The organism is Tepidimonas sp. HKU77 (assembly GCF_049728535.1).
Classification (GTDB): domain Bacteria; phylum Pseudomonadota; class Gammaproteobacteria; order Burkholderiales; family Burkholderiaceae_C; genus Tepidimonas.
On the sequence record NZ_CP187300.1, the window covers coordinates 57,672 to 115,342 of the forward strand.

A 57,671-nucleotide genomic window follows, 5' to 3' on the forward strand; every position below is an offset into this window, starting at 1 on the left:
GCAGGTTCCCACTTTGCGGGCCGACCACGCCAGCCACAAGGGGCAACGCGGTGATGTGCTGATCATCGGCGGTCAGCTACCGACGACCGGCGACGGCATCGGCATGACCGGTGCCGCGCTGCTGGCCGGTCGCGCTGCCTTGCGCGCGGGCGCGGGCCGCGTCTATGTGGGCTTGCTCGGCGACGCCGACACCGTGCCGGCTGTCGACCCGGGGCAACCCGCGCTGATGCTGCGCACGGCACAAGCGGCGCTACAGTCGCCGCTCGTCGAGCAGGCCGTGGTGGTGGCGGGCTGTGGTGGCGGCCGTGCCATGGCCGATGCGCTGCCCCCGCTGCTGGCGCGCGCCCCCCGGCTGGTGCTGGACGCGGACGCGCTCAATGCGCTGGGTGCTGCGGCGGCGGCCGACGCCGCGCCCGACCCGGTCTGGGCCCGGCGCCGAGCCGCTGGCTGGTGTACTGTGCTCACCCCGCACCCGCTGGAGGCGGCGCGCCTGCTCGGGACCGACAGCGCCGACGTGCAATCCGACCGCGTGCGCGCTGCCGCCACACTCGCGCAGCGGCTCGGCTCGGTGGTGGTACTCAAAGGCAGCGGCACCGTGATCGCCGCACCCGGGGTCACCCCGATCATCAATCCCAGCGGTGACGGGCTGTTGGCCACCGCCGGCACCGGGGACGTGCTGGCCGGCCTGATCGGCGCCCGGCTGGCCAACGTCCACGCCGCACCGCCCGACGTGCTGGCCAGCGCCGTGGCACAAGCCGTTGCAGCCCACGGCGACCTCGTGCGATACTGGGCCTCACGGTGGCCCCCGACGGCGACCGATCTCGTCGCCTGATTCCCTGCGCGCTGTTCTAGGAGTCGTCTCGATGCCCATCGATGATCGCGACCTGCCCCGCTGTGCGGCCAATCATGTGCCGCTGACGCCGCTGTCGTTTCTGGAGCGCACCGCGCAGGTGTACCCTCAACGCCCGGCAATCGTCTACGGGTTGAGGGAATCGGCGCTGCGGCAGACGTGGCAGGAGACCGAACGACGCTGCCGGCGGCTGTCCAGTGCGCTGCAACGCAGCGGTATTGGACGGCGGGATACGGTCGCGACGCTGTTGCCCAATACCCCCCCAATGGTGGAGGCTCACTTTGGCGTGCCGATGGCGGGCGCGGTACTCAATGCCATCAATACCCGCCTCGACGCCGCGGCGGTGGCCTTCATGCTCGACCACGGCGAGGCGCGAGCGTTACTGGTGGACCCGGAGTTTGCCGCGCTGGCCGCCGAGGCGCTGCGCCTGCGGCAGCGCCGCGAACCGCCGCTCGTCGTGCTGACCCGCGACGCGTCGTTCGGACCGCCGACGGCAGCGCTCGACGCCATCGACTACGAGGATTTCCTTGCCAGCGGCGACCCGACCGCCCCCTGGGTGCCACCCGAGGACGAATGGGATCCGATCGCGCTGAACTACACCAGCGGCACCACAGGCAACCCCAAGGGGGTGCTGTACCACCACCGGGGGGCGGCGCTCAATGCGCTGTCCAACATACTGGAGTGGGACATGCCCAAGCACCCCGTCTATCTGTGGACGTTGCCGATGTTCCATTGCAACGGATGGTGCTTTCCGTGGACGCTGGCCGCGCGCGCAGGTGTCAACGTGTGCCTGCGGCGGGTAGAGGCGGCCGCAGTGTTCGAGCTGATGCGCACACACGGCGTCACCCACTACTGTGGCGCGCCGATCGTGCACGCCATGCTGGCCAACGCGCCCGAACCCATGAAGGCCGGACTGCCACGGGGCATCCGGGGCATGGTCGCGGCATCGGCCCCGCCAGCGGCGCTGCTGGAGGCGATGGAGCGCATGGGCATCGAGCTGACCCACGTCTATGGCCTGACCGAGGTCTATGGCCCTGCCACCGTCTGCGCGCCGCAACCCGATTGGGCCGATCAGCCACTGGCGCAGCGCGCGCGGCTCAACGCCCGCCAGGGCGTGCGCTATCACCTCCAGCAGGACGCGCGGGTGCTCGACCCCGGCACGATGCAGCCGGTGCCGTGGGATGGCGAGACGATCGGTGAGATCATGTTCCGCGGCAACATCGTCATGAAGGGTTATCTGAAAAACCCACAGGCGACGGCCGAGGCATTCGCCGGCGGCTGGTTTCACACGGGTGACCTGGCGGTGCAATACCCGGACGGCTACATCAAGATCAAGGACCGCAGCAAGGACATCATCATCTCCGGCGGCGAGAACATCTCTTCGATCGAGGTGGAGGACGTCCTCTACCGCCATCCGGCGGTGCAGGCCGCGGCAGTGGTCGCCAAGCCCGACCCCCGCTGGGGCGAGACACCGTGTGCGTTCGTCGAGTTGCGAGACGGCGCGCAAGTCACGGCCGAGGAATTGATCGCCCACTGCCGGGCCCACCTGGCCGCCTTCAAAGTCCCGCGTGCGGTGGTGTTTGGCGAGCTCCCCAAGACCAGCACTGGCAAGATCCAGAAGTTCGAACTGCGCAAGCGCGTTGGCTCCGTCCAAGCCATCGACGTCTGACCTCGTGGTGGTCCTGCGGTGACGTCACGGGCTGCTCACATCCGGAGCCAAGCCGTGCCCCGGATGCGCGCCATCGGCATGGGCCGAAGGGATGCGCCGCTGGCGCCGCCACTGCCACGGTGGCACGGCATCCGCATGCTGCCAAAGGCCACGACGGCCCCACCGTGCCTGCGCTTCGGCCAGCGCATACTGCCACCGTTCGGGCAGTGGCTGTTCATCGGCATGTGCCCGGTAGTGCCACGCCAGCCCTTGCTCCAGCAGCCACAGCGACAGATCGGTCGGCGCCAACGGTCCATCCGGCACCCACACCACGGCCAACAGGCGGCCGTAGCGGTCGTGTCCGCGCGGCTCCAGCCGCACGAGCCGCCCTTGCGCCAGCGCGCGAACCGCGTCGCGCGCCTGCTCGCCAAACGGCTGCGCGATTTCTGGCGCGTCGATGACCGCCAACCGCACAGTCCGCTCGCGCCCCGTGCCATCGCGCACGCGCAAGGTGTCGCCGTCGTGCACGGCGATGACGGTAACCGCGAGCGCGCCCGCGCCGTCGGCTGCTGGCGGTGCGCCACTGCAACCCAGCAGCACCCCCAGCCATACCGACAGAATCAGCCAGCGACTGCCGAGCCGAGCCACGAAGCGCACTGTCGGAATCCCCTTCAATGGCGATGGGGCGGCTGGCTGTTAGCGCTTGCGCCGCGCCTGCGGGGTGCGCGGCGCGCGGCGCGTCGGCTCCTCGGCCCCGGTGGCGCGCGGCGGCAGCCCGGTGTGTTGGGTCAACAGCCGCCCGCGGGGCGGTGGCGCCTCGGCCGCCGTGGCTTGCCCGGGCGCGCGCGCCTTGGCCGCCGGTGGCGTGGAATTGGCGCCTCGCGGCGCGCGGTAGCCGCCATCGGTGACGGGCTGGTACGCAGGCACCAGGTGGTGTTTGCCGTTGCCGATCAAATCGGCACGGCCCATGGCCTTGAGCGCCTCGCGCAACAGCGGCCAGTTGTTGGGGTCGTGGTAGCGCAAAAACGCCTTGTGCAAGCGCCGGCGCCGCTCGCCGCGCACCACATCCACCTTCTCGGTGCGCTCGTCGCGGTGGATGCCCTTGAGCGGGTTGAGCCCCGTGTGATACATCGCGGTGGCCGTGGCCATGGGGCTTGGATAGAAGGTTTGCACCTGGTCGGCGCGAAAGCCGTTGCGCTTGAGCCACAGCGCCAGGTTCATCATGTCCTCGTCCGTGGTGCCCGGGTGGGCGGCGATGAAGTACGGGATGAGGTACTGCTCCTTGCCTGCCTCGCGCGAGTAGCGGTCGAACATCTGCTTGAAGCGGTCGTAAGTGCCGATGCCCGGCTTCATCATTTTGGACAGCGGCCCGGGCTCGGTGTGTTCGGGCGCGATCTTCAGATACCCCCCAACGTGGTGCTGCACCAGCTCGCGCACGTATTCAGGGCTGCGCACCGCCAAATCGTAGCGCAGGCCCGATCCGATCAGAATCTTTTTGACGCCCGGCAGCGTGCGCGCACGGCGGTACAGCTGCACCAGTGGTCCATGGTCCGTGTGCAGGTTGGCGCAAATGTCCGGGTAGACGCAACTGGGCTTGCGGCAGGCGGCCTCGATGGCCGGGCTGCGACACCCCAGGCGGTACATATTGGCCGTGGGGCCACCCAGGTCCGAGATGACACCGGTAAACCCTGGCACTTTGTCGCGAATTTCCTCGATTTCGCGCAGGATGGACGCCTCGGAGCGGCTCTGAATGATGCGCCCCTCGTGCTCGGTGATGGAACAGAAGGTGCAACCGCCAAAACAGCCCCGCATGATGTTGACGCTGAAGCGGATCATCTCCCAAGCGGGGATCTTGGTCGGCCCATCGTGGCGGCCGTTCGCATCGGCATACGCCGGGTGTGGGCTGCGCGCATACGGCAGGCCGAACACCCAATCCATCTCGGCCGTGGTCAGGGGAATGGGCGGCGGGTTGATCCACACGTCCCGTGCCGAAGGGCCGCTGCCATGCGCCTGCACCAACGCACGCGCGTTGCCGGGGTTGGTCTCCAGGTGCAGCACGCGGTTGGCGTGCGCGTACAGCACCGGGTCGGCCTTGACCTGCTCGTAGCTGGGCAGGCGGATGACGGTGCGCTCGCGCGGCAGCCCTCCTCGGCGGGCCAGCGCCGGATTGGGCATGAAGCGCACAGGCGCCACGGGCGACCGTGCCGCGGACGCCGTGTTGGCTGCCTCGGCCTGGGCCTGCGCCTCGGCCTCGCGCGCACAGGTCTGTCCCTGCGCCTGGGCCTGCTCCGAGACCATCAGGTAGGGGTTCACGTGCGCCTCCACCCGGCCGGGGCGGTCCACCTCGGTCGAGTCGATCTCGAACCACCCCTCGGGTGTGCCGCGGCGCACGAAGGCAGTGCCCCGCACGTCGGTGATGGATTCGATCGGCTCACGGCGCGCCAGACGGTGCGCCACCTCGACCAGCGCGCGCTCGGCATTGCCATAGAGCAGCAGATCGGCCTTGGCGTCGAGCAGGATGGAGCGGCGCACGGTCTCGCTCCAATAGTCGTAGTGAGCGATGCGGCGCAGGCTGGCCTCGATGCCGCCCAGGATGATCGGGACGTCCTTGTACGCCTCGCGACAGCGCTGGGCATACACGATGCAGGCACGATCCGGCCGCTTGCCCGCCACGCCGCCAGGGGTGTAGGCATCGTCGGAGCGAATCTTGCGATCCGCTGTGTAGCGGTTGATCATGGAGTCCATGTTGCCCGCCGTCACGCCCCAGAACAGGTTGGGCCGGCCCAGGGCTTTGAACGGCTCGGCGCTGTGCCAATCAGGCTGGGCAATGATGCCGACGCGAAAGCCCTGCGCCTCGAGCACGCGACCGATCACCGCCATGCCAAAGCTCGGGTGGTCGACGTAGGCGTCACCCGTGACCAGAATCACGTCGCACGAATCCCAACCCAGCGCCTCCATCTCGGCGCGGCTCATGGGCAGGAACGGCGCCGTGCCGAAGCGCTTGGCCCAGTATGGCTTGAAGCTGGTCAGCGGCTTGGCATCGCGCGGAAAGAAAGAGACGTCGAGCGGAGCGTTCATCGGGCGCAGGCGTCCATGGAAAAAAGCTTTTCAGTTTACGCGCGCGCAGCGCTGCAGGCGCACGCTTGCCGCATCCGCCCTTTTTGCATCAGGGAGACTCGCGCGATTCCCCTACGATACCCCACGCACCGCGCAGCGCGCGCGCCGCATCGGCAAGGGCCTGCTGGGCCTCGGGCACGGCCCGCCCCATTTTGATGAATTCGTGCGTGACGCCGCGGTAGATTTCCAGCTCGAACGGCACCGCTGCCATGCGCAGCCGATCGGCCAGCTCGACGCCCTCGTCCACCAGCGGATCGCACTCGGCCAGACCGATCCACGCCGGCGCCACGCCATCGAAGTCCGGCGCCAGCAACGGCGCAAAGCGCCAATCTTCGCGCTGCGCGTCATCGACATAGTGGCGAAAAAACCACTGGATCGTCTCGGCCTCGAGCACGAAGCCATGCCCAAAGCGGCGGTGCGAGCGGGTGTCTTGCCACGCGCTGCAACCCGGATAGAACAAGAGCTGCAGCGCCAGCGGCCAGCCGGCATCGCGCGCATGGAGGGCGACCACCGCCGCCAGGGTGCCTCCCGCGCTGTCGCCCCCCACGGCGATACGGCCAGGGTCCAACCGCAGGTCAGCCGCAGCCCCGCGCAGCCAGGCCAGCGCATCGACCGCATCGTGCACCGCGGTGGGAAAGCGGTGCTCGGGCGCCAACCGATAGTCGAGCGACAGCACCGCGCAGCCCGCGAGCGCCGCCAAACGTCGGCACAGGGCCGCATGGGTACGCACGCTGCCCACCACGAAGCCGCCCCCGTGAAAATACAACAACACCGGCAACGGCGCCTGCCCGGTCGCGGGCGGCGCGACGAGCTCAGCGCTCAACACGGCGCCATCGCGCGCGGGCACCGACAAGCACTGCTCACGGGCCATGGGTGGCGGCGGCAGCTCCAACACCTCGGCGCCCGCCTCGTAAAACGCGCGCGCTTGCGCCACCGTCAGGGTGTGCAGCGGCGGGCGGCGGGCGCGCGCCATGCGCGCCAGCACGCCGCGCATGGCGGGGGTCAACAGGTGGTGTGGGTCCCCATTCGACATGGGCACGATTGTCACCCCAATGCCCACCCGCGTTGTCACGCACGCACTTGCCGGCCCACCCGCAGTGGCGTTACCGTCGGCCACCGCACAATACGAACACCACCCCCAAACAAAAGGCAAGGAGACTCCATGGCCGAGATTCGCTACCTCACCACCATCCAGGTCGAAGCGGGAGCGTTGCGCCTGCTGCCTGCCGAATGCGCCCGCGTCGGCATGCGGCGCCCGCTCATCGTCACCGACGCGGGGGTGCGCGACGCGGGCCTACTGGCGCGTGCGCTGACCGTGCTGGGCGACGCCCTGCCCTGCGCGGTCTTCGATGGCACCCCGCCCAACCCGACGGAAGCGGCGGTGCGCGCCGCCGTGCAGCGCTTCCGCGACCACCGCTGCGACGGGCTGATCGCGCTCGGTGGCGGCAGCGCCATCGACTGTGCCAAAGGCGTGGCCATCGCCGCCACGCATGACGGCCCGCTCAAGACCTACGCCACCATCGAAGGCGGCTCACCCCTGATCACCGATCGCGTACCGCCGTTGATCGCTATCCCCACCACCGCCGGCACGGGCAGCGAAGTCGCGCGCGGCGCCATCCTGATCGTCGACGATGGCCGCAAACTGGGTTTTCACAGCTGGCACCTGCTGCCCAAGGCCGCCATCCTGGACCCCGAGCTGACCGTCGGCTTGCCCCCGCGCCTGACCGCGGCCACCGGCATGGACGCGATCGCCCACTGCATCGAGACCTTCCTGGCCCCGGCCTTCAACCCTCCGGCGGACGGCATCGCGCTCGACGGTCTGACGCGTGGCTGGGCCCACATCGAGCCAGCCACGCACAACGGGCGTGACCTCGACGCCCGGCTGCACATGCTGTGCGCCAGCATGCAGGGGGCTATGGCGTTCCAAAAAGGGCTGGGCTGCGTGCACTCCCTCAGCCACAGCCTGGGCGGGCTCGATCCCACCCTGCACCATGGCACGCTCAACGCGATCTTTTTGCCCGCGGTCATCGCCTTCAATGCCGACGCCGAGAGCGTGCGCCGCGAACGCCGCTTGGAACGCATGGCCCAAGCCATGGGCCTGGCCGCCCCGGAAGACATCGGCCCGGCCATCCGTGCGCTCAATGCCCGCTTGGGCCTGCCCCGCGGGTTGACCGAGCTGGGTGTACGACGCGACCAATTCGAGCGCATCATCGACGGGGCGCTTGCCGACCACTGCCACCGCACCAACCCGCGCACCGCCTCACGCGAGGACTACCGCGCAATGTTGGAGGCGTCGATGTAACGCGCGCCGCTCACAGCGGCTCGACCCGGCTGGGGTCGGGTTGCTCGAGCCAGGCAGCAAATTCGTCGACCAGGCGCTGCGCCTCGCGCACGGCCGTCTGCCACACCCGCATGCGCTCGGACAGGTGGTGGCCGTAGCGCTCGAAGTCCGTGCGGTCGGGCAGCTTGCCGTTGGGCAACGACCGCACCCACGCCGGGTCGGGCGCCAGCACGATGGTGCGATCGAGCGCCGACGTGGGCCGGTGGCGCCAGCGCAATCCCTTGTCCAGCCAACCCGGGATGACCTGACGCTGAAAATGCGGGTAGAGCACCAAGCCGCGCTCGGGCCGCCAGCGCAGGTGCAGGTGGTAGTCGGTGATGCCGCCGTCCCAGTACGCCCCCGGCGGCGCGCCGGGGATGTCGTGCACAGCCCGCAGCACGAAGGGGATGGAACAGCTCGCCTGCAGCGCGGGCATGAAGTTGCCGCCGTCGAGCGGCACCTGCCGGGTCCGGTAGTCCGACGAGTCGAACGGCAGCGCCGGCAGCCCACCCACCCCCGGCGACGCCGCCGATGGCGCGGAGAACACCACCCGCTCCAGCCAAGCCCCCATCGCACGGCGGTGTGCCACGTTGGCCACGAAGGCAGCCGCGTAACCGGCCGCCGTGCGCCATGGGCCCTCTCGTCGTAACACGTGCCGCCCGCGCGTGGTCACGATGTGCAGACGATAGCGCGGGTGCTGCAGCAGTCCGGGCAGATGCGGGCCGAAAAAGTCACGCAAATTGCGCGCAAAGGCCTCACTGACGTGCTCGGGCAGCGGGCGGCGCCGCCCCGGCTCCACCTCGTACGCCTGCGCGATGTAGTCTCGCTCCAGTCGCTCGAACGCCGCCACGGGGTCGGGCAGGCACGCCGTGGCCATGCGCCAAGCACCGATGGAAGCGCCCACCAGGTCGACGGAGTGCCCGCCGCGCGGCAACCATTGGCCAAACAGAAACCGGTCCAGCGGCCCCAGGATGAGCCCTTTCGGCCCGCCTGCGGCCCCCGGGATGATGCCCACCGCGCTCGGCTGCAAGCCCTCACGCTGCAGGTGGGCCAACGCGGTCGGGCCGGCGTGGATGCGCAACGCACGCATCAGACCAGGCCCTCCGTCTCCACGATACCGGGGTCGACCAGCACGTCGGGGTCGAGCGCCAGCAACTCTCCGACCGCATCCGGGTAGGTATGGATCAGCACGTCGCGTTGGTTGCCCAGCGCCCACACCCGCGCCCGCCAGGCGGCCATGTGCACGACGGCCGCCAACGGGTCGGCCACATCGCGGTGCAGCGGATCGACGTGCTGCTCGACCGCTTGCACCAACACCCGCGGCAAGCGCCAGTGCTGGCACAGGGCAGCCCCGACCTCGGCATAACAATACCCGAGGGCTTGATATTCGGCCCCGGCACGGTCCAGCGCGTACCAGGGTCGGTCGTGCGGCAGCTCCCGCATCACCTGAGGCATGGCTTGATGCATCACCAGCTCTCCCACGGCGTGCAGCAACGCGGCGGTGAAGGCGACGGCATCATCGAGCCGACGCGGCGCACACACGAGGCGTGCCACCGACGCCGCCACCACGCTGTACGACCAGAAGCGCTCCAGATCGATGCCCGGCGGCGCCGGGAAGCGGCTTTGCACGGCGGCAGCCAGCACCAGCGCGCGCACCCGGTTGAGCCCCAGCACCATCACCGCATCGCGCACGCTGTGCACCGGGCGCAGCAAGCGCAAGAAGGCCGAATTGGCTTGGCGCAGCAACCGCGCAGCCAACGCCGGATCCCGCTCGATATCGGCGGTGATGGCGGCCAGATCCACCTCGTCCTGACCAAACGTGGCGATCAAGCGCGCCGCCACCTCGGGCACGACGGGCAACGCCTCCGGGGTTTGCAGCAAGTCTTGCAAACGCATGCGGCGACGTCAGTGCAAAAAGGCCGCCAGCTCGCCCGCAGAGGCCCACTCCTGCGGGTCTTTGTCGAGCACGGTCTGCAAGTCCAGCCCCAGCAGGAGGGCCACCACGTCCGGAAAGGTGGCGGCCATGGCATCGCGATCCATGTTCATCTCTTGCGCACGGGCGCGCCACGACGCCATGTGCACCACCCCGGCGAGCGGCTCGTACAGATCCCCCTCGAACGGCACCAACTGATGCCGCAGCGCCGTCACGATGACGTCCGGAAAGTCCCAGCGCTGCGCAAACGCCGCACTGACATCCGCGTAGGTGTAGCCCAACACCGAGCGCTCGACCTCGGCACGCTTCATGTCGAACGGCGACACCCGCCAATCGATCTTGGCCACCACGTCGGGCATTCCGATGTGCATGACCAGATCGCCCACCGCATGCACCAAGCCGGCGGTGAAGGCCGCGCCGTCGGGCAGCTTCAGGCTGCGCGCCAGCGGCCGGCAGATCTTGGCGGTGTTGAGGCTGTAGCGCCAAAACTGCTCCAAGTTGACGCCCGGCACGCTCTTGAAACTGGCCCCGAGCGCGACCGCCTGCACCAGCGTGCGCAGGTGGTTGAAGCCCAGCACGGTGATGGCCTCGCCCACGCTGTCGATTTGGCGCGTCAGCCCAAAGAACGCCGAATTGGCCAGCTTGAGCAGCCGCGCCGTCAGCCCGGGGTCGGTGGCCACCAGTTCCGCGATTCGGCGCGCATCTGGCTCGTCCCGGTCCAGCTCGGCCGTGACCTCGGAGACGACGCGCGGAATGCTCGGGATGGCCTTGGCCTGTTGCAGCAGTTCGTCCAGTGTCATGGCGCACAGTTTATCGGCCCTCGCCCCGGCTGTCCGCCCCTGTCGCGACAATTCAGCGCCGCTGCGCCTGCCACTTGGCAAACGCACTGGCCATCGCGGTGGGGGCGGGCGCCTCCTGCCGCGGGCGACCGGCGCGCGCGGCACCCGCCTGCACGCGCGGGCGCATCCCGCCATCGACCGCGGGCGACGCGTCCAACCGCATCGTCAACCCGATGCGCCGGCGCGCCACGTCCACTTCCAACACCTTGACGCGCACGATGTCGCCGGCCTTGACGACCTCGCGCGCGTCGGCCACATAGCGGTTGGCCAGTTGGCTGACGTGCACCAGACCATCCTGGTGCACGCCGATGTCGACGAAGGCACCGAACTGCGCCACGTTGGTCACCGTACCCTCCAGCACCATGCCGGGCCGCAGGTCGTCGAGACTGTGCACCGCCTCGTCGAACTGCGCCACGCGAAACGTTGGGCGCGGGTCACGCCCGGGCTTTTCCAGCTCGGCCAGGATGTCACGCACGGTCACGGGCCCGAAGCGCTCGTCAGCCAAGCTTTCCGGGCGCAGCGCGCGCAGCACCTCGGGCTTGCCCATCACGGCCTCGATCGGCTGGCCGGCCGCCGCCAGGATGCGTTGGACCACCGGGTACGTCTCCGGGTGCACACCGGTCATGTCCAGCGGATCGTCTCCGCCACGGATGCGCAAAAACCCGGCGCATTGCTCGAACGTCTTGGGGCCGATGCCCGTGACCTCCAACAGCTGCCGTCGATGGCGAAACGCCCCGTGCGCATCGCGCCAGCGCACCAGCGCCCGCGCGGTCGCGGGCGACAGGCCCGCCACGCGGGCCAGCAGGGGCACGCTCGCGGTGTTGAGATCCACCCCCACCGCGTTCACGCAATCTTCCACCACCGCGTCCAGCGTGCGCGCCAGCGCCGCTTGGTTCACGTCGTGCTGGTACTGCCCCACGCCAATGCTCTTGGGGTCGATCTTGACGAGCTCGGCCAGCGGGTCTTGCAGTCGGCGCGCGATGCTGACCGCGCCGCGCAGACTCACGTCCAGCTCGGGCAACTCCTGCGCGGCGACTTCGCTAGCGCTGTAGACCGACGCCCCCGCCTCGCTGACCACGACCTTTTGCGGCACGCGCTGGGCGTCGCGGGCACGCAGCCGCTGCTGCAGCTCGCCCACCAGACGGTCCGTCTCGCGGCTCGCGGTGCCGTTGCCGATCGCGATCAGCTCCACCCCATGCCGCAGCACCAACGCGGCCAGCGTCGCCAATGCCCCCTCGACATCGCGCCGGGGCTCGAACGGATAGACGGTGGCCGTGTCCACCACCTTGCCCGTGGCATCGACCACGGCCACCTTGACGCCGGTGCGAATGCCGGGATCCAGGCCCATGGTCGGCCGCGGCCCGGCCGGGGCGGCCAACAGCAGGTCGCGCACATTGGCACCAAACACCTGGATCGCCACCGCCTCGGCCGCCTCGCGCAAGCGGGCAAACAAGTCGCGTTCGATCGACAGGCTTAACTTGACGCGCCAGGTCCAAGCCACGCAACGGCGCAGCCAGTCATCCGCGGCGCGCCCTTGGTGCGACCAGCCCAGCAGCCGGGCCAATCGGCCCTCGGCCAGCGACGGCTGGCCGGGTTCGGGCTCTTGCGGCTGCGCCAGGCGCAGGTCCAACACCTCCTGCGTCCGCCCGCGAAACATGGCCAGCGCCCGGTGCGACGGCACACGCGCGATCGGCTCGTCGTGCTCGAAATAATCGCGAAACTTGGCCACCTCGGGGTCGTTGGGGTTGCGCGCGTCGATGCGGCGGCTGCGCAGCAACCCCTCCTGCCACAGCCACTCGCGCAGGGGCTGCACAACGGCCGGATCCTCTGCCCAGCGCTCGCTCAAGATGTCGCGCGCACCATCCAGCACCGCGGCCATCGTGGTGAAGTCGCCGCCCTCCTCGCCCGGCGCGGGTTTGACGTAAGCCTGAGCGGCCGCCTGCGGGTCGAGCGTGGGGTCGGCCCACAGGGCGTCAGCCAACGGCTCCAGGCCCGCTTCGCGCGCGATTTGCGCCTTGGTGCGGCGCTTGGGCTTGTAGGGCAGGTACAGGTCCTCCAAGTCCTGCTTGGTCGGTGCCGCCTCGATGGCGGCGCGCAGGGCGGGGGTGAGCTTGCCCTGCTCCTCGATGCTGCGCAGGATGGCCGCGCGCCGGTCCTCCAACTCACGTAGGTAGGCCAGGCGCTGCTCGAGCTGGCGCAGCTGCGTGTCGTCCAGGCCGCCGGTGGCCTCTTTGCGGTAGCGTGCGATGAAGGGAACGGTGGCACCGCCATCGAGCAGGTCCACCGCGGCCTGCACCTGGGCGGCGCACACGCCGAGCTCGTCGGCGATGCGTTGCACGATCGTCGTCATGGATGGGCATGGGTTGTCCGTGAGCGCGGGAGTGTGCCACAGGACCCGGCGCCCTCAACCCATCGCACGCAGGGCAGCACGCAGCTGCGCGCCCACCTCCGGCCGGTCGGCAAACGGGTCGGGCGGCTCGCGCCCCTCGACGATGGCCTGCATGCGGGCCGCCACGGGTGCCAGCGCGTGCGGGTGGCTGTAGATGTAGAAGCGACCCTGCTCCATCGCATCGAACACACGCTGCGCCACTTCGGCTGCCGTTACTTTGCCGCTGCTGACGGCCTTTTCGCTCATGGCCTGGCCGATGAGCTGGCTGCGCGTGGGCGCGGCAGGCGGCAGCTCGGCAGGACGGTTGCGCTGACTCTGGCTGATACCGGTGGGCACGAAGTACGGGCACAGCACGCTGGCGCTGATCTGATCGGTCACGAGTCGCAAGTCCTGGTACAACGTTTCGGTCAAGGCGACCACCGCGTGCTTGCTGACGTTGTACACGCCCATGTTGGGCGGCGTCAGCAACCCGGCCATGCTGGCCGTATTGACGATGTGCCCGCGCCAGTGCGGATCGGCGCTCGCCGCCGCCAACATCATCGGGGTGAACAGGCGCACCCCGTGGATCACCCCCCACAGGTTGACGCCCAGTACCCACTGCCAGTCGGCCACGGTGTTTTCCCACACCAGACCGCCTGCCGCCACGCCCGCGTTGTTGAATACGAGATGCGGGGCGCCGAAGCGCTCGCGCACGGCATCCGCCAACGCCTCCATCTGCGCGCCGTCGGACACATCCACGCGCCGCGCGAGCACGTCGGTGCCCTGCGCGCCCAGTTCTTGCGCCGCGGCATCGAGCGCGTCGGCCTGGACATCCACCAGCACGAGCTTCATGCCCCGCAATGCTGCCAGACGGGCGACTTCGAGCCCGAGACCCGATCCAGCACCGGTCACGACGGCCGTTTTGTCCTTGAAATCTCGCATCATCGGCACATTCTCCTGAGGGCGTTCGGTGATACGTCGGCCCGGCGGCGCCATCAACGCGGGCGAGCGCGCTCGAGGATGGCCGCAAAGTCCGTGCCGCTGGGCAAGGTGCCAAAGCTGCCGCCCCAATCCCCTGCCAAGCGCGAGTCACAAAACGCGCGAAAAACCTCCCCCGGTGCGGTCTGCACGAGCAGGGCCGCCTGCACGGCGAGCGCCACGTCTTGCGCGAGGCGACGGGCCTCCACCTCGTTGGCCATCATCTCCACGCGGGTGGGCAAGCTCGCGGCAAGCTGGTCGAGCGCGGGATGCATGCCTCGAGCCGGAGCCAGTTCCTGCGCGAGCGCCGCGGCGGCATCCGCCTTGCGCACCGCGCGCAGCAGGTCGAGCGCCATGATGTTGCCCGCGCCTTCCCAGATGCTGTTGACGGGCATCTCGCGGTAGATGCGGGCCATGATGCCCTCGCCACCCTCTTCCACATAGCCATTGCCACCCAGACATTCCATGGCCTCTTGAGCAAAGGCGCTGCCGCGCTTGCAGATCCAGAACTTGGCAATGGGGGTCAGCAGGCGCTGGATCACGCGCTCGTGCTCGTCGCTGATCGAGCGGTCGAAGCTGCGCGCAAGACGCAAAGCCAGTGCCGTCGCAGCCTCCGACTCGAGCGCGAGGTCGGCGAGCACGTTGCGCATCAGCGGCTGCTCGATCAGGGGCTTGCCGAAGGCCATGCGCTGGCGCGTGTGGTCCAAAGCGAGCGAGAGCGCCTGCCGCATCAGGCCGCTGGTGCCGAGCGCGCAATCGAGCCGCGTCAGCGTCCCCATGGCCAGGATCTGCGGCACGCCCCGCCCTTCTTCGCCGACCAGCCAGGCCGTCGCGCCGGCAAACTCGACTTCGGAGCTGGCATTGGCCTTGTTACCGAGCTTGTCCTTGAGGCGCTGGATCTGCAGCGCGTTGCGCGTGCCGTCGGGCAGGATACGCGGCAGAAAGAGGCACGACAGGCCACTGGCTGTCTGCGCGAGGATCAGGAAGGCGTCGCACATGGGCGCGGAGAAAAACCACTTGTGCCCGGTCACGGTGTAGCGCCGGCCCCATCCGTCCTCGCCCGCGGGGACGGCTTGCGTGGTGTTGGCGCGCACGTCCGAGCCGCCTTGCTTTTCCGTCATGCCCATGCCCATGGTGACGCCGGCTTTGTCGCGCCAGAGGACCAGCCGGGGGTCGTAGGCGCGGCTCGTGAGCTGCGCCGACCAGTCACGGTAGATGGCCGGGTTGTCTTTGAGCGCGGGGGTAACCGCATAGGTCATGGAGATGGGACACAGCACCGAGGGCTCGAGCTCGGTAAACAGCATGAAGGCGGCGGCGCGCTGCAGGTGCGCATGACCGCTCGCCTGTTGTTCGGGCGCAAAGGGCGTGCCGTGCAGGCCCGCGGCGGTCGCGGCGCGCATCAAATCATGGTAGCTCGGGTGAAACTCCACCTCGTCGATGCGCCGACCGAAGCGATCGTGGCTGCGCAGCTGTGGCGCATGGACATTGGCCAGGCGCGCGTGCCTTTGCATCTCGGCCGTCCCCACGAGGGCGCCCAGCGCGTGCAAGCCCGAGGTGTCGAGCTCTGGCGCATGGAAGCGCAATGCGTCCTGCAGCGGGCGATTCGCCTCGAACAGGTTGACGTCGACCAGCGGCTCGGGCTGGTTGAACACCTCGTGCGTGACGATGGGCATGGCATTCTCCGGGCAAGCGCGAGACGCTCTCAAACCAGCTTGACGAGCTGCTTGCCGAAGTTGCGCCCCTTGAGCAAACCCAAGAACGCCTCGGGGGCGGCTTCGATGCCTTGCGCGATGGTCTCGCGGGGGCGGAAACGTCCGCTGCCGACCAGCTCGCCCAGTTCGGCCAGCGCCTGCGGCCAGACCTCCATGTGCTCGCTGACGATGAAACCCTCGATGCGCATGCGGTTGACGAGGATGAGCGACGGGTTGAGCATCGGCAGGGGCTGGCCGTCATAGCCCGCGATCATGCCGCACATGGCCACGCGAGAAAAGGCGTTGGCGCGCAGCATGACCGCGTCCAAAACCGTGCCGCCGACGTTCTCGAAGTGACCGTCGATGCCGTTCGGGCAGGCCGCTTTGAGCGCCGCCGCCAGCGAGCGCAAGTCGGGGTACTGGCGGTAGTCGACACAGTCGTCGAAGCCCAGCTCGTCGCGCACGTAGGCGCACTTGTCGGGGCCGCCCGCGATGCCCACCACGCGGCAGCCGCGCTGCTTGGCCAGCACGCCCACGGCGCTGCCCACCGCACCGGCAGCCGCGCTGACCGTTATGGTCTGGCCAGGCTTGGGCTCGATGATTTTGACCAGGCCGTACCACGCCGTCACCCCCGGCATGCCCACCGCGCCCAGGTAATGGCTGGGCGGAATGCGCGAGACATCCACCTTGCGCAACGCACCCGGCTGGTCGGCATCGACCACGCTGTACTCCTGCCAACCACCCATGCCAACCACCCAGTCGCCCGGGGCGTAGCGCGGGTGGCGGCTCTCCACCACCTGACCGACCGTGCCGCCAATCATCACTTCGCCTAGCGGCTGGGGAGCGGCGTAGCTTTTGCCCTCGTTCATGCGCCCGCGCATGTAAGGGTCCAGGCTCAGATAATGGTGGCGCACCAGCACCTGGCCCTCCGACAGCGCGGGGATTTGCGTCTCAACGAGACGAAAGTTTTCGAGGCTGGCCTCGCCCTGGGGGCGGCTGACCAGAAGAATCTGCTTGTTCGACGGCATGGACTTGGCTCCAGGTAAAACGATGCAAGGACCGATGAGCGCCCGGCGCCCTTTCAACCACCGATGACGGCGCTGACCCCGCCATCGACCGCGAGCCACTGACCCGTGATGTGTTTGCCCGCGTCGGACGCAAACAGCACTGCGGCCCCCTTGAGGTCCTCATCGTCACCCAAGCGGCGCAGGGGCGCGTGCGCGGCCAGCCGTTCCTCGCCCATCGCCTGCAGGGTGCCGCGCGTCATCTTGCTGGGAAAGAAGCCAGGGCAGATGGCGTTGACGCGGATGCCGTAGGGCCCCCACTCCGCCGCCAGCGCGCGCGTGAAGTTGATCACCGCGCCCTTGGACGTGTTGTAGGCGATGGTTTTCATCTCGGGCGGGTTGCCGCCCAGCCCGGCGATAGAGGCGACGTTGACGATACTGCCCCGCCGCCGCGCGATCATGCTGTGCTTACCCACTGCCTGGCTGAGCAGGAAGTAGCCACGGATATTGAGGTTCATGACCTTGTCCCAGGCCTCCAGCGGGTGGTCTTCGGCCGGCGCCCCCCAAGCCGCCCCGGCGTTGTTGACCAGGATATCGATGTCGCCCAGGCGCTGCAGGGTCTCACTGACCAAGCGCTGGATATCCTCCTCGCGCGCGCAGTCGGCTGCCATCCAGCGGGCATCGATGCCCTGCGCCTGCAGCTGCTGCACCGCGCCTTCCAGCTCATCGGCTTTGCGCGCGGTCAGCATCAGCTTGGCGCCCGCCTCGCCCAGCGCTTGGGCGATTTGCAGGCCCAGGCCGCGCGAGCCCCCGGTCACGAGCGCGGTGCGCCCCGTCAGGTCGAACAGTTGTGTGATGCTGCGGGTCATGCGGTATCTCCTCGAAACGGGGGCCACGTGCGCGGCCCACCAGGCTCAGAAAGCGTCTTCGGGCATCTCGGCGCAGGTGCTGTCGCGCGTGCGCACCACCTGCAGCCACGGCCCGATCTTGGGCAGTTCGTAATGAAAAAAGTAGCGGCACGCCTGCAAGCGCCCGCGGCTGGCGGCGTCGTCGCGGCCGACCGCCGCCAGCGCCACGTCCAGCCAGATCCACGCCAGCACCGTGTGCCCCAAGGCCTGCAGGTACGGCACGGCATTGGCCAGCGCGGCGACCGGATCGCCATCGGCCCAGGCAGCGCGCGTGGCGTCGGCCACCTCGTCAATGGCCCGCGCCAGCGCCTGCGCGTGCGCCGCCAGCGTGGGCACGGCACGGGCGCGCGCCACGGTGGTCTGCATCCGCTGCGCCAGCAGCGACAAGCCACGGCCATCCTCCACGCGCACCTTGCGGCCCAGCAAATCCAGGGCCTGGATGCCATGCGTGCCTTCGTGGATCATGTTGAGGCGGTTGTCGCGCCAGTATTGCTCGACCGGAAAGTCGCGCGTGTAGCCATAGCCGCCGTGCACCTGGATGGCCAAGCTGTTGGCCTCCAAGCACCATTCGCTGGGCCAGCTCTTGGCGATCGGCGTGAGCACCTCGAGCAGCAAGCGCGCGTCGTCGGCTGCTCGCGCGTCGCCCGTGCGCTGCTCGTCGACCAGCCGGGCGCAATACAGCGCCAACGCCAGCGCCCCCTCGCAGTACGCCTTTTGCGCCAGCAGCATGCGTTTGACGTCGGCGTGCTCGATGATGCGCACCGGCGGCTGAGCAGGGTCCTTGCCCGCGGGACCCGGCAAGCGCCCCTGCAGCCGCGTGCGCGCGTAGTCGAGGCTGGCCAGATAGCCCGCCATACCCAACATGGTGGCGGCCATGCCAACGCCGATGCGCGCCTCGTTCATCATGTGAAACATACAGCGCAAGCCGTCGCCGGGCGCGCCCACCCGGTAGCCGATGGCGCCCGCGCCGCGCCCATCCAGCCCGGGGGCACGCACCGGGTAGCGCCCCTCGCCAAAGTTGAGCAGCGTGTTGGGTGTACCGCGCCAGCCGCACTTGTGGTTGAGACCCGCCAGCGCCACATCGTTGCGCTCGCCGGTCAGTCGGCCTTGCGTGTCCACCAGCCACTTGGGCACGATGAACAGCGAAATCCCCTTGACGCCGGGCGGCAGCCGACCGTCAGCCCCCGGAATCTTGGCCAGCACCAGGTGAACGATGTTGTCGGTTAGCTCGTGCTCGCCGGCCGAGATCCACATCTTGTTGCCGCGCAAGCGGTAGCGGGGCCCCAGGGGATCGCTCTCGAAATCGTCGCCGTCGGGGACGGCCCGGGTCGCGATATCGCTCAGGCTAGAGCCGGCCTGCGGCTCGCTCAGGCACATGGTGCCCGCAAACCGCCCTTGCAGCTCAGGCTGCGCAAACGCGCGGCGCTGTGCCTCGGTGCCGTGCGCCATCAACAGGTTCGCGTTGCCCACCGTGAGCATGCCCGCGCCGATACTGACCGAAGCCGCGGCAAAAAACGCATTGCCCGCCGCCTCGATCGTGTAGGGCAGCTGCATGCCGCCCACGTCGTAGTCCTGCGACGCGCTCAGCATGCCGCTGGCCGCATAGGCCTGCCACGCCTCGTGTGTCGCAGCGGGCAGCACCACCCGCTCGCCGTCGAAGCGCGGCTCCTCGGTATCGACGAGGCGGTTGAAGGGGGCGTACTTCTCACGCGCGATGCGCTCGCAGGTGTCGAGCACCGCATCGAACGTCTCGCGCGTATGCTCGGCGTGGCGCGCTCGCTCGGTCAGGGCCTGCACGCGCAACCAGTCGTAGAGCAAAAAATCGATGGTGGCGCGCAGACCCGGGTTCATCACAGCACCTCGAACACGCCAGCTGCGCCCATACCGCCACCGATACACATGGTCACGCACACCCGCTTGGCGCCACGCCGCTTGCCTTCGATGAGTGCATGCCCGGTCAGGCGCTGCCCGGACACACCGTACGGGTGGCCAATCGCAATCGCGCCGCCGTTGACATTGAGGCGGTCGGCCGGGATGCCCAGGCGGTCGCGGCAGTAGAGGACCTGCACCGCGAACGCCTCGTTGAGCTCCCAGAGATCGATGTCATCCACCGTCAGGCCCAGCCGCTGCAACACCTTGGGCACGGCAAACACGGGGCCGATGCCCATCTCGTCGGGCTCGCACCCCGCCACGGCAAAGCCCAGAAACCGCCCCAGCGGCTGCAAACCCTTGCGCTCGGCCACTTTTTCGTCCATCACGACGCACGCACCCGCCCCGTCGGAGAACTGGCTCGCATTGCCGGCAGCGATAGTGCCGCCGGGCAGCGCAGGCTTGATGGCGGCGATCGCTTCCTTGGTGGTACCCTCTCGCAGCCCCTCGTCACGCGACACGGTCACCTGCTGCGTGATGAGCCCACGCTGCTTGTCATAGATGCCAGCCGTGACCGTGATCGGCACGATCTCGTCGTCGAACTTGCCGGCCGCCGCCGCTGCACAGGCTTTTTGCTGACTGGCCGCGCCGTACTCGTCCATCGCGTCGCGGCCGATACGATAGCGCTTGGCCACCTGCTCGGCGGTCTGCAGCATGGTCCAATAAATCTCGGGCTTGCGCTCCAGCAGCGCGGGGTCGGTCATCATGTGCTTGTTCATCTCGTTTTGTACGCACGAGATGCTCTCGACCCCACCGGCCACATAGATCTCGCCCTCACCTGCCATGATGCGCTGGGCAGCCAAGGCGATCGTCTGCAACCCCGACGAGCAGAACCGGTTGACGGTCAGACCCGACACCGTGACCGGGCACCCTGCGGCCAAGGCGATCTGGCGCGCAATGTTCCAGCCCGTGGCCCCTTCCGGGTTGGCGCAGCCCATGATGACGTCTTCGACCTCGGCTGGGTCCAGGCGCGCGCGCTCGATGGCGGCGCGCACCACGTGACCGCCCAGCGTGGCACCGTGCGTCATGTTGAAGGACCCCTTCCAGCTCTTGGCCAAGGGGGTGCGTGCGGTAGAGACGATGACAGCGTTGCTCATGTTCGGTCCTGGGTAACGTGTATATGGCGGCGACGGCTCAGGCGGCAGCGAATCCCTTGCCTTCGGCGACGAGGCGCTGGATGAGGGGGGCGGGCTGCCAGAACTGGGCATCGTCGTGCGGGTTCTTGGCAAAGCGCTTCATGGCCTGCACCACGTTGAACAAGCCGAATTGCTCGGCGTAATGCATCGGCCCGCCGCGCCAGGCCGGAAAACCGTAGCCGGTCAGGTACACCATGTCGATGTCACTGGCGCGCGCCGCGATCTTCTCCTCCAGGATGTGCGCACCCTCGTTGACCAGCGCGAACACCAGGCGCTGCACGATCTCCTCGTCGCTGATCTGGCGCGGGGTGATGCCCTGTTCGCGGCGAAAGTCCTCGATCATTTGATTGACGACGGAGCTGGGTATCGCGTCACGCTTGCCCGGCTGGTAGTCATACCACCCCGCCCCGGTCTTTTGGCCAAAGCGCCCCATCTCGCACAGGCGGTCGGCAATCTTGCTGTAGCGCAGGTGCGGTTTCTCGACATAGCGACGCTTGCGGATGTACCACCCCACGTCATTGCCGGCCAGGTCGCCCATGCGGAAGGGCCCCATCGCGAAGCCAAAGCGCTCGATGGCGCGATCCACCTGCTCGGGCGTGCAACCCTCCTCCAGCAGAAAACCGGCCTGCCGGCTGTACTGCTCGATCATGCGGTTGCCGATGAAGCCATCGCACACCCCCGAGACGACGCAGGTCTTCTTGATCTTTTTGCCCAGGGCCATGATGGTGGCCAGCACGTCCTTGGCGGTGGCCTCACCGCGCACCACCTCCAGCAGCTTCATCACGTGCGCCGGGCTGAAGAAGTGCGTGCCGATGACGTCTTGCGGCCGCTTCGTAAACGACGCGATCTTGTTGACGTCCAGCGTCGACGTGTTCGTGGCGAGGATCGCCCCCGGCTTCATGACGGCGTCGAGCCGCTCGAACACCTGGCGCTTGACTTCCAAATCCTCGAAAACCGCCTCGATCACCAAGTCTGCCTCGCGGATGTCGTCGTACGACAGTGTCGTGCGCAGCAGGCCCAGGCGCTGCTCCATCTGCTCGGGCTTGAGCTTGCCTTTCTTCACTTGCCCTTCGTACACCGACCGAATGTTCGCCACCCCGCGCTCCAGCGCCGCCTGCTGGGTCTCCAGCAGCGTGACGGGCAGGCCGATGTTGAGAAAGTTGATCGCGATGCCAGTGCCCATCGTGCCAGCGCCGATGATGGCGACCTGGCGGATCTCGCGCTGGGGGGTGTCCTCCGGCACGTCGGCAATCTTGCCCGCGGCGCGCTCGGCCACGAACAGGTAGCGCAGCGCGATGCTGACGGGCGTGTTCATCAGGTTGACGAACGTCTCGCGCTCAAACGCCATGCCATCGTCGAAGCGGCGCGTGGTGGCCGCCTGCACGGCGTCGATGCACTTCAGCGGCGCGGGATAGTGCTTGGTCTGCGCGCCGACCATGTTCCGGGCGAACTGGAAATACGCCTCGGCCTGCGGATGCCGACACGGCAGGTCGCGCACCCGTGGCAGCGGGGCGCCGTCCGCGTGGCGCTGCGCCACCTCACGCGCCAACGCCAGCGCCTCGTCCAACAGGGTCTCGGCCGATGCCGCCAACTTGTCGAACAGCTTTTGCCCCGGAATGGTGGCCAACAGCTCGCTGGGCACGGGCTCACCACTGACGATCATGTTGAGCGCGGCCTCCACGCCAATGACGCGCGGCAGGCGTTGCGTGCCCCCCGCCCCGGGAATCAGACCCAGCTTGACCTCGGGCAGCGCCACTTTGGTGCCGGGGGCGGCGATGCGGTAATGCGCCCCCAACGCCAGCTCCAGCCCACCGCCCATGCACACGCTGTGGATGGCGGCCACCACCGGCTTGGGTGAATGTTCGAACGCGCCGATGAGGCTGAGCAGGTTCGGATCCTGGTAGGCCTTGGGCGAACCGAACTCCTTGATGTCAGCCCCGCCAGAGAAGGCCTTGCCGGCGCCGGTCACGACAATGGCGCGCACGGCCGGATCGTCGATCGCCCGATCCAGCCCCTGGGCCACGGCCTGGCGGGTCGACAAGCCCAACCCGTTGACGGGCGGGTTGTCGAGCGTGATGACGGCCACGTCACCGTGGACCTGGTAATGAGCGGTCATGATGCCTCCTGCAAAACGATAACGAAAAAGTGAACGGTCGTTCGATTTTGTCTTGATTCTAGGGTGCACGCTGCCGATTGCCCATAGGCAGGTGTCGCGTATTTGTCTGTCGCGGTAGCGCTCAGCCCACCTCCAACCACTCGCGGCGCACATAGGGGTTGGCTTTGAGCTCGTCGGGCGTGCCGTCGAAAACGATGCTGCCGTGCCCCATGACCAGCGCCCGGTCGGAAATCTGCAGCGCGATGGTGAGCTTTTGCTCGATCAACAGCACCGAGACGCCCTTGGCTTTGAGGGTACGCAGATACTGCGCCACCAGCTCCACGATCTTGGGCGCCAACCCCTCGGTCGGCTCGTCGATGATGATGAGATCGGGATCGCCCATGAGCGAGCGGCACAGCGTCAGCATTTGCTGCTCCCCGCCCGAGAGCACCCCCGCCTCGGTGTGCTGGCGCTCCTTGAGGCGCGGAAACATCGCATACATGTCGTCGAAGCTCCAGCGCCCGGATTTGCGGGGATTTTTCTGGCCCAGCATCAAGTTCTGGTGCACGGTGAGCTTCGGAAAGATGTCGCGGCTCTCGGGCACGTAGCCGATCCCCAAGTGCGCAACCTCGTAGGGCTTGAGCCCGGTGATGCGCTGTCCCTGCCAGCGGATGTCGCCCTCGGCGTCGACCAAGCCCATGATGGCCTTGGCGGTCGTGGAGCGCCCGGAGCCGTTGCGGCCCAGCAACGCGACAATCTGACCGGGTTCGACCCGGAAATGCACGCCGTGCAGCACGTGGCTTTTGCCGTAGAAGGCGTGAAGGTTGTCGATCTCGAGCATGGTGTGGCGCAGATGTGGTGGGATACGAGAAACGTCAATGCGCGGCTTCGGCCGCCTGCTGCTCGGCCAGCACCGAGCCCAGATACGCCTCCTGCACACGCGGGTTGGCCTTGACCGCCTCCGGGGTGTCGAAGGCGATCACCTCGCCATACACCACCACGGCAATGCGATCCGCCAGGCCGAACACCACCCCCATGTCGTGCTCGACGGTCAGCAGCGTTTTGCCCTCCGTCACCTCGCGGATGAGTTCGATGAAGCGCCGCGTCTCGCTCTTGCTCATGCCCGCCGTCGGCTCATCGAGCAGGATGACCTGCGCCCCGCCCGCGATCGTGATGCCGATCTCGAGCGCGCGCTGCTCGGCGTAGGTCAGATTCATGGCCAAGGTGTCGCGTTTCTTGGTCAAGCCGATGCGCTCGAGCAAGTCCTCGGTGCGCTCGTTGGCGTCGTCCAGATCGGCCAGAAATTTGAACAACGTGTAGCGATAACCCAGGCTCCAGAGCACGCCACAGCGCAGGTTCTCGAACACGCTGAGCTTGGGGAAGATATTGGTGATCTGAAAGCTGCGCGCCAACCCCATCCGGTTGATTTCGAATGGCTTTTTACCGTCGATGCGCCGCCCGCCGAGCAGGATCTCGCCGCTCGTGGGCGCAAAGCGCCCGCTGATGAGGTTGAACAGGGTCGATTTGCCCGCGCCGTTGGGGCCGATGACCGCGACGCGCTCGCCCGCGCGCACCGCCAGATCGACACCACGGATGATCTCGGTCTTGCCGAAGCGCTTGCAGACACCGCGCAATTCGAGCGCTGGGGTGTCGTGCGATGCCGAAGTGTTGGGTGTGGTGGACATGTCAGGCCATCTCCCGCCGCTTGATTTCCTTTTCGATATCGACCTGGATGTCGCTCCAGTGCTCGCGGAAGCGCCGGCGCGCAACCTCGAACAGACCAATGCCGGTCAGCATCACGAACGCCGAGCCGAACCAGCTCTGCGCCGATCCGGTGTCGAGCGTAGCGCCCAGGTACTGAACCTGCGGGCCGATCGCCGCGTTGAGCTGCAGGTGGTAGATCATCTCGATGATGCCACCCGCCCCCAGCAACGCCACCAAGCCCGTCCCTCCCAGCGCCAAGTAGCTCACCCACAGCTCGCGCAGCCGGCCGAAGGCCGCCACGCGCAGGTTCATCATGATCAGGCTGGCGATGCCACCCGGCGCGTACATGACCATGAACATGAACACCAACCCCAGGTACAGCAGCCACGCCTTGGTCAGCTCCGACAGCAGCACCAGCGCCAGCACCATCAGCACGCCACCGATGATGGGCCCGAAGAAAAACGTCGCCCCGCCCAGGAAGGTGAACAGCAGATACGCGCCCGAGCGCAGCGGGCCGACCACCTCGGCCGTGACGATTTCGAACTGGATCGCCGCCAGACCGCCGGCGATACCGGCAAAAAACCCCGAGATCATGAACGCCAGATAGCGCACGACCTGCGTGTTGTAGCCGATGAACTCGACGCGCTCCGGGTTGTCGCGCACGGCGTTGAGGATACGCCCCAGCGGCGTGCGCGTGAAAGCGAACATGGCCGCCACGCACACGAAGGTATAGACCGCGATCAAGTAATACACCTGCACCGCTGGCCCATACGTGATGCCGAACACGGGCTCGCCCACCACCCGGTTGGCGGTGATGCCCGCCTCGCCACCGAAGAAGTCCGAAAACATCAGCGACAGCGCAAACACCAGCTCGCCCACGCCAAGCGTAATCATGGCAAACGGGGTGCCGGCCTTCTTCGTCGTGACGTAGCCAAACAGCATGGCAAAGAACAGTCCCGCCAATCCGCCGACCATGGGCAGCAACGACACCGGCACCGCCAGCGTGCCCTGCCCCACCATCAGCAGTGCGTGGATCGCGACGTAAGAACCCAGGCCGCTGTAGACCGCGTGCCCGAAGCTCAACATGCCCCCCTGCCCGAGCAACAGGTTGTACGACAGGCAAGCGATGATGGCGATGCCCATCTGCGCCAGCATGCTGATGGACAAGTTGCTGGTGAACAGTTGCGGCGCCACCAACAACACCAGCGCGAACAGGGTCCAGACGACCCAGCGCCCGACGTTGTAGGGAGTGAACTGATAGTACGCCTTGCTCATGGTCTGGTCGTTCAAGTTTGAGTCATTGGTCGCGCGTGCCCAGCAAGCCCTTGGGGCGGAATATCAGGATCAGCACCAAAAACAGGTACGGCAACACCGGCGCCACCTGCGACAGCGTGAGCTTGAGGAAGTCCTTGTCGCGCATCGCATCCGACAGCGCGAGCCCCATGCCCTGCAGCAGCGACCCGATCGAGTGATCCATCGCCACCGCAAACGTCTGGATGACGCCGATCAGCAGCGACGCCAAAAACGCGCCCGGCAGCGACCCCAGGCCACCGATCACCACCACGGCAAACACCAGCGATCCGAGCGTGGCCGCCATCGCCGGTTCGGTCACGAACGTGCTGCCCCCGATCACGCCGGCCAGACCGGCCAGCCCGGTGCCCACGCCAAACACCATCATGAAGACGCGCGGCACGTTGTGCCCGAGCGCCTCCACCATCTCGGGGTGGGTCAAGGCGGCTTGGATCACCAGCCCCACGCGGGTGCGGGTGATGAGCAGCCACAAACTCACGAGCATGGCCACCGCCACACCCATCATGAAGGCGCGCGTCGCGGGAAACGGCGTGCACGCCGCGGCCTGGCACAGGTCTGCTGCCGCTCGGCCCCAGACGAAGGCCATGCGGTCATCGGCGGTATGGATGAGGGTGAACGCTGGCCCCTGCAGCAGCTCCGGCGGCCGGAAGTTGACCGCGGTACGGCCCCAGACCAGTTGCACCAGCTCCAAGATCACATAGGACAGCCCAAAGGTGATCAGCAGCTCCGGCACGTGGCCAAACTTATGCACCTTGCGCAGGCTGTATTTCTCGAACAGGGCGCCCGCCAGCCCCACCAGCACTGGCGCCACCAGCAGCGCTGGCCAAAAGCCCACGATGCCGGACAACGCGTAGGCGAAATACGCGCCCAGCATGTAGAAGCTCGCGTGGGCAAAGTTGAGCACGCCCATCATCGAAAAAATCAGGGTCAGCCCGGAGCTGAGCATGAACAGCAACAAGCCATAGCTGACACCGTTGAGTAAAGAGACGAGGACGAATTCCATGATCAGGGGCGTCGTGGGGAATCATCGGGGTCAGACACTCCGGACGGCCAGGCACAGCTGGCCACCGGCGGCGTCGATCCGACCGATCGATAGGCCCGGCCCGAATGGGCGGGGCGGAAAACGGTGGCGCAGACCCGACCCGCGCGCACGGTCCGCGCCACGGGCCAGGCCGCCGTCAGTTGGGGCGCTGCATGTTGCAGCTGGTGGGCGTGCTGGCGATGTACGCCGGGAACTCCTTCACGAGCGCGAACGTCATGCCGGTGTTCTCCACGCTGTACGGGAACTTCGCGTCCGCCTTTTGCCAGCGCGTCAGGTACAGCGGCTGTTGCAGCTGGTGGTCGGTCTTGCGCATCTCGACTTCACCGTTGTAGCTGGTGAACTTGAGCCCCTCCAGCACCTTGGCCACTTGCACCGGATCGGTGCTCTTGGCCTTGGCCATCGCCTCGGACAGGCCACGGAAGATGTGGATGACCGAGCCCGTGTAGAAGTCGGCATTGAACTTCTGCTTGAACTCGTTTTGCCACTGCTGCATCTCGCCGCCCATGTTGTAGTGGTTGTACGAGACTTGGTACACCCGGCCTTCGGCGCTTTGGCCGAGAGCGGTCGGCGTGCCCGTCACCCCCGCGTAGTAGGTGTAGAACTTGCCCGTGAACCCCCCCTCGTTGGCCGCCTTCACCAGCAACGCCAAATCTGAGCCCCAGTTGCCGGTGATGACGGTGTCCGCCCCCGAGGCCTTGATCTTGGCGATGTAGGGGGCAAAGTCACGCACCTGCGCCAGTGGATGCAGGTCTTCGCCGACGATTTGGATGTCGGGGCGTTTGCGCGCCAGCAGCTCTTTGGCGTACTTGGCCACCTGATGACCGTGCGAGTAGTTCTGGTTGAGCAGATACACCTTCTTGATGTCGGGCTGATCCTTCATGAAGGTGGTCAGCGCCTCCATCTTCATCGAGGTGTCGGCGTCGAAGCGGAAATGCCAGTAGTTGCACTTGCTATTGGTGAAATCCGGATCGACCGCCGAGTGGTTGAGGAAGACGACTTCCTTGCCCGGGTTGCGCGCGTTGTGGCGCGCCACCGCTTCGATGAGGGCCCCAGCCACCGACGACCCGTTGCCCTGCGTGATGTAGCGGATGCCCTGGTCGATGGCTGACTGCAGGGCCGTCACGCTCTCGGCGGGGCTGAGCTTGTTGTCGAAGGGCACCACCTCCCACTTGACCCCGGCGGGGTTGTGCTTGTTGGGGCCGCTGAACTTCTCGGCAAAGAACTGAAAGCTCTTGACCTGGTTCGACCCCACCGGCGCCATCAACCCCGACAGAGGGTCGATCCAGGCGATCTTGACGGTCTGGCCCGCCAGCGGCGCCGCACCCGCGGCCGCGGCCTGATCCCGCTTGGCTTGGCGGGCGCTCTGGGCCTGGGCGAGGCCGGTCAGCGCCACACCGAACATGGCGGCCACCGCGAGGGTTTTGAAGGCGAATTTCATGCGCTTGTCTCCTTGTGTTGGCATGGTGGGGGAACGGTTTTGAGCTTAGCGGTCTGGTGCAGCGCAGCGATCAGGGAAACCCCGCAGACTTATCACCTAGGCGACTGTCCATTGGATGACACTCGAGCGGCGCGCACTCACAGTCCTGGCAACCGGTAGTCGGCCAGCATTTCGCGCAGCTTCATCTTCTGCATCTTGCCGGTCGCGCCCAGCGGGATCGCGTCCACGAACACCACGTCATCGGGAATCTGCCATTTGGCGAGCTTGCCCTCGTAGAAGGCGAGCAGCTCTTCGCGGGTGACGTCGTGTCCGGGTTTTTTGACCACGACGACGATCGGGCGCTCGTCCCACTTCGGGTGTTTGACGCCAATGCAGGCGGCCATGAGTACCGCCGGGTGCGCCATCGCGATGTTTTCCACGTCGATCGAGCTGATCCACTCGCCACCAGACTTGATGACGTCCTTGCTGCGGTCGGTGATCTGCATGTAGCCGTCCCGGTCGATGGTGGCGACGTCGCCGGTCGGGAACCAGCCGTCGATCAACGGGCTCGGTTGGCCGCTGCGGTAGTAGTCCCGGATGACCCAGGGGCCGCGCACCAACAGGTCGCCCTGGGTCTTGCCGTCCCACGGCAGTTCACGACCGTCGGCATCGACGATCTTCATGTCGATGCCAAAAATCGCGCGCCCCTGCTTGAGACGAATCTTCATTTGCTCCTCTTCGGGCAGCGACAGGTGTTTGTTCTTGAGCGTGCACAGCGTGCCCAGCGGGCTGAGCTCGGTCATGCCCCAGGCGTGCAGCACTTCCACACCGTACTGCTCCCGAAACGCTTGGATCATCGCGGGCGGGCAGGCCGAGCCGCCGATGACCGTGCGCTGCAGGTGCGGCAGCTTCAATCCGTTGGCTCCCATGTGGGTCAGCAGCATCTGCCACACTGTCGGCACGCCGGCCGCGAACGTCACCCGTTCGGCATCCAGCAGCTCGTAGACCGACTTGCCGTCGAGCTGGGCGCCCGGAAACACCAGCTTGCAGCCGACCGCCGCTGCCGAATATGGGATGCCCCACGCGTTGACGTGAAACATCGGCACCACCGGCAGCACGCAATCGCGCGCGCTCAGGCACATCACGTCCGGTAGTGCCGACGCGTAGGCGTGCAGGATGGTCGACTTGTGGCTGTACAGGGCAGCCTTGGGGTTGCCGGTGGTGCCACTGGTGTAGCACATGCTGCTGGCCGTCTCGTCCGAAAAGCGCGGCCAATCGTAGCGGGTGGGATACCCGGCGATCCAGGACTCGTAGCCGATCAGATTGGGAATGCTGCCCTCGGCGGTGAGTCGCGCCAGATGCTCGTCGTCGCACAGCGCCACCCAACGCTGCACGGTCGGGCAATGGGCGTGGATCGCTTTGATGATGGGCCAAAAAGTCGTATCGAACGCCAGCACGCGGTCTTCGGCGTGGTTGACGATCCACGCAATCTGATCGGGCAACAACCGCGGGTTGATCGTGTGCAGCACGCGCCCCGAGCCGCTGACCCCGTAGTACATCTCGAAATGGCGGTAGCCGTTCCACGCCAACGTGGCCACGCGCTCGCCCTGCTCCAGCCCCATGGCGTCGAGCGCCTGCGCCAGTTGCCGCGCGCGCGCCGCCGCATGCGCGTAGGTCGTGCGGTGGATGTCACCCTCCACGCGCCGCGAGACGATTTCCACGTCGCCGTGGTGGCGTGCCGCGTGTTCGATCAAATCCGAAATCAACAGGGGTCGTTCTTGCATCAGGCCAAGCATTGGGAGCACTCCTCTTTTCGAATGGGATGGGAAACGGCCGTCCGCGACGACCGACTCCGCTAAGCTTACGACTATGGCAAGTCCCATCCAACGTCGTCATCCTGACAAACCCGAGGTCACGGGTCCATTTGTCGCCCACTCGACAGCCGGTACCGTGCCCCATTTGTCCCACTTGCGTCGATCATGACCCTCGACAGCCGAACGCCCGCGCGTGTCTTTTTGTCCCAGCAGCCCTGGTTCGGCAGTATGGACCCAAGCCTGCGCGAGACCCTGATCAACGACATGCTGTTGCAGCGCGCCAGCCGCGGCGAGTTGCTGGTCCGCCGGGGCACACCGGTCGATGCCTGGTGGGCGGTGTTGTCCGGCATGGCCAAGCTGCAGACCGAAGGGCGGGATGGCCGTGTCTCTGCCTTCCTGGGTGTCCCGGCCGGCGACTGGTTTGGCGAAGGCACGGTCCTCAACGGCGGCCCGTGGCGGTACGACGTGGTGGCCTTGCGCGACACCACGCTGATCGGCCTGCCGCTGGCGCACTTTCGCCATCTGTACCAAACGCATCTACCGTTCAACCACTACCTGATCGCGCGCCTGAACCTGAGGCTGGGGCAAGCCATGACGGCCATCGAAGCCGGTCGGCTGCGCACCCCCGAAGAGCGCGTGGCGCAGTACCTGGTCATGTTCCTGGGCTCGGGGATACGCAAGATCACCCTGTCGCAGGAGGACTTCGGCCACCTGACCGGCTTGTCACGGCAGACGGTCAACCGTGTGCTCAAGGCGTTGGAAGCCAAGGGCTGGATCTCGCTCGAGTTCAGCCGCATCGAGGTGTTACAGCCCGACGCACTCCAAGCCCTGCTGAACCGCCGCTGAACCCCTGTGCACGACAAGGGTGTCGCGCGCGTTGAACAATTCATCCATGACGTTTCCGATCGAAAAATCCGATGCCGAGTGGCGCGCCTTGCTCACCGAAAAGATCGCACGCGGCGACGCCGAGCCCCTGGCCTTCGACGTCACCCGCCGCGCTGCGACCGAACCGCCCTTCACAGGACGCTATGAATCGTGGTGGCAGCCTGGCCGCTACCACTGCATCGCCTGTGGAGCGCATCTGTTCGACAGCGACACCAAGTTCGACGCCGGTTGCGGCTGGCCCAGTTTCTGGCAGGCGCGCCCCGGCGCCATCGTCGAGCGCACCGACCGCAGCCACGGCATGGTGCGCACCGAAACCCTGTGCGCCGGCTGTGGGGCGCACCTGGGCCACGTGTTCGACGATGGGCCACCGCCCACGGGCTTGCGTTTTTGCATGAATTCGGCGGCCCTGCAGTGGCACCCGCTGTGACGCGCGCTGCACCGATAATCCGGACATGCGCCTGTTGATCGACTTCTTCCCCATCGCCCTCTTCTTTCTCGCCTACCAGTGGCAGGGCATCTACGCGGCCACCGCCGTGCTGATGGCCGCCACGGTGGTGCAGATGGGCCTGATCTACGCCATCGACCGTCGTCTGCAAGCGGTGCAAAAAATCACGCTGCTGCTGGTGCTGGTGTTCGGCGCGCTCACGCTGCTTCTACACGACGATCGCTTCATCAAGTGGAAGCCCACCGTGTTGTACGGCGCCATCGCGCTGGCGCTGGCCGCCGCGCTGTGGGGCTGGAAGAAGAACGTGCTGCAACTGCTGCTGGGCAGCCAGCTGCAGTTGCCGACCCACGTTTGGTCGCGGCTGACGCAGGCTTGGATCGGCTACTGCCTGTTCATGGCCGCCCTCAACGCCTACGTCGCGGCGTTTTACTCCACCGATGCCTGGGTGGACTTCAAGCTCTGGGGTTATATCTTCCCCGTGCTGTTCTTGGTCGGGCAGGGGTTCTACGTCGCGCGCCATCTGAAGGATGACACACCATGACGACAGACACGGATGGGACCACGACCCAGGCGATCGAGCAGCTGCTGCGCCACGCGCTGCAGCCCACGCGGCTGGAGGTGATCGACGAGAGCGCTGCCCACGCCGGGCATGCGGGCGCGAATGGTCGGGGACAAGGCACGCACTTTCGCGTACGCATCGCCGCGCCGGCGCTGGAGGGCCGCAGCCGCGTCACCGCCCACCGACTTGTGTATGATGCACTGCAACCGGCGTTCGACGCCGGCTTGCACGCGCTGGCCATCGAGGTGCTGCACGAGTAACGGTAGCCGGCGACACGCAACGTCTTTCCCCTCGGTTTTTTCGGACACATCCCTCCCATGAATATCCTGTTGTCGCGCGTGGCCGTCGCCGCGTGTCTGGCGGCTGGCCTGGTCCTGCCAGCGCACGCCCAAAATCTCGCCATCGTCAACGGCAAGCCCGTCCCCTCGGCCCGCCTCAAGGCGCTCGAGCAGCAGGTCGCCCGCTCGGGACGCCCCATCGACGACAACGTGCGCCAACAGTTGCGCGAAGAGGCCATCCTGCGTGAGATCTTCGTGCAAGAAGCCGAGCGGCGCGGCCTGCGCGCGTCGCCGGAGGTCAAGGCCCAGCTCGAACTGGCCACCCAGACCATCCTGATCCGCGAGCTGTTTGCCGACCAGCAACGCCGCCATCCCGTCACCGAAGCGGAGCTGCGCGCCGAGTATGACCGCATTGCCCAAGCCATGGGGCAGGAGTACCGCGTCCGCCACATCTTGGTCGAGAGCAAGGAAGCGGCTGAAGCGGTGCTCGCCGAGCTGGCCAAGGGCGCCAAGTTCGAGGACCTGGCGGCCAAACGCTCCAAGGACCCGGGGTCGGCCAAGCGCGGTGGTGATCTGGACTGGGCAACGCCCGATGCGTTCGTGCCGGAGTTTGGTCAGGCGATGGCCAAGTTGGGCAAGGGCGAGACGACCCGCGAGCCGGTGCAGACCCAGTTCGGCTGGCACATCATCCGCGTCGATGACGTGAGAGCCGCGCAAGTACCCCCGTTCGAGGACGTCAAACCTCAGATCGAGCAGCAGCTGCAGCAGCAAAAACTCGCGCAGTTCCAAGAAGAGCTGCGCAAGAAAGCCAAGATCCAGTAAGCGATCGGCCGGGCGGGCACCCGGGAGTCCGCCGCGGGCTCAACGCCGGCCGTCTGCCGCTGCGTCGGCGTCCCCGTCCCCAGCGCTGCTCGGCAGCAGTGCCAGCGGCGCTTGGGTGACGGGCGCCAGCCCGTAGAGCACCGAAGCCGCAACGGCCGCCGGTGCGTCGATCCCCAGTGGCACCAGCACCGCGACGGCGGCGGCCTCGCGCGTACCCCAGCCACCAAAGCTCACCGGTAGTGTGGCCAGTACGAAGATCGGCACCGCGGCCAGCGCCACACCCGCCCACGGCAGGGGCGCGCCCACCGCATGCAGCCCTGCAAACAGCGTGGTGACACTGGCGGCCTGCACGGCCAAAGAACCCACGAGCTGCTGCCCCCAGTGACGCGCCGGCGCATGTGTGGCGAGTTGCCGCCACCAGCGCCACGCGGGCCGCTGCAGCTGCGCCCAGTACATGCCATGGCTGGCACTGACACGCAACACCACATACGGTGACAGCGCCATGGCCACGGCCAGCGCGGCCGCCACGACAACCACCACCGGCAAAAAGCCCGACAACCCTAAGGCGTGCAGCGCCCTTTGCAGCCCATCGCCGTGCCCGCTGATGCGGCCCACGGCGAGCACCAGGCACCCCAGCAATCCCAACCCCCACAGGCCACTGAGGCGATCCAGCACGACCGACACGCCGGCCTCCAGCACCGGCACACCGCGCCGGTGCAGGCTCCAGGCGCGCAGCATGTCGCCCCCTAGCACCGCCCCGGGCAACACCACGTTGGCCGCCACGCCCCGAAAGTACACCGGCAGCGCCCAGCGCAGGGGTACCTCAAAGCCCAGCCAGCGTACCCCCGCACGCCAGCGCCAGGCCGACAGCGCGTTGGCCGCGGCGCTGCTGAGCAGCCCGGCCAACAGCCAGCCGCCATCGGCCCGCTGCAACTCGGCCCACACGCGCTCGGGCTCCACCCACCACAGCACGGCCGCCAGCAGCGCCAGCGCGGCCGCCAGCCGCCATGGGCGCCGCCCCTGCGGGCGAGCCGCGCCCCGGGTTGGGCCCAGGCTCATGGCTGCGTGGCAGTCCCGGGGTGAGCGGGCGGCAACCCCCGGGTGTGGTACTGGGGACGGCCCGACCCCTCGTGGTAGATGCGGATGAGTAACTCACCCGTCAGGCCCGCCACGATGAGCTGCGCCCCCATCAGCACCAGCATCACCCCGGCGATGAGCAGCGGGCGACCGCCAATATCCTCGCCTGCCAGTTTGACCGCGAGCAGATACCCGAGGATCACCACCCCGGGCGTCATGAGCCACAGGCCCAGCCCACCAAAGGCGTGCAGAGGTCGCTGCCGGTAGCGCAAAAAGAACACGATCAACACCAGGTCCAGAATGACGCGGAAGGTGCGATCGATGCCATACTTGGACTGCCCGCGCGTGCGCGCGTGGTGGCGCACCGGCACTTCCACGATGCGCGCGCCGGCTTCGCGCGCCAGCGATGGGATGAAGCGGTGCAACTCGCCGTAGAGCCGGATGCGCTCGATGATCTCGCGCCGATACGCCTTGAGCGCGCAACCGTAGTCGTGCAGACGCACCCCCGTGGCCCAGGAAATCAGCCGGTTGGCCAGCACCGAAGGCAGGCGGCGCGACAACGCCTTGTCCTGGCGCTGCTGGCGCCAGCCCGAGATCATGTCCACCGACGGATCGGACTCCAACCGCTCGATGAGCGCGGGAATGTCCAGCGGGTCGTTTTGCAAATCCCCGTCCAGCGTGACGATGTAGCGGCCCCGCGCGCGCTCGAAGCCGGCCTGCAACGCCGTCGATTGACCGTAGTTGCGCGCCAGGATGACCGGGTGCAGCCACGGCGTCGTCGCCGCCAGTTCGGCCAGGATGGCGGGGCTGGCGTCACGCGAGCCGTCATCCACGCAGATCAGCTCGAAGGTCCAGCGTGTGGGCCCGAGCGCCTCGCCCACCCGCGCCACCAGCTCACGTAGGTTGTCCTCTTCGTGATAGACCGGGATGACGACCGAGATGTCTGGGGCTGCCTCGGCGCGAGGCGCAGGGCGGGTGGGAGCGCTGGTGGGAGCTGGCGTCATGGTGATGGGGCACGAAAAAGCCGGGCAGGCGGCTGATCCGCCCTACCCGGCTGGCATTGTAGTCAGCGCCCGTGACGCTTTTTAGTGCACCGTGCGCCCGAAGAGGAACTGCCCCGGCGCGCGCACCGGATCCACGTCCACCGGGATCTCGCTCTTGGGGGGGAAGCGCCCTTCGAGGATCAGCTTGGACAGCGGGTTCTCGATGCGCTGCTGGATCGCGCGCTTCAGCGGCCGCGCGCCGAACACCGGGTCGTAGCCGACCTTGGCCAGCTCCTCCAGCGCCGCGTCGGTGAACGTCAGCGTCAGGTCGAGCTTGGCCAGCCGCTCCTGCAGCGTGCGCAGCTGGATGCGGGCGATGTTCTTGATGTGCTCGCTGCCGAGCGGATGGAACACCACCGTCTCGTCGATGCGGTTGAGGAATTCGGGGCGGAAGTGCGCCTTGAGCTCCTCCCACACCGCGTCCTTGATGTCCTCCATGTCGTGGCCCCGCTGCGCCAGCTGCTGGATGCGCTGCGAACCGATGTTGGAGGTCATCACGATGACGGTGTTCTTGAAGTCCACCGTGCGGCCCTGGCCGTCGGTCAGCCGCCCGTCGTCCAGCACCTGCAGCAGCACGTTGAACACGTCCGGGTGCGCCTTCTCGACCTCGTCGAGCAGCACGACGCTGTAGGGCTTGCGCCGCACCGCCTCGGTCAGGTAGCCGCCCTCCTCGTAGCCGACATAGCCCGGCGGCGCGCCAATCAGGCGGCTCACCGAGTGCTTCTCCATGAATTCGCTCATGTCGATGCGGATCATGTGCTGCTCGCTGTCGAACAGGAAGGCCGCCAGCGCCTTGCACAGCTCGGTCTTGCCGACCCCCGTCGGACCGAGGAACAGGAAGCTGCCCAGCGGCCGGTTCGGGTCGCTCAGGCCCGCGCGGGCGCGGCGGATGGCATTGGAGACGGCGGCGATCGCCTCGTCCTGGCCGACCACGCGCTCGTGCAGCCGCGCCTCCATCTGCAGCAGCTTGTCGCGCTCGCCCTGCATCAGCTTGCTGACCGGGATGCCGGTGGCGCGCGAGACCACCTCGGCGATCTCCTCCGCGCCGACCTGCGTGCGCAGCAGTTTGAAGCCCTTGGCGCCGTCCTTGCCGGCCTCGCGCGCCTGCGCCTCCTGCAGCCGGCGCTCCAGCTCCGGCAGGCGGCCGTACTGCAGCTCGGCGACCTTGTTGAAGTCACCCTTGCGCTTGAGCTCCTCGATCTGGAAGCGGATGCGGTCAATCTCCTCCTTGATCTGCGCCGAGCCCTGCACCTGCGCCTTCTCGGCCTTCCAGACCTCCTCCAGATCGGCGTACTCGCGCTCCAGCCGCGCGATCTCCTCCTCGATCAGCTCCAGCCGCTTGCGCGAGGCCTCGTCGGTCTCCTTGCGCACCGCCTCGCGCTCGATCTTGAGCTGGATCAGGCGCCGCTCCAGCCGGTCCATCACCTCGGGTTTGGAGTCGATCTCCATCTTGATGCGGGCCGCGGCCTCGTCGATGAGGTCGATGGCCTTGTCTGGCAGGAAGCGGTCCGTGATGTAGCGGTGCGACAGCTCGGCTGCGGCAACGATGGCCGGGTCGGTGATCTCCACCCCGTGGTGCAGCTCGTACTTCTCTTGCAGACCGCGCAGGATGGCGATCGTGGCCTCGACGCTGGGCTCGTCGACCAGCACCTTCTGGAAGCGCCGCTCGAGCGCCGCGTCCTTTTCGATGTACTTGCGGTACTCATCCAGCGTGGTGGCGCCGATGCAGTGCAGCTCGCCGCGCGCCAGCGCCGGCTTGAGCATGTTGCCCGCGTCCATGGCGCCTTCGGCCTTGCCCGCGCCCACCATGGTGTGGATCTCGTCGATGAAGAGGATGATGCGCCCTTCCTCGGCCGCGATCTCTTTGAGCACCGCCTTGAGGCGCTCCTCGAACTCGCCGCGGTATTTGGCGCCGGCCAGCAGTCCCGCCATGTCCAGCGCCAGCACGCGCTTGTCCTTGAGCGTCTCGGGCACCTCGCCGTTGACGATGCGCTGCGCCAGCCCCTCGACGATGGCGGTTTTGCCCACACCGGGCTCACCGATGAGCACCGGGTTGTTCTTGCTGCGCCGCTGCAGGATCTGGATGGTGCGGCGAATTTCGTCGTCGCGCCCGATGACGGGGTCCAGCTTGCCCTGACGGGCGCGTTCGGTCAGGTCGAGGGTGTATTTTTTCAGCGCCTCGCGCTGGTTTTCGGCTTCGGGGTTGGTCACTTTTTCTCCTCCTCGCACGGCTTCGATCGCCGCCTCTAGGGACTTGCGCTGCAGGCCCGCCTGCCGCGCGGCATCGGCCAGCGACGTCTTGGCATCGGCCAGCGCCAGCCAGAACAACTCGCTAGCGATGAACTGGTCACCGCGCTTGATGGCCTCTTTTTCCATCGCCTGCAGCACGGACACCAAATCGCGGCTGGCCTGGACTTGCTCCTGGCCCTGCACCTGGGGCAGGCGGTTGACGGCGTCTTCGGCCGCCTTGCGCAGCGCCCCGATGTTGACCCCGGCACGCGTGAGCAAGCCGCGCGAGGTGTCTTGCTGCAGCAGGGTCAGCGCCACGTGCGCCGGCTCGATGTACGCATGATCCTTGCCCAGCGCGAGCGATTGCGCGTCGGACAAGGCCTCTTGAAACGAACGGGTGAATTTTTCGATGGACATGGAAAGCTCCGTGATTCGACTGTGCTTCCATGTGGGGGGTTGTGCCGCGTTTTCAAGGCCGCGGCCTTGATCGCCATCAAAAACGCGCCACGTGACGGGCACTCAGGCGTTGCGCGCGGCAATGCCCCAGCGCGCCAGCGCCGCGTCGTCGCTGACGCGCGCATCGACCCAACGCGCCCCCTGTGGGGTGTGCTCTTTTTTCCAGAACGGCGCCTGGGTCTTGAGGTAGTCCATCAAAAACTCGCACGCCTGGAATGCCTGGCCGCGATGCGCCGAGGCCACGGCCACCAGCACGATTTGGTCCTGCGGCTGCAGCGCCCCCACGCGGTGGATGACGCGCACACCCAGTATGTCGAAGCGCCGTGCCGCCTCATCGATCATGGCGTCGATGGCGCGCTCGGTCATACCCGGGTAATGCTCCAGCTCCATGGTGGCCACCGAGGCCCCGTCGTTGCGATCACGCACCGTGCCCACGAAGGCGCACACCGCGCCCACGGTCGGCTGGCCGGCGCGCAGGGCGGTCACCTCACGCGCCAGGTCGAAGTCCTCGCTCTGGATGGCGATAAAACGGTGCGCGAGTGCCATGGGCCTATCCTCCAGTGACGGGCGGGAAGAAGGCCACTTCGGCGCCATCGTGCAGCGGCGTACCCTCGTCCGCCATGACCTGATCGACCGACACGCGCACGGCGCGCCCGCGGCCCAATGCCTCGGCCCAGACGCCACCGCGCGCAATCAGCGCGTCGCGCAACGCGCCGACGTGGGATGCGTCGGTGTCCAGCACCTCGGCGGCAGTGCCCACGGCCTCGCGGATGGCGGCAAAGTAGCGCAGTTGGATCTTCATGGACGGTCGTTGAATGAGGGTCAGGGTACCTATGCGGTGCTCGTGACCACGATCATAGCTTGGGCATTTGGCCCGCGGGCACGGCGAGCCAGGCCGACAACGGGCATGCCGGCGCCCACAGGTATCCCTGCGCACGCCGCACGCCGCGCTCGGCCAGAAAATCGCGCTGGGCCACCGTCTCGACCCCCTCCGCCACGAGCTCCAAACCGACCGCACGCCCGAGCTGGATGAGCGACTCGACGAGCGCGTCGGCCTGCGCGGACGTCCCGATGTCGCGCACGAAGCTGCCGTCGATCTTGATCGTGTCCAGCGGCAGGGCACGCAGATACGCCATCGAGGCATAGCCAGTGCCAAAGTCGTCCACCGCCAATCGCACCCCGCGCGCCTCCAGCACGCGCAGGCGGTCCCGCGCCGGTTCGCTGTCGAGCAGCACACTCTCGGTGATTTCCAGCTCCAGCCGGTGGGCAGGCCAACCGCTGCGCGTCAGGCGCGACAACACCTCGTCCACGAACCGTTCCACCTGGAGCTGACGGGGTGAGACGTTGACCGCCAGCCGGCCGAGCGTCCAGCCGGCCGCGTCCAGGCGCTGCCCGTGCTCCAGTGCCAGATCCAGCACCAGCAAACCCAGGCGCTCCATCAGTCCGCCATCCTCTGCCAAGGGAATGAAGGTCGAAGGCGACACCCAGCCCCACTGGGGATGCTGCCAGCGCAGCAAACCCTCGGCAGCCACGATGCGGCCGTCCTGCAAATCCACCTGGGGCTGCCACCACAGCTCGATGGTGCGCTCGGCGATCGCCTGTGCCAACGCTTCGCGCATGGCGCGCGCCTCGTGTGTGGCGTGGCTGAATCCCGCCTCGTACGCGACCACGCGACCGCGTCCCCCTGTTTTGGCGCGGTACATCGCCTCGTCCGCATGGCGCAACAGCGTCACGGCGTCCAGCCCATCACGCGGTGCCAGGGCGATACCAATGCTGGCCGAGATGTGGCAGACCCGCCCGCCCAAGTCGATCGGATTTTGCAGCGCCACCAGCACCGCGTGGGCGCGTTCGGCGGCAATGTCGGCCGTCACATCCTCCAGCACGAGGACAAACTCGTCTCCCCCCAGCCGTGCCACGGTGTCGCCACCGCGCACTTGCGCACGCAAGCGTTGCGCCACCTCGACCAATAGCGCGTCGCCGGCCTCATGCCCCCACTCGTCGTTGATTTCCTTGAAGTGGTCCAGATCGACGTATAGCACCGCCGTCATCGACCGGTGACGATCGGCGCGCGCCAGTGCATGCTCGATGCGCTCGAGGAGCAAACGGCGGTTGGGCAGATCGGTCAGCGGATCGTGTAGGCCGACATGCAGCAAGCGCTGTTCGGCCGCCGTCAGCGCCAACACCTCGCGGCGCAGCTGCGCTTCGCGGCGCTGCAAGCGGCGTTGGTAGATGCGCAGCCGACGCCGTGATTCGTTCATGGCCCGAGCCAGCGCGTGGACCTCACGGGTGCGCCAGTCGGTACGGATCGGCTGTGCCAGCGACAGCTGGCCCACCGCCTGCGCGGCCTGCGCCAAATACTCCAAGGGCTCGGCCAACTGACGAGCAGCGCGGCGGGCGATCCACGCCGCCGCGAGGGACACCGCGATGCCAAACCCCACCAAGGCCGCCAGCCAAACGGTCAGCCCTGGCACGAAGTCCCACCATGGGGCCGCCATCCACAGGGTCAGTGGCAGCTCGCCCAACACGATGGTGTGCTGCACCACCAACCAGTGAAGGCCCGGCATCGCCCAGCGGCTCCCGTCGAGCACCTGCCCTCCCTGCTCTATGGCCTGCCGCAGCAACGGTTGGCCGACCTCGTCGAGGCGCGGCAAGCGCCAGCTGCCCTCTGGCGTTGGCGTCAGCGTCAATGGGGCAAACGACTGTCCCAGCACGTGCCCGCTGGCGTCGGCGACCAGCGTCAGGCCGTGGGCACTAGGGGTCAACGTCTTGGCCAAGGCGTCGATCTCATTGGCGCGCAGATCGAACCCCACGGCCCACGGCAATCCGTCGGCATCGTGCCAACCCAGGGTGACCGTTACCCCCGGCTCGCGCGTGGTAAACAGCACGTATGGCGTGGTCCAGCGTGGCTCGCCCGGTTTTTCCTGGGCCAACCGATACCAAGGCCGCGTCCGTGGATCGTAGGGCAGCTGCTCGCGCCATTCCCGCAACGGGCGCCACTGCGCGTCGAACGACAGAAAGCGCTGTTCGTCCCCCCAACGGGTGCGGTCCGTGATGCGCACGAGCCACTCGCGCTGCTCGGGCCGCCACAGCAGCAACCAGCCTTGGCCCGCGCCATTGCCTGCCACCACCGAGGTGACCAACGGCATGGCGGCCATGGCCAGACGCGCCCGCTCGACGAAGCTCGTCGGACTATCCGCCGATGGTGGTAATGCCTGCAGCCCGTGACCAAACACCTGCAACGCAGCCTGGGTCGAGCCAAGGTTGGCTCGCAGCCGGGCATCTGTCTCACGGGCCACCGAGTCGAACGACGCCCGGGCCGCCTGTTGCGCCATCGGTGCGATGACGCCCACTGCCACCAACAGCGCCATCGCGACGATCAGCGCCAGCGCGCCGCCAATCAGACGGCGACGCAACAGCGAGCGGAACCCGACCCGCTCTGCGGCCATCTTCGACGTTCGGGCAGTGGCGAGCGGGGAGGTCATGCGCACTCCTGAACGTTCGATCCGCCGCTCAGTCCCACCACTCCGCCAGCGGCAGATAGGCCACCACGTCTCCACGCCGTATGACTGCCCCGGCAGGTTTATCCACCAGACCATCGGCCCAGACCATGGAGGTCAGCACGGACGAGTTTTGATTGGGAAACAGGTCTAAACCGCCCTGCGCGTTGCGGCGCACGCGCAAAAACTCGCGCCGTTTGTCGGGGTGCGGCACGTCGAAATGCGCCACCAGCGGCAGCGCCAGTGGCAACGCGGGCGCCACGTCGACCCCTGACAGCCGCAGCAAAAACGCCCGCGCGAGCAGCAGAAAGGTCACGAAGCTGGAGACCGGATTGCCCGGCAGGCCCAACACATGGCAGCGCCCTTGGCCACCCAGCGGCGCACGATCGATCCAACCCTGTGCAAACGGCTTGCCGGGCTTCATGGCAATCTGCCATAAGTCCAGGCCACCCAGCGCCTGCACCACGGGTTTGACGTGGTCTTCCTCGCCCACGGAGACACCGCCCGTGGTCACGATCACGTCGTGCGCGAGCGCGGCGCTGGCCAAAGCCGAGCGCGTCGCCTCGCGATCATCGGGAATGCGCGACAGCACGGTCACGTCGCAGCCCAGGCGCTGCAGCAGCGGCTCCAGAAAATAGCGGTTCGACTCGAAAATCGCCCCCGGTGGCAGGCCCTCGGGCGGCCGCTCCCCCGGGCGGATCAGCTCATCGCCCGTGGCGGCCAGGGCCACGCGCAACCGACGCCGCACGGTCAGCTCGGCCACCCCGATGGAGGCGACCAAGCCCAGATCGGCCGGGCGCAGGCGCCGGCCCGCGGGCAGCACGACGGCACCGACGTGCACATCTTCGCCGCGGCGGCGCACCCACTGGCCCGGCACGGGCACCACGGTCAAGCGCACCCAGCCATGGGGCGCCAGTGCGGCATCCGCATCGGGCGGCGCCTCCGCCGGCGCGGCGTCCTCTTGCATCACGACGGCGTCAGCCCCATCCGGCAGTGGCGCACCGGTAAAGATCCGCGCCACCGCGCCCGGGGGCAGCGCCGCGCTGCCGTGGCCCGCCTGGATGCGCAGGGCCACCGGCAGCGGCCGACCCGCGGCCACGGCGTCTTGCACCTCCGCACAACGCACGGCGTAGCCATCCATCTGGCTGTTGTCGAAGCCGGGTACGTCGAGCGCCGAGACGACCGGCTCGGCCAGCACGCGGCCGGCAGCGGACTGGGTGGGCACGCGCTCCACCTCCGCCACCGGGGTGACGTCGGCCAGCAGCCGCTGCAGGGCCTCTTCCAGCGCCATGAGGCCGGGCCGTGCGGACGCGGTCGGTGACGTCGTCGCCATGGCCTGCCCCTCACCCCGCCGCGCACACCATTTCGATGTACGCCTTGACGCGCTGGGCGTCCGCGGGCAGCACCTGCACCCGCTTGGGTCGGTCCTCGATGCCCTGGTAGCGGGCGGGCCGCTCGGGCTCGCGCCCGAGGGCTTCGACGATGGTGGCGGCAAACTTGACCGGCAACGCCGTCTCGAGCACGATCATGGGCACCCCGGGCTGCCGGTGCTCACGCGCTACCTTGACCCCGTCCGCGGTGTGGGGGTCGATCATGACACCGAAACGCTGCCACGTGTCGCGGATGGTGGCGATGCGGTTGGCGTGCGTGCTGCGGCCACTCAAGAATCCGAAGCGGCTGCGCGCCAGCGCAAACGCCGGGTGGGCCGACAAATCGAAGCGCCCATGGCGCGCCAGCTCATCGGCAAACAGGGCGCGCGTCGCCGCCGCATCGCGCCCCAGCAGGTCGAACACGAAGCGCTCGAAGTTGCTGGCCTTGCTGATGTCCATCGACGGGCTGGACGTCTCGTAGGTGTCGGCGCTGCCCCGCACCCGGTAGACCCCGGTGCGGAAAAACTCGTCGAGCACGTCGTTTTCGTTCGTCGCCACCACCAGGTGGGCAATGGGCAGGCCCATCATGCGGGCGATGTGCCCCGCGCACACGTTGCCGAAATTGCCGCTGGGCACGGCAAAGCTCACGGGCTCGTCGTCGCGCGTGGTGGCCTGGATCCAGCCCGCAAAGTAGTACACCACCTGCGCCAGCAAGCGCGCCCAGTTGATGCTGTTGACGGTGCCGATCTTGAAGCGCCGCTTGAAGTCGAGGTCGTGGCTGACCGCCTTGACGATGTCCTGACAGTCGTCGAACACGCCCTCGATGGCGATGTTGTGGATGTTGGCATCCATCAGGCTGTACATCTGCGCCTGCTGAAACGGGCTCATGCGCCCATGCGGGCTGAGCATGAAGACGCGGATGCCACGCTTGCCGCGCATCGCGTACTCGGCGGCGCTGCCGGTGTCGCCGCTGGTGGCGCCCAGAATGTTGAGCGTCTCACCCCGGCGCGCGAGCTCGTACTCGAACAGGTGGCCCAGCAGCTGCATGGCCATGTCCTTGAAGGCCAACGTGGGCCCATTGGACAGTGCTTCCAGCCAGAGGCCGTCTTCCAAGTGACGCAAAGGCACGATCTCGCCCGTGCCGAACACCTCGGCCGTGTAGGTTTTGGCGCACAGCGCGCGCAGGTCGTCGGCCGGGATGTCGTCGATATAGAGCGACAGGATCTGGAACGCCAGCTCGGCGTAGCCTTGCTCGTGATAGATGCGGCGCCAACGCGCCAGCGTCGCCGCATCGACCTGGGGATACGACTCGGGCAGGTACAAACCGCCGTCGGGCGCAAGGCCCTCGAGCAAAATGTCGCTGAAACGCCGCCGCTCGGGGTGGCCACGGGTCGAGAGGTAGCGCATCAGGCCAACTCCTCCTTACGGATGCGTACCACGGGCGCCAGCACGGTGGGCAGGGCTTGGATGGCATCGAGCGCCTCGTTCATGGTGCCCTCGCTCGTGTCGTGCGTCAAGATGATGAGGTCGGTTTGCGTGCTGCCCTCGCCGCCCACCTCGTCGGCCTCGCGCTGCAGAACGGCGTCGATGCTGATGCCCGCACGCGCCAGCAGCCCCGTCACCTCGGCCAACACACCGGGCTGGTCGGCGACACGCAAGCGCAGGTAGTAGCTCGTGACCACTTGCGCCATGGGCACGATGCGCAGGTCACTCATCGCATGCGGCTGGAACGCCAGGTGCGGCACGCGGTGCTGCGGGTCAGCGGTGTGCAGGCGTGTCACGTCTACCAGGTCGGCGATCACGGCGCTGGCGGTCGGCTCGCTGCCCGCGCCTTTGCCGTAGTAGAGCGTGGTGCCCACCGCGTCGCCCTGCACCACCACGGCGTTCATCGCGCCCTCGACGTTGGCGATCAGGCGCCGCGCCGGCACCAGCGTCGGGTGCACGCGCAGCTCCACGCCACCGGCCACGCGCTTGGTGATGCCCAGCAGCTTGATGCGGTAGCCCAGCTGCTCGGCGTAGCGGATGTCGGCCGCCTGCAGCCGTGTGATGCCTTCGACATACGCCTTGTCGAACTGCACCGGAATGCCAAACGCCAGCGCACTCATCAGCGTGGCCTTGTGTGCGGCGTCGATGCCCTCGATATCGAAGGTGGGATCGGCCTCGGCGTAGCCCAGGCGCTGCGCCTCTTTGAGCACGACGTCGAAATCCAGCCCCTTGTCGCGCATCTCGGACAGGATGAAATTCGTGGTGCCGTTGATGATGCCGGCCACCCACTGGATCTGGTTGGCGGTCAACCCCTCGCGCAACGCCTTGATGATAGGAATGCCGCCGGCCACCGCCGCCTCGAACGCCACCATCACCCCCTTGGTCTGGGCGGCGGCAAAGATCTCGGTGCCGTGCACCGCCAACAATGCTTTGTTGGCCGTGACCACGTGCTTGCCGGCGGCGATCGCCTCCAGCACCAGCGTCTTGGCAATGCCATAGCCGCCGATGAGCTCGACCACGATGTCGATGGAGGGATCGGCGATGACGGCGCGCGCGTCACCCACCACCTGCACCCCGTCGCCGACGATGGCGCGCGCCCGCTCGACGTCGAGGTCGGCCACGGTGACGATGTCGATGCCGCGCCCGGCGCGGCGACGGATTTCTTGCTGGTTGCGCTGTAGCACGCGAAAGACGCCGCTGCCGACGGTGCCGATGCCCAGCAGACCAACGCGGATGGGGGGAAGCGAACTCATGGTGGTGATGTCAGTGAATAGATCGTCGATCGGTGGCGGGAGCGCCCCCGCGCAGGGTCAGTCCGTTCCGTAGCGGCGGCGCAGATGCCCCAAAAAACGCGCAATGCGGCCAATCGCCTCGGCCAGGTCGTCTTCGTGCGGCAAAAAGACGAGGCGGAAATGGTCGGCCGTCGGGTAGTTGAAGCCCGTGCCTTGCACGATCAGCACCTTTTCCTCGGCCAGCAGTTCGTAGGCGAATTGCTGGTCGTCCTCGATCGGGTAGATCGCCGGATCCAGGCGCGGAAACATGTACAGCGTGGCCTTGGGCTTGACGCAGGTCACGCCGGGGATGGCTGTCAACAACCGGTGCGCCAGGTCGCGCTGTCGGCACAGACGCCCCGTGGGCGCGACCAAATCGTTGATGCTCTGGTAGCCGCCCAGCGCGGTCTGGATGGCCAGTTGCCCTGGCGTGTTGGCGCACAGGCGCATCGAGGCCAACATATTCAGCCCCTCGATGTAGTCCTTGGCGCGCCGCTTGTCGCCCGAGACGATCATCCAGCCCGCACGGTAGCCGCACGAGCGGTAGTTTTTGCTCAGCCCGTTGAAGGTGACGAACAGCACGTCGTCGGCCAGCGAGGCGATCGACGTGTGGGTGTGGCCGTCGTAGAGCACCTTGTCGTAGATCTCGTCCGCAAAGACGATCAACCCGTGCTGGCGCGCCAGCGCCACGATGGCCTGCAGCACCTCCACCGGATACAGCGCCCCGGTCGGGTTGTTGGGGTTGATGACGACGATGCCCCGCGTGCGCGGCGTGATCTTGCGCGCCATGTCCTCCAGATCGGGGATCCAGTCGCTGGCCTCGTCGCACAGATAGTGCACCGGCGTGCCGCCCGATAGCGACACCGACGCCGTCCACAACGGGTAGTCGGGCGCGGGAACCAAAATCTCATCGCCCGCGTTGAGCAGCGCGTTCATGCTCATGGTGATGAGCTCACTGGCGCCGTTGCCCAGATAGACGTCGTCCACCGTCACGCCAGGAATACCCTTTTGCTGCGTGTAGTGCACGATCGCTTTGCGCGGGGCAAACAGCCCCTTGCTGTCCGTGTACCCGGCCGCGTGCGGCAGGTTGCGGATCATGTCCTGCACGATCTCATCGGGCGGCTCGAGCCCGAACACAGCCAGGTTGCCGATGTTGAGCTTGATGATCTTGTGGCCATCCTCCTCCATCTGGCGGGCCTTCTCCAGCACAGGCCCCCGGATGTCGTAGCAGACGTTGGCGAGTTTGGCCGATTTGTGGATGACGGGAAACGGCATGGCGCACGGGGTTGGGCGGGTGGAACCTATAATTTCACCACAGTTTGGCCGCCTTTCCGTGCGCGCCGTGCGCCACCGATGAAGTTTCAACCCGACCGCATCGACACCCTGTCCATCCAGGCCCACGGCCCGGGGTGGGTGGTGATCGCGGGCCAGCGGTTCGAGCACAGCGTGGTGGTCAGCGCCAGCGGCCGCCTGCAGGTGTGGGACTGCCGGGCGCACGCCGATCTGACCGCCGCCCACTTCGACCTCCTGGCCGAGGAAGAACCGGAAGTCGTGCTCTTCGGCAGCGGCCAGCGCCTGCGCTTCGTCGCCCCTGCCCTGCTGCGCGGCCTGATCGAGCGCGGCATCGGCGTGGAAACCATGGACACGATGGCCGCGGCGCGCACCTACAACATCCTGGCCGGCGAAGGCCGCCGGGTGGTGGCAGCCCTGTTGATCGAACCCCACGACACGACGCCGGCGGGCTGACTTTCGATCGCCTCCACCCGCCAGACCCGCCCCTCGAATGCGGTAAAATTAGCAAAATGTCCGGCGCAGCCCATCCTGCCGCGCTGCCACGCTCGGCACCCGCTCCACGCGCGAATGGGGCTCAGGGTGTGTGATGGACAGGCCGTCTTTTTCCGGACGCATCCGATCAGCCAATCAGACAGGGGATACGCTTCATGGCCGTCGTCGTCAACAAACCCATTCCCGAGTTCGAAGCGCAAGCGACCGGCGGCGTCAAGGTCACCCACCAGTCCCACCTGGGCAAGACCCTGGTGCTGTACTTCTACCCGAAAGACCACACCCCCGGCTGCACCACCGAGGCGCTACAGTTCCGCGACCAGTATCAAGAGTTCGTCGCCGCCGGTGCCGAGGTGTTCGGCGTCTCGCGCGACAACCTGAAGTCGCACGAAGATTTCAAAGCCAAGCTGGAGCTGCCCTTCGAGCTGATCGCCGACACCGAAGAAAAGATGTGCCACATGTTCGGCGTGGTCAAGAACAAGATCATGTACGGCAAGAAGGTCAAGGGCATCGAGCGCAGCACCTTCTTGATCAGCCCCGAGGGCATCCTGCTGCAAGAATGGCGCGGCGTCAAGGTGCCTGGGCACGTGGACGAAGTCCTGCAGGCCGTCAAGATGCTCAAAAAGGTGGCCTGACGGCAAAACGTCTCGTCGGAAGAAACGGTCCAGCCTAGCGCAGGCAGGGGCGGTGGGCATTCGAGCCAGCTGTCGCCGTCAAGAGAGGAGCGCTCAAAGGATGGGCGTGAACAGTCGGGCGGCTCGGTCGCGCAGCCGCACCGTCAAGGGCTGGGCATGCCATTGTGCCAGGGTGACCAGGTGTGATTCGGCCCGGCGTTCAAAGAAATCGTCTTCGAGCTGGGCCGCAAGGGCGGGATCGTAGACCTCGAGGTTGAATTCGAAATTGAGCCTCAAACTGCGCGTGTCCCAGTTGGCCGAGCCGAGGCTGACCCAATGGCGATCGATCAGCATCAGCTTCGTATGGTCGAAAGGGCCTGGCCGTTCGAAGACACGCACGCCAAACTCGAGCACCTGGGCATAGCTGGCGCGGCTTGCCCATCCGACAAAGGCATGGTCGCAGCGCTGCGGCACGATCACCTCGACTTCCACGCCGCGCAAGGCAGCGGTAGACAGGGCCGTGAGCAAGGTGGTTTCGGGCACGAAATAGGGCGTCCGAATTCGCACGCTGTGCTGTGCGCTCGCAAGCGCGCCGGACCAGGTCCAGAGCAAGCGGTCGATCGTATCGTCGGGGCCAGCTTCGATGCCGCGTGCAAGGGCGCCGCCGCAGCGGTCGCGGTCGCCCGCGGGCCATGCTGCAGCGGAGTCCGGGCCCCCACGCCAGAAGGAGGATTCGAGCCATTCGTCGCTGCTGTCGAACCAGTCGCGCGTGAAGGTCAGCATCATGTGTTCCAGCACCGGTCCTTCGACGCGGAAGTGCAGGTCCCGGAAGGCCGCTTCGGGCTTGTCCGGCGACCAGTAGGACGCTTGAATATTCATGCCGCCCGTGAAGCCGACACACCCATCGACCAGCAGCAACTTGCGGTGGTTGCGCAGCTGAACCGCATGCAGCCGCGCGGGAATGAACGGCGGGTTGAATGAGGCGACGGGCACGCGCTCGCGGACGAGCGCGCGGTAAGCCGTCTGGCGCGAAAGCCGGACATTCACGTCATCGATCAGCACGCGCACGGCCACGCCCCGGCGGTGCGCGCGCGTGAGCGCGTCGACGAAGGCGCCACCGATGCCGTGGCCGTCAAAGATGTAGCTGGCCAGGGCGATGCTGTGACGCGCCTCGTCGATGGCCCGCAGCATCTCGGGGTAGGCGGTCGCACCGCCGTGCAGCGGTTCGATTGCATTTCCCGCCGTCAGTGGCAAGCCCGTGGCCGACTCGACCAGGTGCGCCAAACCCTTAAACGTGAGCGGAACGGGAGGCGGCGTATCATGGCTGGGCTGCGCGGCCACGGCACCACGGTGTACCGAACCCCGCAGACGCCGCGCCCGTCGCTCGATGCGATTGATTCCAAACAGGAGATAGAGCGTCGATCCCGCCAGGGGCAGCACGGCGATGACGATCAGCCACAGCGTGGCCGAGCGCGGCTCGCGCTTGTGCAGCAGCGCGTGGCCCATAAAGAAGGGCGCCACGATGGCCGAAGCCACCAGGGCGCTCAGGGTCCAGGTATTTCCGTCAAGGATAGGCATGGTCGACCGTGACTGACCCAGAGGCGATCGCTCAGCGTGTCAGCGGCTCATCGACCACCACCCTGCAACCACAGGGTCAGCCGCACCCGGCCTTCGCCGGTGGGCCGAACAATGCCTGCATCTTCGAGGCGCGCCTCGACGAAGCTCTGCGCCAGCTCGATCCAGCCGACCACACTGCGCTCGGAGGTATCGAGCACTTCGGCAATGGCGGCATGGGCCAGCGCGTCGAGTTCGGCGAGCAGCAAGGCGCGGCGCCACGCCACCGGCAGGTCTTTGAGCACATCGACCACGTAGGCTTGTTCGCCAGCCCGCTCGGCGGTGGCGGGTTGATCGGTGCTCTCGGCAGCAGCCTCGACCATCTCCGGCAGCACATCGGCGATGCTGAGCGTGTCATCCGGTTGGTAGTACTCGTAGAGTTCTTCTTCGACCATCGACTCGGCGTCGTCCTGCGCGTCCGTCGGCACCGGAGCGTCGAGCGAGACGGCCTCGCCGTATGGGCGGCTGGCGGCGACCTCGCGGTCGATGGCCTTGAAGAGGTTCTTCAGCAGTTGCCGATAGACCGCGTCTGGGTCCGCACCGGGCTGCCACGCGGCTTTGGTCGCGGCGGCGGCCTCGTCGACGACATCGCGCACGGTCGGGTAGTCCGAGGGCAGGTCGCCGACGGCGCGCAAGTAGGCAAGTTCACGGCGCGCCACTGCTTCGAGGCGTTGCAGCAACGCCTCGATGCCCTGTTGCGCCTGCGTCGCCACGGCTTCGGGCAGCGCGGCGATCTGTTCCTTGAGCGCATGCAGCCGCTCGCGGCGCGCCTTGCGCTTGTACTGATCCTGGCCGCGCAGGAGCTCAAAGTGCTTCTTGGCTTCGCGAAACAGGCGCGCCATCGCGGCTTCGCTCGCGACGACCGGGTCAGCGCCCTCGGCGCTCGCAGCGATGATCTTCTTGCCCGGCAGGTGCATGTGCAGCCGCACGGTAAAAGCCTTGCCGCCCCGCTTGGGCTTGCCCAGCGTCGCGTGCAGCACGCTGTCCTCAGCGCCGTGCTTGATCAGCAGAGGCTGGAGCTGCTTGGACATCTGCGCCTCGAGGGCGTGGGCCCAGCCCGGCGCATCCTGCGCCGAGGTGCCTTCGTAATGGAGTTTGATTCTCATGGTGATCTCGGTGGATTAGAGGAACGCCGCCGAGCTTACCAGCGCAGCGAGGCCGCCGCGCCTTGGAAGTCACGCAGCAGTCGGCCCTCGGCCTCACCACGAACGAACTCGAGGCGCGCGCCATAGTCGCGCGCGAGCTGCCAGACATGGTCGCGCAAAGCCACTTCCTGCGGCTGGTCGCAAAAGAGTTTGGCCATTTCTGCCGTGCCGCCCACAGCGCCCTCAGGGCAGCGCCAGATGCGTGCATCCAGCGCCCAGGGCAGCACCAGCGTTTCCACACGGCCCAGTTGCAGCGCGTCGAGCACGGGGTCCAGACCCCAGACGCCCGGCTGCTCCTTGATGCGTTCCAGCAGCGCCAATTCGGCCTGACGTTCGGCTGCTTCGAGGGCCGGCGTCACACGTTCGAGCAAGTCGGCCGGTGTCGGGTTCGATGCGTTGCCGGGCTGGGGCACGCGAGCGACCACCCGGTTGCGCAGGCCGCGGCTGAGGTAACCCTCGAAATGCGACACCTGCCACGGTTCGCCCATGAGGACGAGGCGCTCGACGCCCAAGCGGTCGACCGTCTTGTCGAGCGCCTGGGCGAGGCGCGTGTAGAGCTTGTGCATCCAGGTGCTGACTTTCGCGGCTTCGCGCTCTTTCGGCGAGAGCTTGTCGAAGCTGCCACCCGTGTGCGCACGGCGCAGCGCTGCGGCGTTTTCGATGCGCTCGGCCAGATCTTTGAGCTCCCGCCATTCGTCGGCGCTGATGTCGGCGAATACGGCGGTGTCTTCACGCAACTCGCCCAGGAACAACTCATAAAAGCGCCACTTCGCGCCTTCGAGATGGAGCACACCGCCACGCTCGTATTCGTCCGCGGCGAAGAAAATGGGCGTCAGATACGGCTCGCCCCAGCGCGCTTCCACGCGCCCCTGGGCCAGGTCGACCACCGGTAGATCCAGCTGCAGGTCGATGCGGCGCACGACCAGACGGCCGCGCAAGCCGCGAGTGGCAAACAGCGCCAGCGTGCGTGCAGCCGGCCGTTCCTCGTCGATGAGCGCCAGGACTTCGTCATACAGCGGCGTGTCGCGCTTGCCGTGAGCGTCGCGGATTTCGGGCAGGTCCTTGAGGGCGTTTTTGATGCGCTTGGCCCACGCGCGGCCCGCGTTTTCAGGGCGTGCGGGGTTGATGTCCGCATAAATGGACAAAACAGGGGCTCCTGCGCCGCCAAACGCGGACTGCAGGTCTTGGGTCAATGAATCGAGTTCGGTCATGTTGTGTTTCTCTTTCTCTAGGGTTGCTTTCGGAAGCGTCGAGTCGACGCAAGGCTGAGTCGGTCGCCCTGAACCGGTGCGGGACGCTCAGCCCTGCGTTCGGGTTTGCCGGACGCTCAGGCGCTCTTGCGCAGTCGGAGCGCCAAAGCCAGCAACAGGGCGCCCGCGATCAGGGCGTATACACCCATCATCAGGCCCATGGTCACCATGCCGGCATCGGGATACAAGGCCAGCACGACCGGAACGGCAGCGCCGAGGGCGACGCTGATGGCGCCGCTGAGCATCAGGATCCAGCCTCGGCCGCCTTCGCGCTGCAGGCGACGGCCGGCAGAAAATTCGAAGACGCCGGTGGCGATCGCCCACAGCGACAGCAGCACCCAGTTGAAGACGACCAGCGCCATGGCCGCCGCCCAGGGCACGACGACCACCACGATGCCAGCGAAGATGCCAATCACGCCACGCAGCACCCAGGACCACCATCGGTCGGTCTTCTGGCGCGCGTGATGGATGCCCAGGCCCACCGACAACACACCGTCGGCGAGGGCATAAGCACCAAAGACGAAGGTCAGCGCGTAGACGGCCGCCAGCGGCGACCACAGCGCAATGGCGCCAAACAGCAGCGCCAGCACGCCCCGCAGCGCCAGCCACTTCCAGTTCGTCTGGATCAGGGAGACGGAGGCGTTTTGGGTGACGCCGTCGTCGAACGTTTTCACAAGGTTATCCGTCATGATGGGGCTCCTCGATCAACGTTGGGTGGCGTTGGCTAACCAGCCGCTGCCGGACTTGCCGCCCTCGGTCTGCTTGCGCGCCTGGGTCTGGACATCGGCGTTGGCGCCGGGCACTGGCTTGGTGGCGGCGGGTGCCGCATCGGCTGCATAGGCCGAGGCGCCGCCAAAGGCCAGCGCAGCCGCGAGCGCGAGGTGGCTGGGTTTGAGGGTTTTGAGTGAGGTTTTCATCGTCGATCCTTCCGTTGTTGCTGTTGTCGAGACGACGCCAATCTGGCGGCGGCAACAGGCTGCCGCGCAAAATCAAGTGCCCGCAAATCGGGTAGCGCCTGGTGGGCAGATGGGTATGAGACAAGAGATATCAAGCGGGAGGCGACGCGATTTTTCTGGCATCATCGCCGTATGCCTTTGCCACCTCCACCACGCCGCAAGGCCGACCGCGTCGACCTCAAAAAACTCTCCGCCACCGCCACCCCCGCAGCCGACGATGCGCCCGCTGAAGAGCCGCAGGTGACGCCGCCGCCCCCCCTGGCGGCAGACGCATCGGCCATGACGCCCACGGCCCGAACCGGGCGGGGTCGGCGTCGCTCCACCGGCGCCGTGCGAGCCGAGACCCCGGCTGAGGCCCCAGGCGCTGACGCGATTGCTACCGCAAGTGTCGCCGTGGCCCCCCCCGCGCCAGCGGCGCCCCCCCAGACCGCCCTACCCGCGCGCGCGCAGCGGGAGGCCACGCGGCGCTCGCCGACCCGCCGGCGGGCGGCGTCCGACGGTCGGCGCCGGTTGTTCGTGCTCGACACCAATGTGCTGATGCACGACCCGTCCTGCCTGTTTCGCTTCGAGGAGCACGACATCTTCCTGCCGATGATCGTGCTGGAAGAGCTGGACAACAACAAAAAGGGCATGAGCGAGGTGGCGCGCAACGCGCGCCAGGCCAGCCGCTCGCTGGACGCACTGGCCGCTTGTGCCAACGGTGACATCCGCGCCGGACTTCCCCTGTCCGCACTCGGCAACACCGAGGCCAGCGGCACCCTGTTCTTCCAGACCGAGCTGCTGCCGCACGCGCTGCCCGCCGATCTTCCTCAGGGCAAAGCGGATAACCAGATTTTGTCGGTGGTGCAGGCGCTCACCCAGCGCCACCCCGAGCGCGACGTCGTGCTGGTGTCGAAAGACATCAACATGCGCATCAAGGCGCGCGCCCTGGGTCTGGCCGCCGAGGACTACGAAAACGACAAGACGCTCGACGATGCTGACATGCTCTACAGTGGCATGTTGGCATTGCCGACCGACTTCTGGAGCCGCCACAGCAAGACGGTGGAGAGCTGGCAGCAGGGTGGGCATACCTTCTACCGCATCTCGGGGCCGATCGCCGAGCAGCTCTACCTGAACCAGTTCGTGTACTACGAAGCACCGGGTGAGCCGCCGCTGTACGCACGGGTGGTCGAGTTGCGCGGCAAGTCGGCCGTGCTGCGCACGCTGCGCGACTATACACACCTCAAGAGCGCAGTCTGGGGCGTGACCGCGCGCAACCGAGAGCAAAACTTCGCCCTCAACCTGCTGATGGACCCGGAGATCGACTTCGTCACCCTGGCCGGCACCGCGGGCACCGGCAAGACGCTGATGGCGCTGGCCGCGGGCCTGAGCCAGGTGCTGGACGAGCGGCGCTACACCGAAATCATCATGACACGCGCCACGGTCAGCGTGGGTGAGGACATCGGCTTTTTGCCCGGCACCGAGGAAGAAAAAATGGGCCCCTGGATGGGCGCGCTCGATGATAACTTGGAGTTTCTGGCCAAGGGCGGCCAAAGCCCGGCCGGCGACTGGGGCCGCGCAGCCACGCAAGATCTGATCCGCAGCCGCATCAAGATCAAGAGCCTGAACTTCATGCGCGGGCGTACGTTTCTGAACAAATACGTCATCATCGACGAGGCGCAAAACCTCACGCCCAAGCAGATGAAGACGCTGATCACGCGCGCCGGCCCCGGCACGAAGTTGGTCTGCATGGGCAACCTGGCGCAGATCGACACACCGTACCTGACCGAGGGCTCGTCCGGCCTGACCTATGTGGTCGACCGCTTCAAGGGCTGGCCGCACGGGGGGCACGTGACGCTGGCCCGCGGCGAGCGCTCGCGCCTGGCGGATTTTGCTAGCGAGGTGCTGTAAGCACGGACTCCGCCACTGGCGTCCGGTCTGGCCCCGGGACGCGGCGGCGCGCGAGCAGCACATACATCGTGGGCACGACGAATACCGTCAGCAGCGTGCCCACGCTCATGCCGCCCACGATGACCCAGCCGATTTGCTGACGGCTCTCGGCCCCGGCACCGGTGGCCAGCGCCAGCGGCAGCGCACCCAGCACCATCGCACCCGTGGTCATCAGAATCGGGCGCAGGCGCAGCTCGGCCGCACGTCGCACCGCCTCGCCCAGGGCCAAGCCCTGCTGGCGCAGCTGGTTGGCAAACTCCACGATCAAAATGCCGTGCTTGGTAATCAGCCCTACCAGGGTCACCAGGCCAATCTGACTGAACACGTTGAGCGTGCCACCCGTCCAGCGCAAGGCCGCCAGCGCCCCCAGCATCGACAGCGGCACCGACAGCATGATGATGAAGGGGTCGAGAAAGCTCTCGAACTGCGCGGCCAGCACCAGGTAGATGAACACCAGCGCCAGCACGAAGACCACCGCCAGAGACCCGGAGGCGGCGCGGAACTCGCGGCTCGCACCGTTGAGGTCGGTGGTGTAGCCCTCGGGCAGCACCTCGCGCGCGATCTGGTCCATGGTGCGCAGCGCCTCGCCCAGTGCAAAGTCGGGCGCCAGGTTGGCGGTGAGCGTGGCGCTGCGACGCTGCGCAAAGTGGTTGAGCTCGCGCGGTGCGACCACTTCCTGCACCCGCACCACGGCCGACAGCGGCACCATCGTGTGGTTGCGCCCGCGCACGTACAAGCGCTCGATGTCCTGCGGGGCGCGGCGCTCGTCGGCGCTGGTCTGCACGATCACGTCGTACTGCTCGCCCTCACGCTTGTAGCGGCCCACGACGCGCCCGCCCAGCATGGATTCGACCGTGCGCGCCACGGCATCCACACTTACCCCTAAAGCGGCGGCGCGCTCGCGGTCCACCTCCAGGCGCAGCTCGGGCTTGTTCATGCGCAGGTCGGTGTCCACCTGCAAAAAGCCAGGAAAGTCGGCCATGCGGCGCTGAAACTCCGCCACCACGCGCGCCAGGCTGGCGTAGCTGTCGTTGGTGGTGATGACGAAGTTGACCGGCCGCTCGCGAAACCCCTGCCCAAGCGACGGCGGCGTGATGGGGAAGGCCGTCACGCCCGGTACGGCAGCGATGCGCGGCGCCATCTCGCGCACCAGTGCCAGCGTGCTGCGCTCGCGCTCCTCCCACGGCTTGGCACGGAAAAAAACCGTGGCTTGCGAGACGGTGGGGTTGCCGATGAGCGCGAAGATGCGGTCGAACTCCGGGTAGTCGCTGCCGATGCGCTCGATGGCCGCCGCATAGCGCGACGTGTAGGCAGCGGTCGCCCCATCGGGGGCGTTCACGATGGTCAGGATCACGCCGCGATCCTCCAGCGGCGCGAGCTCTTGCTTGGTGGTGCGCAGCAACCACACGCTGGCGGCAGCGCTGGCCAGCATCAGGCCCACCACCCCCCAGCGCCAGCGCAACGCCACGTCCAGCGCGCGGCCGTATCCATGCACCAACGCTTGCAGCACGCGCTCCATGCTGCGGTCAAACCATCCGCGTCGCTGCTGGTGGCGCAGCAGTTTGGCGCACATCATGGGCGACAGCGTCAACGCCACGAAGCCCGACACCAGCACCGCCCCGGCGAGTGCGAGCGCAAACTCGGCAAACAGGCGTCCGGTGCGCCCCGGGGTCAGCGCCAGCGGCGCATACACCGCGGCCAGCGTCAACGTCATGGCCACCACGGCAAAGGCGATTTCACGCGAGCCACGGATCGCCGCCGCCAGCGGCGTCATACCCGCTTCGATGTGGCGGTGGATGTTTTCCAGCACGACGATGGCGTCATCCACCACCAGGCCGATGGCGAGCACCAGCGCGAGCAGCGTCAGGGTGTTGATGGAAAAGCCAAACAGCGCCATCAGCGCAAACGCGCCGATGAGGCTGACCGGGATGGTGACGAGCGGAATGATCGATGCGCGCAACGTCCGCAAAAACAGCACGATCACCAGCGTCACGAGCACCACTGCTTCGAGGATGGTCTGGTACACCGCGCGGATCGAGCGGTCGATGAACACCGAGTTGTCGTTGGCCACCTGCACGTCGACGCCGGCGGGCAGGTCACCCTGCACGCGCTCGAGCAGCCCGCGCACGCTGGCGGAGAGTTCCAGCGGATTGGCCGTCGCCTGGCGGATGACGCCCAGCGAGACCGTATCGCGGCCGTTGAGCCGAACCGACGTGCGTTCATCGGCTGCCCCTTCGGCAACATCGGCCACATCGCCGATGCGCACCGGCAACCCACCCGCCGTGCGGATGACCACGTCGGCAAAGGCGGATGCGCTGCGCAGGTCGGTGGCGGCGGTGACGTTGAACTCGCGCAGTTGGCTCTCGACCCGGCCGGCGGGCACCTCCAAGTTGGCCCGGCGCAGCGCGTCCTCCAGATCCTGCACCGTCAGCCCGTAGGCGGCCAGGCGGTCTGGGTCGGGCCGCACGCGCATGGCGAAGCGGCGTTCCCCAAAGACGCGCACCTCGGCCACGCCGGTGGCGGTTTGCAGCACCGGTTTGGCGATGCGGTTGGCCAAATCGGTCAGCGCCAGCGGCGAATAACGGTCGGACGACAGCGCAATCCAGATGACGGGGAAGGCGTCGGCCTCGACCTTGGCCACCACGGGCTCGTCCACCGACTGCGGCAGGCGCCCGCGCACCCGAGCCACCTTATCGCGCACCTCGGCGGCCGCCGCATCAGGGTCGCGTTCCAGGCGAAAACGCACCGTGATCTGGCTCTGCTCCGGGCGGCTGATCGAGGTGATGACGTCCACCCCCTCGATGCCGGCAAGTGAGTCCTCCAACACTTTGGTCACGGTGGACTCCATCACCTCACTGGA

The 57,671-nt window shown here is 67.3% G+C and carries 47 protein-coding genes (2 of these 47 cut by a window edge); 11 read left to right on the plus strand and 36 right to left on the minus strand.

Annotated features, from left to right (window positions below):
* Together ACPP3B_RS00245 and ACPP3B_RS00250 are read left to right on the plus strand one after the other, a co-directional pair.
* Positions 1–832: the 3' portion of an NAD(P)H-hydrate dehydratase gene (locus ACPP3B_RS00245; RefSeq protein ID WP_424859381.1), read on the plus strand. The gene continues 755 nt to the left of window position 1, outside the view; the window shows 832 of its 1,587 coding nt (coding positions 756–1,587); the start codon falls outside the window, past its left edge; the stop codon is at positions 830–832.
* 31 nt (positions 833–863) lie between these two features.
* On the plus strand, positions 864–2,519 hold the full coding sequence (locus ACPP3B_RS00250; protein ID WP_424859382.1) for an acyl-CoA synthetase: 1,656 nt from the start codon (positions 864–866) through the stop codon (positions 2,517–2,519).
* Positions 2,520–2,543: 24 nt separating this feature from the next.
* On the opposite strand, the gene ACPP3B_RS00255 is transcribed toward ACPP3B_RS00250, so the two are convergent.
* The 3 genes from ACPP3B_RS00255 to ACPP3B_RS00265 all read right to left on the minus strand — a co-directional run bounded on the left by ACPP3B_RS00255 (position 2,544) and on the right by ACPP3B_RS00265 (position 6,648).
* Entirely contained in the window at positions 2,544–3,155 is a 612-nt protein-coding gene (locus tag ACPP3B_RS00255) for a thermonuclease family protein (RefSeq protein ID WP_424859383.1), read from the minus strand.
* A 39-nt stretch (positions 3,156–3,194) separates the two neighbouring features.
* Positions 3,195–5,576, minus strand: a complete 2,382-nt coding sequence (locus ACPP3B_RS00260) for a YgiQ family radical SAM protein (RefSeq protein WP_424859384.1) — start codon at positions 5,574–5,576, stop codon at positions 3,195–3,197.
* A gap of 88 nt (positions 5,577–5,664) precedes the next feature.
* Positions 5,665–6,648 carry an alpha/beta hydrolase gene (locus ACPP3B_RS00265; protein ID WP_424859385.1) on the minus strand — a complete coding sequence of 328 codons (984 nt, stop codon included), beginning with the start codon at positions 6,646–6,648 and terminating at the stop codon, positions 5,665–5,667.
* Between the two features lie 129 nt (positions 6,649–6,777).
* Between ACPP3B_RS00265 and ACPP3B_RS00270 the strand changes: the two genes are divergently transcribed.
* A complete protein-coding gene (locus tag ACPP3B_RS00270) occupies positions 6,778–7,917 on the plus strand; it encodes an iron-containing alcohol dehydrogenase (RefSeq protein WP_299023083.1) in 1,140 nt (379 codons plus the stop codon).
* 10 nt (positions 7,918–7,927) lie between these two features.
* On the opposite strand, the gene ACPP3B_RS00275 is transcribed toward ACPP3B_RS00270, so the two are convergent.
* From ACPP3B_RS00275 to ACPP3B_RS00355, 17 genes are all read right to left on the minus strand, one after another.
* On the minus strand, positions 7,928–9,025 hold the full coding sequence (locus tag ACPP3B_RS00275) for a phospholipase (protein ID WP_424859386.1): 1,098 nt from the start codon (positions 9,023–9,025) through the stop codon (positions 7,928–7,930).
* Complete coding sequence (locus tag ACPP3B_RS00280) at positions 9,025–9,831, minus strand: HDOD domain-containing protein (protein WP_314227157.1); 807 nt, start codon at positions 9,829–9,831, stop codon at positions 9,025–9,027. Before ACPP3B_RS00280 ends, ACPP3B_RS00275 begins: the two co-directional genes overlap by 1 nt.
* Positions 9,832–9,840: 9 nt before the next feature.
* Positions 9,841–10,668: an HDOD domain-containing protein gene (locus ACPP3B_RS00285; RefSeq protein ID WP_424859387.1), complete on the minus strand. Its 828-nt coding sequence runs from the start codon at positions 10,666–10,668 to the stop codon at positions 9,841–9,843.
* Positions 10,669–10,720: 52 nt separating this feature from the next.
* Complete coding sequence (locus tag ACPP3B_RS00290; protein ID WP_424859388.1) at positions 10,721–13,057, minus strand: Tex family protein; 2,337 nt, start codon at positions 13,055–13,057, stop codon at positions 10,721–10,723.
* A 54-nt stretch (positions 13,058–13,111) separates the two neighbouring features.
* Positions 13,112–14,020 (minus strand): SDR family oxidoreductase, encoded by a 909-nt coding sequence (locus tag ACPP3B_RS00295; RefSeq protein ID WP_424859389.1) that lies wholly within the window; start codon positions 14,018–14,020, stop codon positions 13,112–13,114.
* Positions 14,021–14,070: 50 nt separating this feature from the next.
* The gene (locus ACPP3B_RS00300; protein ID WP_424859390.1) at positions 14,071–15,726 is read right to left on the minus strand and encodes an isovaleryl-CoA dehydrogenase; all 1,656 of its coding nucleotides are present in this window, start codon (positions 15,724–15,726) and stop codon (positions 14,071–14,073) included.
* Between the two features lie 29 nt (positions 15,727–15,755).
* A complete protein-coding gene (locus ACPP3B_RS00305) occupies positions 15,756–16,772 on the minus strand; it encodes an NADP-dependent oxidoreductase (RefSeq protein WP_299020672.1) in 1,017 nt (338 codons plus the stop codon).
* Positions 16,773–16,825: 53 nt separating this feature from the next.
* Positions 16,826–17,617 (minus strand): SDR family oxidoreductase, encoded by a 792-nt coding sequence (locus ACPP3B_RS00310; RefSeq protein WP_424859391.1) that lies wholly within the window; start codon positions 17,615–17,617, stop codon positions 16,826–16,828.
* 45 nt (positions 17,618–17,662) lie between these two features.
* Entirely contained in the window at positions 17,663–19,507 is a 1,845-nt protein-coding gene (locus tag ACPP3B_RS00315; protein WP_424859392.1) for an acyl-CoA dehydrogenase, read from the minus strand.
* Positions 19,507–20,682, minus strand: coding sequence for an acetyl-CoA C-acyltransferase (locus ACPP3B_RS00320; protein ID WP_314226473.1), 1,176 nt, complete (start codon positions 20,680–20,682; stop codon positions 19,507–19,509). Before ACPP3B_RS00320 ends, ACPP3B_RS00315 begins: the two co-directional genes overlap by 1 nt.
* A 37-nt stretch (positions 20,683–20,719) precedes the next feature.
* Positions 20,720–22,837, minus strand: coding sequence for a 3-hydroxyacyl-CoA dehydrogenase NAD-binding domain-containing protein (locus ACPP3B_RS00325; protein ID WP_424859393.1), 2,118 nt, complete (start codon positions 22,835–22,837; stop codon positions 20,720–20,722).
* A gap of 121 nt (positions 22,838–22,958) precedes the next feature.
* The gene (locus ACPP3B_RS00330; protein ID WP_299021032.1) at positions 22,959–23,657 is read right to left on the minus strand and encodes an ABC transporter ATP-binding protein; all 699 of its coding nucleotides are present in this window, start codon (positions 23,655–23,657) and stop codon (positions 22,959–22,961) included.
* A 34-nt stretch (positions 23,658–23,691) separates the two neighbouring features.
* Positions 23,692–24,501 carry an ABC transporter ATP-binding protein gene (locus tag ACPP3B_RS00335; RefSeq protein ID WP_424859395.1) on the minus strand — a complete coding sequence of 270 codons (810 nt, stop codon included), beginning with the start codon at positions 24,499–24,501 and terminating at the stop codon, positions 23,692–23,694.
* Between the two features lies 1 nt (position 24,502).
* Positions 24,503–25,795 carry a branched-chain amino acid ABC transporter permease gene (locus ACPP3B_RS00340; protein WP_424859396.1) on the minus strand — a complete coding sequence of 431 codons (1,293 nt, stop codon included), beginning with the start codon at positions 25,793–25,795 and terminating at the stop codon, positions 24,503–24,505.
* Between the two features lie 22 nt (positions 25,796–25,817).
* Entirely contained in the window at positions 25,818–26,834 is a 1,017-nt protein-coding gene (locus ACPP3B_RS00345; RefSeq protein WP_299021036.1) for a branched-chain amino acid ABC transporter permease, read from the minus strand.
* A gap of 175 nt (positions 26,835–27,009) precedes the next feature.
* The gene (locus tag ACPP3B_RS00350; protein ID WP_299021039.1) at positions 27,010–28,311 is read right to left on the minus strand and encodes a branched-chain amino acid ABC transporter substrate-binding protein; all 1,302 of its coding nucleotides are present in this window, start codon (positions 28,309–28,311) and stop codon (positions 27,010–27,012) included.
* A 137-nt stretch (positions 28,312–28,448) separates the two neighbouring features.
* On the minus strand, positions 28,449–30,086 hold the full coding sequence (locus tag ACPP3B_RS00355; protein ID WP_424859397.1) for a 3-(methylthio)propionyl-CoA ligase: 1,638 nt from the start codon (positions 30,084–30,086) through the stop codon (positions 28,449–28,451).
* A gap of 183 nt (positions 30,087–30,269) precedes the next feature.
* Here ACPP3B_RS00355 and ACPP3B_RS00360 point away from each other — a divergent pair, with 183 nt between their 5' ends.
* From ACPP3B_RS00360 to ACPP3B_RS00380, 5 genes are read left to right on the plus strand one after another with little or no spacing between them, the layout of a single operon-like run.
* On the plus strand, positions 30,270–30,950 hold the full coding sequence (locus tag ACPP3B_RS00360; protein ID WP_424859398.1) for a Crp/Fnr family transcriptional regulator: 681 nt from the start codon (positions 30,270–30,272) through the stop codon (positions 30,948–30,950).
* Positions 30,951–30,996: 46 nt separating this feature from the next.
* Positions 30,997–31,416, plus strand: coding sequence for a peptide-methionine (R)-S-oxide reductase MsrB (gene msrB, locus ACPP3B_RS00365; protein WP_424859399.1), 420 nt, complete (start codon positions 30,997–30,999; stop codon positions 31,414–31,416).
* 25 nt (positions 31,417–31,441) lie between these two features.
* Positions 31,442–31,975, plus strand: a complete 534-nt coding sequence (locus ACPP3B_RS00370; protein WP_299021050.1) for a septation protein A — start codon at positions 31,442–31,444, stop codon at positions 31,973–31,975.
* Positions 31,972–32,253, plus strand: coding sequence for a BolA family protein (locus tag ACPP3B_RS00375; protein WP_299021053.1), 282 nt, complete (start codon positions 31,972–31,974; stop codon positions 32,251–32,253). Before ACPP3B_RS00370 ends, ACPP3B_RS00375 begins: the two co-directional genes overlap by 4 nt.
* 57 nt (positions 32,254–32,310) lie before the next feature.
* A complete protein-coding gene (locus ACPP3B_RS00380) occupies positions 32,311–33,093 on the plus strand; it encodes a peptidylprolyl isomerase (RefSeq protein ID WP_299021056.1) in 783 nt (260 codons plus the stop codon).
* A 39-nt stretch (positions 33,094–33,132) separates the two neighbouring features.
* Here ACPP3B_RS00380 and ACPP3B_RS00385 read toward each other — a convergent pair whose 3' ends face one another.
* The 10 genes from ACPP3B_RS00385 to ACPP3B_RS00430 all read right to left on the minus strand — a co-directional run bounded on the left by ACPP3B_RS00385 (position 33,133) and on the right by ACPP3B_RS00430 (position 46,796).
* Positions 33,133–34,152, minus strand: a complete 1,020-nt coding sequence (locus tag ACPP3B_RS00385; RefSeq protein WP_424859400.1) for a lysylphosphatidylglycerol synthase transmembrane domain-containing protein — start codon at positions 34,150–34,152, stop codon at positions 33,133–33,135.
* A complete protein-coding gene (locus ACPP3B_RS00390) occupies positions 34,149–35,174 on the minus strand; it encodes a glycosyltransferase family 2 protein (protein WP_299021060.1) in 1,026 nt (341 codons plus the stop codon). The genes ACPP3B_RS00385 and ACPP3B_RS00390 overlap by 4 nt, the downstream gene beginning before the upstream one ends.
* A gap of 81 nt (positions 35,175–35,255) precedes the next feature.
* Positions 35,256–37,859: an ATP-dependent chaperone ClpB gene (clpB, locus tag ACPP3B_RS00395; protein ID WP_424859401.1), complete on the minus strand. Its 2,604-nt coding sequence runs from the start codon at positions 37,857–37,859 to the stop codon at positions 35,256–35,258.
* A gap of 102 nt (positions 37,860–37,961) precedes the next feature.
* A complete protein-coding gene (locus ACPP3B_RS00400; RefSeq protein WP_299021064.1) occupies positions 37,962–38,444 on the minus strand; it encodes a molybdenum cofactor biosynthesis protein MoaE in 483 nt (160 codons plus the stop codon).
* Between the two features lie 4 nt (positions 38,445–38,448).
* Positions 38,449–38,700, minus strand: coding sequence for a MoaD/ThiS family protein (locus ACPP3B_RS00405; protein WP_299021066.1), 252 nt, complete (start codon positions 38,698–38,700; stop codon positions 38,449–38,451).
* 52 nt (positions 38,701–38,752) lie between these two features.
* A complete protein-coding gene (locus tag ACPP3B_RS00410) occupies positions 38,753–41,380 on the minus strand; it encodes a bifunctional diguanylate cyclase/phosphodiesterase (RefSeq protein ID WP_424859402.1) in 2,628 nt (875 codons plus the stop codon).
* 28 nt (positions 41,381–41,408) lie between these two features.
* A complete protein-coding gene (gene glp, locus ACPP3B_RS00415) occupies positions 41,409–42,728 on the minus strand; it encodes a gephyrin-like molybdotransferase Glp (protein WP_424859403.1) in 1,320 nt (439 codons plus the stop codon).
* A gap of 10 nt (positions 42,729–42,738) precedes the next feature.
* Positions 42,739–44,172 (minus strand): threonine synthase, encoded by a 1,434-nt coding sequence (gene thrC / locus ACPP3B_RS00420; RefSeq protein WP_424859404.1) that lies wholly within the window; start codon positions 44,170–44,172, stop codon positions 42,739–42,741.
* Positions 44,172–45,503, minus strand: coding sequence for a homoserine dehydrogenase (locus ACPP3B_RS00425; RefSeq protein WP_424859405.1), 1,332 nt, complete (start codon positions 45,501–45,503; stop codon positions 44,172–44,174). Before ACPP3B_RS00425 ends, thrC begins: the two co-directional genes overlap by 1 nt.
* A gap of 57 nt (positions 45,504–45,560) precedes the next feature.
* Positions 45,561–46,796, minus strand: a complete 1,236-nt coding sequence (locus tag ACPP3B_RS00430; protein WP_424859406.1) for a pyridoxal phosphate-dependent aminotransferase — start codon at positions 46,794–46,796, stop codon at positions 45,561–45,563.
* 78 nt (positions 46,797–46,874) lie between these two features.
* Between ACPP3B_RS00430 and ACPP3B_RS00435 the strand changes: the two genes are divergently transcribed.
* Both ACPP3B_RS00435 and ACPP3B_RS00440 read left to right on the plus strand, forming a co-directional pair.
* On the plus strand, positions 46,875–47,267 hold the full coding sequence (locus ACPP3B_RS00435) for an Mth938-like domain-containing protein (RefSeq protein ID WP_299021079.1): 393 nt from the start codon (positions 46,875–46,877) through the stop codon (positions 47,265–47,267).
* A 194-nt stretch (positions 47,268–47,461) separates the two neighbouring features.
* The gene (locus tag ACPP3B_RS00440) at positions 47,462–47,938 is read left to right on the plus strand and encodes a peroxiredoxin (RefSeq protein WP_299021081.1); all 477 of its coding nucleotides are present in this window, start codon (positions 47,462–47,464) and stop codon (positions 47,936–47,938) included.
* 93 nt (positions 47,939–48,031) lie between these two features.
* Here ACPP3B_RS00440 and cls read toward each other — a convergent pair whose 3' ends face one another.
* The 5 genes from cls to ACPP3B_RS00465 all read right to left on the minus strand — a co-directional run bounded on the left by cls (position 48,032) and on the right by ACPP3B_RS00465 (position 52,843).
* A complete protein-coding gene (cls, locus tag ACPP3B_RS00445) occupies positions 48,032–49,495 on the minus strand; it encodes a cardiolipin synthase (protein WP_299021083.1) in 1,464 nt (487 codons plus the stop codon).
* A gap of 47 nt (positions 49,496–49,542) precedes the next feature.
* Positions 49,543–50,637: a hypothetical protein gene (locus ACPP3B_RS00450; protein ID WP_299021085.1), complete on the minus strand. Its 1,095-nt coding sequence runs from the start codon at positions 50,635–50,637 to the stop codon at positions 49,543–49,545.
* 35 nt (positions 50,638–50,672) lie between these two features.
* A complete protein-coding gene (locus tag ACPP3B_RS00455) occupies positions 50,673–51,887 on the minus strand; it encodes a VLRF1 family aeRF1-type release factor (protein WP_299021087.1) in 1,215 nt (404 codons plus the stop codon).
* A gap of 116 nt (positions 51,888–52,003) precedes the next feature.
* A complete protein-coding gene (locus tag ACPP3B_RS00460; protein WP_424859407.1) occupies positions 52,004–52,615 on the minus strand; it encodes an HdeD family acid-resistance protein in 612 nt (203 codons plus the stop codon).
* Positions 52,616–52,630: 15 nt separating this feature from the next.
* Positions 52,631–52,843: a hypothetical protein gene (locus ACPP3B_RS00465; RefSeq protein WP_299021092.1), complete on the minus strand. Its 213-nt coding sequence runs from the start codon at positions 52,841–52,843 to the stop codon at positions 52,631–52,633.
* A gap of 171 nt (positions 52,844–53,014) precedes the next feature.
* On the opposite strand from ACPP3B_RS00465, the gene ACPP3B_RS00470 reads away from it, so the two are divergent.
* Positions 53,015–54,772: a PhoH family protein gene (locus tag ACPP3B_RS00470; RefSeq protein WP_424859408.1), complete on the plus strand. Its 1,758-nt coding sequence runs from the start codon at positions 53,015–53,017 to the stop codon at positions 54,770–54,772.
* Here the strand turns inward: ACPP3B_RS00470 and ACPP3B_RS00475 are convergent.
* A protein-coding gene (locus ACPP3B_RS00475; protein ID WP_424859409.1) for an efflux RND transporter permease subunit crosses the window boundary here: on the minus strand, positions 54,756–57,671 show its 3' portion. The gene runs 162 nt beyond the window's last position; only the last 2,916 of its 3,078 coding nucleotides appear in the window; its start codon lies beyond the right edge, outside the window; the stop codon is at positions 54,756–54,758. The genes ACPP3B_RS00470 and ACPP3B_RS00475 overlap by 17 nt on opposite strands.

What these genes read in the sequence shown, in the direction of transcription:
- ACPP3B_RS00360 (WP_424859398.1), top strand. Translation starts at nt 30,270, where the DNA reads ATGACCCTCGACAGCCGAACGCCCGCGCGTGTCTTTTTGTCCCAGCAG.
- ACPP3B_RS00380 (WP_299021056.1), top strand. Translation starts at nt 32,311, where the DNA reads ATGAATATCCTGTTGTCGCGCGTGGCCGTCGCCGCGTGTCTGGCGGCT.
- ACPP3B_RS00310 (WP_424859391.1), bottom strand. Translation starts at nt 17,617, where the DNA reads ATGACCCGCAGCATCACACAACTGTTCGACCTGACGGGGCGCACCGCG.
- ACPP3B_RS00440 (WP_299021081.1), top strand. Translation starts at nt 47,462, where the DNA reads ATGGCCGTCGTCGTCAACAAACCCATTCCCGAGTTCGAAGCGCAAGCG.
- glp (WP_424859403.1), bottom strand. Translation starts at nt 42,728, where the DNA reads ATGGCGACGACGTCACCGACCGCGTCCGCACGGCCCGGCCTCATGGCG.
- ACPP3B_RS00390 (WP_299021060.1), bottom strand. Translation starts at nt 35,174, where the DNA reads ATGACGCCAGCTCCCACCAGCGCTCCCACCCGCCCTGCGCCTCGCGCC.
- cls (WP_299021083.1), bottom strand. Translation starts at nt 49,495, where the DNA reads ATGCCTATCCTTGACGGAAATACCTGGACCCTGAGCGCCCTGGTGGCT.
- ACPP3B_RS00430 (WP_424859406.1), bottom strand. Translation starts at nt 46,796, where the DNA reads ATGCCGTTTCCCGTCATCCACAAATCGGCCAAACTCGCCAACGTCTGC.
- ACPP3B_RS00405 (WP_299021066.1), bottom strand. Translation starts at nt 38,700, where the DNA reads ATGAAGATCCAACTGCGCTACTTTGCCGCCATCCGCGAGGCCGTGGGC.
- ACPP3B_RS00280 (WP_314227157.1), bottom strand. Translation starts at nt 9,831, where the DNA reads ATGCGTTTGCAAGACTTGCTGCAAACCCCGGAGGCGTTGCCCGTCGTG.
- ACPP3B_RS00265 (WP_424859385.1), bottom strand. Translation starts at nt 6,648, where the DNA reads ATGTCGAATGGGGACCCACACCACCTGTTGACCCCCGCCATGCGCGGC.
- ACPP3B_RS00355 (WP_424859397.1), bottom strand. Translation starts at nt 30,086, where the DNA reads ATGCTTGGCCTGATGCAAGAACGACCCCTGTTGATTTCGGATTTGATC.
- ACPP3B_RS00250 (WP_424859382.1), top strand. Translation starts at nt 864, where the DNA reads ATGCCCATCGATGATCGCGACCTGCCCCGCTGTGCGGCCAATCATGTG.
- ACPP3B_RS00400 (WP_299021064.1), bottom strand. Translation starts at nt 38,444, where the DNA reads ATGGCACTCGCGCACCGTTTTATCGCCATCCAGAGCGAGGACTTCGAC.
- ACPP3B_RS00375 (WP_299021053.1), top strand. Translation starts at nt 31,972, where the DNA reads ATGACGACAGACACGGATGGGACCACGACCCAGGCGATCGAGCAGCTG.
- clpB (WP_424859401.1), bottom strand. Translation starts at nt 37,859, where the DNA reads ATGTCCATCGAAAAATTCACCCGTTCGTTTCAAGAGGCCTTGTCCGAC.
- ACPP3B_RS00465 (WP_299021092.1), bottom strand. Translation starts at nt 52,843, where the DNA reads ATGAAAACCTCACTCAAAACCCTCAAACCCAGCCACCTCGCGCTCGCG.
- ACPP3B_RS00300 (WP_424859390.1), bottom strand. Translation starts at nt 15,726, where the DNA reads ATGCCCATCGTCACGCACGAGGTGTTCAACCAGCCCGAGCCGCTGGTC.
- ACPP3B_RS00295 (WP_424859389.1), bottom strand. Translation starts at nt 14,020, where the DNA reads ATGATGCGAGATTTCAAGGACAAAACGGCCGTCGTGACCGGTGCTGGA.
- ACPP3B_RS00330 (WP_299021032.1), bottom strand. Translation starts at nt 23,657, where the DNA reads ATGCTCGAGATCGACAACCTTCACGCCTTCTACGGCAAAAGCCACGTG.
- ACPP3B_RS00385 (WP_424859400.1), bottom strand. Translation starts at nt 34,152, where the DNA reads ATGAGCCTGGGCCCAACCCGGGGCGCGGCTCGCCCGCAGGGGCGGCGC.
- ACPP3B_RS00270 (WP_299023083.1), top strand. Translation starts at nt 6,778, where the DNA reads ATGGCCGAGATTCGCTACCTCACCACCATCCAGGTCGAAGCGGGAGCG.
- msrB (WP_424859399.1), top strand. Translation starts at nt 30,997, where the DNA reads ATGACGTTTCCGATCGAAAAATCCGATGCCGAGTGGCGCGCCTTGCTC.
- ACPP3B_RS00320 (WP_314226473.1), bottom strand. Translation starts at nt 20,682, where the DNA reads ATGAGCAACGCTGTCATCGTCTCTACCGCACGCACCCCCTTGGCCAAG.
- ACPP3B_RS00470 (WP_424859408.1), top strand. Translation starts at nt 53,015, where the DNA reads ATGCCTTTGCCACCTCCACCACGCCGCAAGGCCGACCGCGTCGACCTC.
- ACPP3B_RS00370 (WP_299021050.1), top strand. Translation starts at nt 31,442, where the DNA reads ATGCGCCTGTTGATCGACTTCTTCCCCATCGCCCTCTTCTTTCTCGCC.
- ACPP3B_RS00315 (WP_424859392.1), bottom strand. Translation starts at nt 19,507, where the DNA reads ATGAACCCGGGTCTGCGCGCCACCATCGATTTTTTGCTCTACGACTGG.
- thrC (WP_424859404.1), bottom strand. Translation starts at nt 44,172, where the DNA reads ATGCGCTACCTCTCGACCCGTGGCCACCCCGAGCGGCGGCGTTTCAGC.
- ACPP3B_RS00455 (WP_299021087.1), bottom strand. Translation starts at nt 51,887, where the DNA reads ATGACCGAACTCGATTCATTGACCCAAGACCTGCAGTCCGCGTTTGGC.
- ACPP3B_RS00305 (WP_299020672.1), bottom strand. Translation starts at nt 16,772, where the DNA reads ATGCCGTCGAACAAGCAGATTCTTCTGGTCAGCCGCCCCCAGGGCGAG.
- ACPP3B_RS00435 (WP_299021079.1), top strand. Translation starts at nt 46,875, where the DNA reads ATGAAGTTTCAACCCGACCGCATCGACACCCTGTCCATCCAGGCCCAC.
- ACPP3B_RS00285 (WP_424859387.1), bottom strand. Translation starts at nt 10,668, where the DNA reads ATGACACTGGACGAACTGCTGCAACAGGCCAAGGCCATCCCGAGCATT.
- ACPP3B_RS00410 (WP_424859402.1), bottom strand. Translation starts at nt 41,380, where the DNA reads ATGACCTCCCCGCTCGCCACTGCCCGAACGTCGAAGATGGCCGCAGAG.
- ACPP3B_RS00425 (WP_424859405.1), bottom strand. Translation starts at nt 45,503, where the DNA reads ATGAGTTCGCTTCCCCCCATCCGCGTTGGTCTGCTGGGCATCGGCACC.
- ACPP3B_RS00325 (WP_424859393.1), bottom strand. Translation starts at nt 22,837, where the DNA reads ATGACCGCTCATTACCAGGTCCACGGTGACGTGGCCGTCATCACGCTC.
- ACPP3B_RS00260 (WP_424859384.1), bottom strand. Translation starts at nt 5,576, where the DNA reads ATGAACGCTCCGCTCGACGTCTCTTTCTTTCCGCGCGATGCCAAGCCG.
- ACPP3B_RS00450 (WP_299021085.1), bottom strand. Translation starts at nt 50,637, where the DNA reads ATGAGAATCAAACTCCATTACGAAGGCACCTCGGCGCAGGATGCGCCG.
- ACPP3B_RS00275 (WP_424859386.1), bottom strand. Translation starts at nt 9,025, where the DNA reads ATGCGTGCGTTGCGCATCCACGCCGGCCCGACCGCGTTGGCCCACCTG.
- ACPP3B_RS00340 (WP_424859396.1), bottom strand. Translation starts at nt 25,795, where the DNA reads ATGAGCAAGGCGTACTATCAGTTCACTCCCTACAACGTCGGGCGCTGG.
- ACPP3B_RS00345 (WP_299021036.1), bottom strand. Translation starts at nt 26,834, where the DNA reads ATGGAATTCGTCCTCGTCTCTTTACTCAACGGTGTCAGCTATGGCTTG.
- ACPP3B_RS00460 (WP_424859407.1), bottom strand. Translation starts at nt 52,615, where the DNA reads ATGACGGATAACCTTGTGAAAACGTTCGACGACGGCGTCACCCAAAAC.
- ACPP3B_RS00335 (WP_424859395.1), bottom strand. Translation starts at nt 24,501, where the DNA reads ATGTCCACCACACCCAACACTTCGGCATCGCACGACACCCCAGCGCTC.
- ACPP3B_RS00290 (WP_424859388.1), bottom strand. Translation starts at nt 13,057, where the DNA reads ATGACGACGATCGTGCAACGCATCGCCGACGAGCTCGGCGTGTGCGCC.
- ACPP3B_RS00350 (WP_299021039.1), bottom strand. Translation starts at nt 28,311, where the DNA reads ATGAAATTCGCCTTCAAAACCCTCGCGGTGGCCGCCATGTTCGGTGTG.